At 58.6% G+C, this 57671-nt stretch carries 48 protein-coding genes and 2 other annotated features (2 of these 50 running past the window's edge); of the genes, 19 read left to right on the top strand and 29 right to left on the bottom strand.

The window, feature by feature from the left end; genetic code table 11:
* From B5477_RS08085 to B5477_RS08045, 9 genes are all read right to left on the bottom strand, one after another.
* Window positions 1–343 carry the 5' portion of a sugar phosphate isomerase/epimerase family protein gene (locus B5477_RS08085; RefSeq protein WP_079699200.1) on the bottom strand. The gene continues 497 nt to the left of window position 1, outside the view, so 343 of the gene's 840 nt are visible here — the first part of the coding sequence; the start codon lies at window positions 341–343; its stop codon lies beyond the left edge, outside the window.
* 21 nt (window positions 344–364) lie between these two features.
* Window positions 365–1150: a fructoselysine 6-kinase gene (gene frlD / locus B5477_RS08080; RefSeq protein WP_079699199.1), complete on the bottom strand. Its 786-nt coding sequence runs from the start codon at window positions 1148–1150 to the stop codon at window positions 365–367.
* A 72-nt stretch (window positions 1151–1222) separates the two neighbouring features.
* Window positions 1223–2056: a sugar phosphate isomerase/epimerase family protein gene (locus tag B5477_RS08075; protein WP_079699198.1), complete on the bottom strand. Its 834-nt coding sequence runs from the start codon at window positions 2054–2056 to the stop codon at window positions 1223–1225.
* A gap of 22 nt (window positions 2057–2078) precedes the next feature.
* A complete protein-coding gene (gene frlD, locus B5477_RS08070; RefSeq protein WP_079699197.1) occupies window positions 2079–2861 on the bottom strand; it encodes a fructoselysine 6-kinase in 783 nt (260 codons plus the stop codon).
* 79 nt (window positions 2862–2940) lie between these two features.
* A complete protein-coding gene (locus B5477_RS08065) occupies window positions 2941–3372 on the bottom strand; it encodes a secondary thiamine-phosphate synthase enzyme YjbQ (RefSeq protein ID WP_079699196.1) in 432 nt (143 codons plus the stop codon).
* A gap of 5 nt (window positions 3373–3377) precedes the next feature.
* Entirely contained in the window at window positions 3378–4229 is an 852-nt protein-coding gene (locus B5477_RS08060) for an amidohydrolase family protein (RefSeq protein WP_079699195.1), read from the bottom strand.
* Between the two features lie 153 nt (window positions 4230–4382).
* Window positions 4383–5234 (bottom strand): carbohydrate ABC transporter permease, encoded by an 852-nt coding sequence (locus B5477_RS08055; protein WP_079699194.1) that lies wholly within the window; start codon window positions 5232–5234, stop codon window positions 4383–4385.
* Window positions 5234–6133, bottom strand: a complete 900-nt coding sequence (locus B5477_RS08050) for a carbohydrate ABC transporter permease (protein WP_341455989.1) — start codon at window positions 6131–6133, stop codon at window positions 5234–5236. Before B5477_RS08050 ends, B5477_RS08055 begins: the two co-directional genes overlap by 1 nt.
* Window positions 6134–6401: 268 nt before the next feature.
* Window positions 6402–7718, bottom strand: a complete 1317-nt coding sequence (locus tag B5477_RS08045) for an extracellular solute-binding protein (protein ID WP_079699193.1) — start codon at window positions 7716–7718, stop codon at window positions 6402–6404.
* Between the two features lie 719 nt (window positions 7719–8437).
* Between B5477_RS08045 and B5477_RS08040 the strand changes: the two genes are divergently transcribed.
* Window positions 8438–8782, top strand: coding sequence for a helix-turn-helix domain-containing protein (locus tag B5477_RS08040; protein ID WP_159448974.1), 345 nt, complete (start codon window positions 8438–8440; stop codon window positions 8780–8782).
* An 82-nt stretch (window positions 8783–8864) separates the two neighbouring features.
* Here B5477_RS08040 and tsf read toward each other — a convergent pair whose 3' ends face one another.
* From tsf to B5477_RS08010, 6 genes are all read right to left on the bottom strand, one after another.
* Window positions 8865–9773 (bottom strand): translation elongation factor Ts, encoded by a 909-nt coding sequence (gene tsf, locus B5477_RS08035; protein ID WP_079699191.1) that lies wholly within the window; start codon window positions 9771–9773, stop codon window positions 8865–8867.
* 38 nt (window positions 9774–9811) lie between these two features.
* Window positions 9812–10564, bottom strand: coding sequence for a 30S ribosomal protein S2 (gene rpsB, locus B5477_RS08030; protein ID WP_079699190.1), 753 nt, complete (start codon window positions 10562–10564; stop codon window positions 9812–9814).
* Between the two features lie 161 nt (window positions 10565–10725).
* The gene (locus B5477_RS08025; protein ID WP_200806042.1) at window positions 10726–11388 is read right to left on the bottom strand and encodes a trimeric intracellular cation channel family protein; all 663 of its coding nucleotides are present in this window, start codon (window positions 11386–11388) and stop codon (window positions 10726–10728) included.
* Between the two features lie 12 nt (window positions 11389–11400).
* Window positions 11401–12069, bottom strand: a complete 669-nt coding sequence (ung, locus tag B5477_RS08020) for a uracil-DNA glycosylase (RefSeq protein ID WP_079699189.1) — start codon at window positions 12067–12069, stop codon at window positions 11401–11403.
* A 30-nt stretch (window positions 12070–12099) separates the two neighbouring features.
* The gene (mgtE, locus tag B5477_RS08015) at window positions 12100–13431 is read right to left on the bottom strand and encodes a magnesium transporter (RefSeq protein ID WP_079699188.1); all 1332 of its coding nucleotides are present in this window, start codon (window positions 13429–13431) and stop codon (window positions 12100–12102) included.
* A 353-nt stretch (window positions 13432–13784) separates the two neighbouring features.
* Window positions 13785–14183 carry an RNHCP domain-containing protein gene (locus B5477_RS08010; RefSeq protein WP_242942155.1) on the bottom strand — a complete coding sequence of 133 codons (399 nt, stop codon included), beginning with the start codon at window positions 14181–14183 and terminating at the stop codon, window positions 13785–13787.
* Between the two features lie 258 nt (window positions 14184–14441).
* Window positions 14442–14707 (top strand) — a binding site (T-box leader).
* A gap of 73 nt (window positions 14708–14780) precedes the next feature.
* Between B5477_RS08010 and B5477_RS08005 the strand changes: the two genes are divergently transcribed.
* Entirely contained in the window at window positions 14781–16439 is a 1659-nt protein-coding gene (locus B5477_RS08005) for a 2-isopropylmalate synthase (RefSeq protein ID WP_079699186.1), read from the top strand.
* Window positions 16440–16503: 64 nt separating this feature from the next.
* Here B5477_RS08005 and B5477_RS08000 read toward each other — a convergent pair whose 3' ends face one another.
* Both B5477_RS08000 and B5477_RS07995 read right to left on the bottom strand, forming a co-directional pair.
* Complete coding sequence (locus tag B5477_RS08000) at window positions 16504–17055, bottom strand: pyruvate kinase alpha/beta domain-containing protein (RefSeq protein WP_079700429.1); 552 nt, start codon at window positions 17053–17055, stop codon at window positions 16504–16506.
* 38 nt (window positions 17056–17093) lie between these two features.
* Window positions 17094–17660 (bottom strand): DUF1836 domain-containing protein, encoded by a 567-nt coding sequence (locus tag B5477_RS07995; RefSeq protein ID WP_242942154.1) that lies wholly within the window; start codon window positions 17658–17660, stop codon window positions 17094–17096.
* Between the two features lie 190 nt (window positions 17661–17850).
* On the opposite strand from B5477_RS07995, the gene trhA reads away from it, so the two are divergent.
* The gene (gene trhA / locus B5477_RS07990) at window positions 17851–18504 is read left to right on the top strand and encodes a PAQR family membrane homeostasis protein TrhA (protein WP_079699185.1); all 654 of its coding nucleotides are present in this window, start codon (window positions 17851–17853) and stop codon (window positions 18502–18504) included.
* A 41-nt stretch (window positions 18505–18545) separates the two neighbouring features.
* Here the strand turns inward: trhA and B5477_RS07985 are convergent, their stop codons facing one another.
* The 4 genes from B5477_RS07985 to B5477_RS07970 form a co-directional block, all read right to left on the bottom strand.
* On the bottom strand, window positions 18546–20207 hold the full coding sequence (locus tag B5477_RS07985) for an AMP-binding protein (protein ID WP_079699184.1): 1662 nt from the start codon (window positions 20205–20207) through the stop codon (window positions 18546–18548).
* A gap of 5 nt (window positions 20208–20212) precedes the next feature.
* Complete coding sequence (locus tag B5477_RS07980; protein ID WP_079699183.1) at window positions 20213–20800, bottom strand: helix-turn-helix domain-containing protein; 588 nt, start codon at window positions 20798–20800, stop codon at window positions 20213–20215.
* A gap of 56 nt (window positions 20801–20856) precedes the next feature.
* Window positions 20857–21108, bottom strand: a binding site (T-box leader).
* 60 nt (window positions 21109–21168) lie between these two features.
* The gene (locus B5477_RS15455; RefSeq protein ID WP_117507604.1) at window positions 21169–22356 is read right to left on the bottom strand and encodes a FumA C-terminus/TtdB family hydratase beta subunit; all 1188 of its coding nucleotides are present in this window, start codon (window positions 22354–22356) and stop codon (window positions 21169–21171) included.
* Between the two features lie 84 nt (window positions 22357–22440).
* Window positions 22441–23232 carry a hypothetical protein gene (locus tag B5477_RS07970; protein WP_079699182.1) on the bottom strand — a complete coding sequence of 264 codons (792 nt, stop codon included), beginning with the start codon at window positions 23230–23232 and terminating at the stop codon, window positions 22441–22443.
* Window positions 23233–23681: 449 nt separating this feature from the next.
* Here B5477_RS07970 and B5477_RS07965 point away from each other — a divergent pair, with 449 nt between their 5' ends.
* Genes B5477_RS07965 through B5477_RS07955 form a run of 3 tightly spaced genes read left to right on the top strand, consistent with a single transcriptional unit; the run spans window position 23682 to window position 28458 of the window.
* A complete protein-coding gene (locus B5477_RS07965; protein WP_079699181.1) occupies window positions 23682–26639 on the top strand; it encodes an acyl-CoA dehydratase activase in 2958 nt (985 codons plus the stop codon).
* 5 nt (window positions 26640–26644) lie between these two features.
* Window positions 26645–27967 carry a 2-hydroxyglutaryl-CoA dehydratase gene (locus B5477_RS07960; protein ID WP_423241247.1) on the top strand — a complete coding sequence of 441 codons (1323 nt, stop codon included), beginning with the start codon at window positions 26645–26647 and terminating at the stop codon, window positions 27965–27967.
* The gene (locus B5477_RS07955; RefSeq protein ID WP_079699179.1) at window positions 27964–28458 is read left to right on the top strand and encodes a GNAT family N-acetyltransferase; all 495 of its coding nucleotides are present in this window, start codon (window positions 27964–27966) and stop codon (window positions 28456–28458) included. The genes B5477_RS07960 and B5477_RS07955 overlap by 4 nt, the downstream gene beginning before the upstream one ends.
* Window positions 28459–28515: 57 nt before the next feature.
* Here the strand turns inward: B5477_RS07955 and sigG are convergent, their stop codons facing one another.
* Complete coding sequence (gene sigG / locus B5477_RS07950; RefSeq protein WP_117507606.1) at window positions 28516–29286, bottom strand: RNA polymerase sporulation sigma factor SigG; 771 nt, start codon at window positions 29284–29286, stop codon at window positions 28516–28518.
* 158 nt (window positions 29287–29444) lie between these two features.
* Here sigG and B5477_RS07945 point away from each other — a divergent pair, with 158 nt between their 5' ends.
* The 4 genes from B5477_RS07945 (at window position 29445) to B5477_RS07930 (ending at window position 35573) form a co-directional block, all read left to right on the top strand.
* Window positions 29445–31193, top strand: a complete 1749-nt coding sequence (locus B5477_RS07945) for a sigma-54-dependent Fis family transcriptional regulator (RefSeq protein ID WP_079699177.1) — start codon at window positions 29445–29447, stop codon at window positions 31191–31193.
* A gap of 404 nt (window positions 31194–31597) precedes the next feature.
* Complete coding sequence (gene dpaL, locus B5477_RS07940; protein ID WP_079699176.1) at window positions 31598–32809, top strand: diaminopropionate ammonia-lyase; 1212 nt, start codon at window positions 31598–31600, stop codon at window positions 32807–32809.
* 39 nt (window positions 32810–32848) lie between these two features.
* Entirely contained in the window at window positions 32849–34057 is a 1209-nt protein-coding gene (locus tag B5477_RS07935; protein WP_079699175.1) for a YgeY family selenium metabolism-linked hydrolase, read from the top strand.
* Window positions 34058–34148: 91 nt separating this feature from the next.
* The gene (locus B5477_RS07930; protein ID WP_200806041.1) at window positions 34149–35573 is read left to right on the top strand and encodes a YfcC family protein; all 1425 of its coding nucleotides are present in this window, start codon (window positions 34149–34151) and stop codon (window positions 35571–35573) included.
* An 84-nt stretch (window positions 35574–35657) separates the two neighbouring features.
* Here the strand turns inward: B5477_RS07930 and B5477_RS07925 are convergent, their stop codons facing one another.
* The 5 genes from B5477_RS07925 to B5477_RS07905 all read right to left on the bottom strand — a co-directional run bounded on the left by B5477_RS07925 (window position 35658) and on the right by B5477_RS07905 (window position 43588).
* Window positions 35658–37544: an ABC transporter ATP-binding protein gene (locus B5477_RS07925; RefSeq protein ID WP_117507608.1), complete on the bottom strand. Its 1887-nt coding sequence runs from the start codon at window positions 37542–37544 to the stop codon at window positions 35658–35660.
* A gap of 1 nt (window position 37545) precedes the next feature.
* Window positions 37546–39270, bottom strand: coding sequence for an ABC transporter ATP-binding protein (locus B5477_RS07920; protein ID WP_079699172.1), 1725 nt, complete (start codon window positions 39268–39270; stop codon window positions 37546–37548).
* Window positions 39263–39793 (bottom strand): MarR family winged helix-turn-helix transcriptional regulator, encoded by a 531-nt coding sequence (locus B5477_RS07915; RefSeq protein ID WP_159448973.1) that lies wholly within the window; start codon window positions 39791–39793, stop codon window positions 39263–39265. Before B5477_RS07915 ends, B5477_RS07920 begins: the two co-directional genes overlap by 8 nt.
* A 323-nt stretch (window positions 39794–40116) precedes the next feature.
* A complete protein-coding gene (locus B5477_RS07910) occupies window positions 40117–42612 on the bottom strand; it encodes a pyruvate formate lyase family protein (protein ID WP_079699170.1) in 2496 nt (831 codons plus the stop codon).
* 52 nt (window positions 42613–42664) lie between these two features.
* On the bottom strand, window positions 42665–43588 hold the full coding sequence (locus B5477_RS07905) for a glycyl-radical enzyme activating protein (protein WP_079700427.1): 924 nt from the start codon (window positions 43586–43588) through the stop codon (window positions 42665–42667).
* A 208-nt stretch (window positions 43589–43796) separates the two neighbouring features.
* Between B5477_RS07905 and B5477_RS07900 the strand changes: the two genes are divergently transcribed.
* Complete coding sequence (locus B5477_RS07900) at window positions 43797–45107, top strand: helix-turn-helix domain-containing protein (protein ID WP_159448972.1); 1311 nt, start codon at window positions 43797–43799, stop codon at window positions 45105–45107.
* A gap of 56 nt (window positions 45108–45163) precedes the next feature.
* On the opposite strand, the gene B5477_RS07895 is transcribed toward B5477_RS07900, so the two are convergent.
* Window positions 45164–46555: an MFS transporter gene (locus B5477_RS07895; RefSeq protein WP_132085023.1), complete on the bottom strand. Its 1392-nt coding sequence runs from the start codon at window positions 46553–46555 to the stop codon at window positions 45164–45166.
* Between the two features lie 596 nt (window positions 46556–47151).
* On the opposite strand from B5477_RS07895, the gene B5477_RS07890 reads away from it, so the two are divergent.
* The 8 genes from B5477_RS07890 to B5477_RS07855 all read left to right on the top strand — a co-directional run bounded on the left by B5477_RS07890 (window position 47152) and on the right by B5477_RS07855 (window position 56216).
* Complete coding sequence (locus tag B5477_RS07890; RefSeq protein WP_079699167.1) at window positions 47152–48138, top strand: MBL fold metallo-hydrolase; 987 nt, start codon at window positions 47152–47154, stop codon at window positions 48136–48138.
* Between the two features lie 54 nt (window positions 48139–48192).
* Complete coding sequence (locus B5477_RS07885) at window positions 48193–49464, top strand: MFS transporter (protein WP_079699166.1); 1272 nt, start codon at window positions 48193–48195, stop codon at window positions 49462–49464.
* Between the two features lie 37 nt (window positions 49465–49501).
* The gene (locus B5477_RS07880) at window positions 49502–50098 is read left to right on the top strand and encodes a TetR/AcrR family transcriptional regulator (RefSeq protein WP_079699165.1); all 597 of its coding nucleotides are present in this window, start codon (window positions 49502–49504) and stop codon (window positions 50096–50098) included.
* Between the two features lie 50 nt (window positions 50099–50148).
* Complete coding sequence (locus B5477_RS07875; RefSeq protein ID WP_079699164.1) at window positions 50149–51342, top strand: iron-containing alcohol dehydrogenase; 1194 nt, start codon at window positions 50149–50151, stop codon at window positions 51340–51342.
* A gap of 105 nt (window positions 51343–51447) precedes the next feature.
* Complete coding sequence (locus B5477_RS07870) at window positions 51448–52746, top strand: MFS transporter (protein WP_079699163.1); 1299 nt, start codon at window positions 51448–51450, stop codon at window positions 52744–52746.
* Window positions 52747–52783: 37 nt separating this feature from the next.
* Window positions 52784–53698 carry a phosphate acyltransferase gene (locus tag B5477_RS07865; RefSeq protein WP_079699162.1) on the top strand — a complete coding sequence of 305 codons (915 nt, stop codon included), beginning with the start codon at window positions 52784–52786 and terminating at the stop codon, window positions 53696–53698.
* Window positions 53699–53719: 21 nt separating this feature from the next.
* The gene (buk, locus tag B5477_RS07860; protein WP_079699161.1) at window positions 53720–54799 is read left to right on the top strand and encodes a butyrate kinase; all 1080 of its coding nucleotides are present in this window, start codon (window positions 53720–53722) and stop codon (window positions 54797–54799) included.
* Between the two features lie 52 nt (window positions 54800–54851).
* The gene (locus B5477_RS07855) at window positions 54852–56216 is read left to right on the top strand and encodes an aldehyde dehydrogenase family protein (RefSeq protein ID WP_159448971.1); all 1365 of its coding nucleotides are present in this window, start codon (window positions 54852–54854) and stop codon (window positions 56214–56216) included.
* Between the two features lie 180 nt (window positions 56217–56396).
* On the opposite strand, the gene B5477_RS07850 is transcribed toward B5477_RS07855, so the two are convergent.
* Window positions 56397–57671, bottom strand: partial view of an MFS transporter gene (locus tag B5477_RS07850; RefSeq protein ID WP_159448970.1) — the 3' portion only. Its footprint extends 63 nt past the window's final position; 1275 of the gene's 1338 nt are visible here — the last part of the coding sequence; the start codon falls outside the window, past its right edge; it ends in the stop codon at window positions 56397–56399.

The following is a 57671-nucleotide window of genomic DNA, read 5'->3' as shown; positions in this document are numbered from 1 at the left end:
GGTCGGTCCCGAGCTCGGCGGCGGTCTCCAGGCAGTCCCTAAAGTAGCGGATGCTGAAGTCGCGCATGAAGGATTCCTTGGCCGCGATGTTGATCGGATAGATCACCTGCTCGGGGGTGTAGCAGACGAGGTTGAGGCCGCGCTCCTCGATCATCCGCTTCACATCCTTGACCGGCGGATAGGATTTATCGTCGATCAGCTTGTTGAGCTGGTGGGGATAGGCTCCCCAGAGCTCTACGCTCTCCACTCCGAGACGCACCATCGAGTCGAGGAAATACTCGAGGGTGTAAAACTTATAGTGGATATTCATCCCGCTCAGCTGCTTTTTCCCAAGTTTCTCCATTGTCGTCTACCTCCATGATTATTAATAGGGCTCAAATTTCTGCACGATCGCGTTGGCGGTCTCGGTGCCGCTGTAAAGGCAGCGCGGGATGTCCCAGCCCCGCATGACCCCATACATGAAGCCGGCCACAAAGCTGTCCCCCGCCCCGACGGTGTTGACCACCTCGGCCGGGATGGCGGGCTGCTCATAAAAGCGTTCCCCGTCGTAGCAAAGGCTCCCGTTTTCCCCCAGGGTTGCGGTCACAATCCCCGCGCCCAAAGCCTTGGCGCGGCGCAGATAGTCCTCGATGAAGGAGTCCCGGCGCTCGTAGGACAGGAACGCGTAATCGGTCTCCTTCATAATTGCATCGGTGTTTTCCCGCTTTTGGTAGTGCACCGAGAAGTCGAAGACCACCTTCACCCCGGCCTTGCGAAATTCCTGGAGCTGGGGAGCGATCCTTCCGTCATAGTCGGTGTGCAGGTATTCATGCTGTTTGATGAAAGCGACGTCTTCCGGCGTCAGGGCAAAGTCCGCCATCACGCCGCGGTGGTTATACAGATGAACCCGGTCGTTCCCGTTTAACCCCATCTCCATCAGCGAGGTCTTCCCCTCCCGCACATGCAGGTGGGAGGCGTCGATCCCGTAGCGCTTTAGTACCTCGAACATCTCCTTGCCATACTCGTCGTTCCCCACCGCGCTGACCACCGAAGCGGATATCCCCTTCTTGGCCAGGTTGATCACGCAGTCCACCCCGTTGCCGGTGGGATAACGGCGGCCGAGCTCCTTGTACTCGTCGATACAGCAAAATCCGACGGCTGCAATTTTCATTTGAATGACCATTCCTTTCCGGATGTTTCGTGCCGGTATCGCTGCGCGAAATTGCCGCCCTCCCGGAACCGTTTACTCAATATAGGGTTTGACCCGCTCGAAGCTGCGCTTCATCGCAGGCTCGGGGTCGAAGAGGTAGCTGTCGTGGGCCAGCTCGAAGGTCACGGTGTACTGGTAATCCCACTCGCAGAGCGTCTTCATGTCCTCGTCGAGCGGCAGCTCGCCGTCCCCCCAGGCCATATGCCCGGTGGGCGCGCCGTCCACCAGGTGCACATGGACCAGGTCCTGGCCGAACGCGTCGAGATAGTCCGCCATCGTCTCCCCCATCAGATGCATGGGTACGGTGTCCACCATCGCCTTGATGTTCGGGTGCCGAAGCTCGCTCAGCATTTTTTTGAGCGCCGGGAGGGAATAGACCAGGTTGCTCTCCACATGCTGCAAATTCTCCAGCGCGATGGTCATCCCCAGGTGCTGGGCATACTCCCCGAGCTCGAAGAGGGATTCCCTTGAGTACTTCCAGGCCTCCTCCTTATCGTAGTCCTCGTAGGCCCAGCCGCTGGTCATCAGCACCTTGCGCGTGCCGAGCTTGTAGGCGGCGTAGATGTTCTTGCGGAAAAACTCGACGCTCTTCTCCCGGATGTCCCTCTCGGGCGATGCGATATTGTAGGTGTAGAGCAGCTGCTCCGGGGTGTAGCAGTTGAGGCGAAGGCCCCGCTCCTCGATCATTTTTTTGACCTCCCCGATGGGCGGGTGGGAGATGTCGTCGATATACTGATGCGGGAAGCCGCCCCAGAATTCTATGCTCTCGGTCCCAACCCGGACCATCGAGTCCAGGAAATACTTCAGGGAGAAGAATTTATAGCAGATATTCATGCCGGCGATCTTGTTCTTTTTAAGCTTGTTCAAGTTTTTGCCCCTTTCCGTTCAATCAATAGGGATCGAAGAGCTGGATGATTTTGGCGGACATCTCGGCTCCGCTGCGCAGGCAGCCGGGCACGTCCTGTCCCCCAATCACCCCGTAGGTGTAGCCCGAAATGAAGCTGTCCCCGGCCCCCACGGTGTTCACCACCGTCACCGGCAGCGCCTCCTGCAGGTAGTACTTCTTCCCGTCATAGGCTATGCTCCCGTGCTCGCCCAAGGTTGCGATCGCGACTTTTAAGCCCTTTTCGCAGCAATCCTTCAGATACTCCCGGATGAAATCATCATCCTGCTTGTAGGAGAAGAAGCCATAGTCCACATAGGGCAGCAGCTTCTGGATCTCGGGATCGTCAAGGTCGGTGGCGAAGTCGTAGACGATCGTCTTCCCCCACTCCTTGAAGGTCTTCATATACTGATTGACGTTCCCCCAGATCACGCTGTGGATCACGTCGTACCCCTTGATGAACTCGAGGTCCTCTTTCGTCAGGTCGAAGTCCGCGAAGACGCCCGGATCGCTGATGGTGTGCAGCCTGTCGTTCCCCACCAGCTGCATGAGCACCGTGCCCGTCTTCCCCTCCTTGCGGTGCAGGTGGCTGACGTCCACGTCGTACTTTTTGAGCATTTCGATCAGCTCGTCGCCATAGTGGTCGGTGCCCGTCAGGCTGACGACTGTGACCTCCACGCCGAGCTTACGGATATTCACCGCGAAATCCACACAGTTCCCCGTCGGGTAATACCGGTTTTGTTCCTTGTAAATATCGATGCAGTTGTCGCCTACTGCGGCTACTCTCATCGTGAATCCTCCCTTTCTAGGCAGCTGTCCGGCAAAGTCCGGCTCTTTTGGAGCCGGACGCCGTCTAATGGTGAAGGGGTTATTCCCCTACCACCTGCATGTAGACCGTGCGGTCCTGGATTCCATCGAACTCGGCGAAATAGATCTCCTGCGCCCGGCCGCGCACCACCTTCCCCTCCTTGACCGGGAAGTAGGCAAAGTAGTTGCAGAGCATGCTCTTCAGATGCCCCGGGCAGTTCCCGCCCGTCGCACCGTAGCTCGGCAGGAAGTGGTTGTGCGCATACTGCGCGTCCTTCGGAACCATCTCCTCGAGCTTCTCCTCGATGTCCGTCTCGAGGCAGGGCAAGCTCTCGTTGACGATAATGCTCGTCGTCGTGTGGGCGGTCATCACATAGACCATCCCCTCTTCGATCCCGCTCTCCTCCACAAACTTATGCACCCGCTCGGTGATGTTGATCATATCGAATTCGTTCTTGGTGCGCAGCTCAAACGAGTCCAGTTTCATTTTCATGGCCTTTAGTCCTCCATCCCTAAGAATTTCATCGCGTTGCCGCCCAGGACCTTCGCAAGCGTTCTTTCACGCAGCCCCAGCTTCTCGAGCCCGTACTTCATGTCCTCTTCCCCGAAGCGCGGCGAGTTCGAGCCGAACATCACCTTATCCGAGAACATGTTTTCAATCCACAGCGGGCTGAGGTCCACCTTGAAGATCTGGTGGAAGAAGTCCTTCGCCCGGTCGCAGTAGAGCATGGAGGTGTCGGCGTAGACGTTCGGGTACTTGAGCAATATCATCGCGGTGTCCTGCACCCAGGGCCAGCCGAAATGCGCCAGGCCGATCCGGAGTTCCGGATACTCGATGGCCACCTCCTCGAAGCACAGGGGCTTCGAGTACTTCGCCGGGGTGTTCGGCTCCCAGGAGGTCCCGCAATGGAACAGGATGGGCTTGCCGTACTCGATGCATTTCTCGTAGACCGGCTTCATGATCGAATCGGTGGGGTAGAACTTCTGCTTCGAGGGGTTGAGCTTGAGCCCCGAGAGCCCCAGCTCCCCGAAGGCGTGGTCCAGCTCCTTGATGGCGTCCTCCCGGTAGGGGTCCACGCTGGCAAAGCCGATGAAGCGCTCCGGCGCCTCCTCCACCAGTTTCTTCATCTCATCGTTCGAGACGATGGTGCAGCCGTACTGCGTGGTCAAATCCAGCGGCAGCAGCACCCGCTTGTCGATCCCCGCATGGTCCATCTGGAACAGCGCCATCGAGATGTCGCTGTATCCCAGGAACTCCCGCCCCATGATCTCCTTGCGCTGCCGGGTCACCTCGTCCCCCTTGTACATTGGCTCCATGAATTCCGCATGCGTATGTACGTCGATTACCATTTATTCTTGCTCCTCTCCTGTTGTTTGGGTTCTTTGTAACTCAGATTTGTCCGAATCTCTCCTTATAAAAAGAATAGGAAAAACCGACGATTCAGGATTGTACTTTATTCGGTAATTTTGAAGAATATTTTGAAGAAATTTTCCAGACGTTTTTTAGCCCTTGACGGCGCCCGAGGCCAGACCCTCGACAATGTAGCGCTGCATCAGCAAAAAGATGATGACGACCGGGGCCACGGCAAGGCACCCGAAGGCCATCGCCCGGCTCCATTCGATCCCGTAGCGGCCCACCACGTTATAAATACCGGTGGTCACCGGCCACTTGGAAGCGTCGTTGACGAAGGTCAGGCTGTACATCATGTCCGCGTAACCGAACAGGAACGAGAACACGAAGGACACCACCACGCCGGTCGAGGCGATGGGCAGCATGACCCTGAAAAAGGAGGTCAGCGGGTTGCACCCGTCGATCAGGGCCGCGTCGTCCACCTCCTTGGGGATGTTGAGGAAGTAGGTGCGCAGCATTAAAATGGAAAACGGAATGGCGGTGGTGCAATTGGCGAAGATGGGCGCCCAGTAGGTGTTGTAAATCCCGATGTGCTTGAAAATGATAAAGTTGGGCACCAGGGTGAAGACCTGCGGCAGCATCTGGGAAACCAGGAACAGGAAAATAATCGATTTTTTAAATTTGATGTCATACCGCGCAAGCCCATAGGATGCCAGGGTGGAGAGCACCACCGAGATGGCCATGGTCGCCAGGGAGATCACCATGCTGTTCTTAAACGACGGGATGATCGGGAAGCTCTCCACCATGGTCAGCTGGGAGATATAGGCGTTCAGCGTCGGATGCGGCGGCAGCATGTAGGGCGGCCGCGCAAAAATCTCAGTCTCGGTCTTGAGCGAACAGGTAAACATCCAATACAGCGGGAAGAGCATGATGATGAAAAGGATCACCGCGATAATGATGGGGATCACCCTGCCCGCTCTTCTTTTAAAACGGTAACTGAACATTACATCAGCTCCTCCTTTCCAATGGTCTTGGTATAGAACAGGCCGATGACGAAGAGGATCAAAAACAGGATGTTGGCGATCGCACCGCCCTCGCTGAAATTAAACTCCATGAAGGACCGCCGGTAGGAGTAGATGCTCATCAGCTCGGTGGAATAGACCGGGCCGCCGGTGGTCATGACGTAGATCAGCTCGAAGCATTTGAAGGTGTAGACGAAGCCGAGCACCAGCACCGCCTCGATGGAGGATTTCATCATCGGCAGGGTGATCTTGAAGAACTTCTGGATGCTGTTGGCTCCGTCGATGACCGCGCTTTCGTAAATCTCGGTCGGGATGGTGGTCAGACCTGAAAGCAGCAAAATCATGTTGAAGGGGATGCCCGACCAGGTGTTGGTAATGATGACCGACCACATGGCGGTATCCGGTTTGAGGAGCCACTCGATCGGCTCCTGGATCAGCCCGAGGCTGAGCCCCAGCTCGTTGAAGATGCCGCCGCTGGTGGCGAACATGAATTTAAAAAGAATCGCGGTGACCGTCGCGGGCATGATGTAGCTGATCATAGTCAGCCCGCTGATCGGCTTGAGGCATTTGGCCGGGCCGTTAAAGAGGATGGCCAGCGCAAAGCCGATGGTAAACTGGAAGAAGATACACCCCACCGTGAAAATCAGGGTGTTCTTTAAGGACTTGAGCAGATACTGGCTCCCGATCACATTCTTATAGTTTTGAAACCCGATCCACTCCTTGTGGGGGGACATCAGGGTCATCACGTCGACCTGCTGGAAGGAAAGGATAAAGTTGTAGACGATTGGGAAGACGATGAATACCCCCATGAACAGCAGCGCGGGTAACACAAAGCCATAGCCCACCCGGTCGGTATTCAGGTAATGTTTTTTCTTTCTCACGGTTATCACCTCAATTTCCTAAAATCTTTCATCCGTCAAAAGCACATGCGCTCCCTTCCCGTAATGATCCGCCATGAAGCGCCCCGGCGGGGCGGTTTTTCGCATGCTTGGCCGAATTTTGGCAAAAATAAAGCAGAGGGTACAGATCATACCGGGGACAAAATGAAAACGGTATAAAATGTACCCTCTACCTCCTACCTCAATTGGAAATGGGGCGCGCCTCGCAAACGGGCCGATCTATCCCCCGCACCCCTATGAGATTTTCAGTTTATGCTCTGGCCGCGTCGATGACCGCCTGGCCGTTCTTGCACGCCTGGTCGGGAGTGCTTTGCAGGGTCAGGGCCTCCTGGAGGGCCTGCTGGTAGCCCAGCGAAATTTCAGGCCACTTTGGATCCGCCGGACGGGCGTTGGTATACGGGATCAGGTCGATGACGACCTTCCAGTGCGGACGGTCGGTGAAGTCGGGATCGCTCAGGGTCTTCTCACGCGGGATGAAGTGGCCGGAATCGATGTTCCACTTCTTGTTGCGGTCGTACTCCATGAACCATTTGAGGAAATCGACCGACTCTTCCTCGCCGTCGCCCTTGACGATCGCAAGGTTCTCGCCGCCGTAGACCGAGCCGTAGGTGGCGTCCTTCGGAATGGCAAAGTTATCCCACTCGAAGGCGACCGAGCCGTCCTCCTGGCCCTTCTCGAGCCCGCCGATCGCCCAGCAGCCCATGAACATCATGGCGAGGCGGCCGGCCTTGAACTGGGTCTGCACATCGGACTGGGACCACATGACAACGTCCTTGGGCATCGAGCCGTCCTGCACCATGTCGGCGAGCAGGGTCATGGCCTTGATGCCGGATTCGCTGTCGAGCTGGTAGCTGTCGCCGCCGGCGGTGTACTGGAAGGGCAGGTACTGGAAGGTGCCTTCCTCATTGCCCACCGCGCACATGCCGAAGCCGTAGACACCGTCCTTGGTCAGGGTTTTGGCGTCCGCCTTGAGCTCATCCCAGGTCTCGGGGGTTTTGGTGATGCCGGCCGCGTCGAACATATCCTTGTTGTAGTAGATCTGCATGTTGTTCGAGTTCGCCGGGACCGCGTACATCTTGCCCTCGTAGTAGCAGGTATTGAGGATCTGCTCATAATAGTCGTGGATGTCCTCGTTGTCCTTCATCTGCTCGGTGATGTCCTTGAACATCCCCATCGCGGAGTAGGCAACACAGTCGCAGTTGTCGATAAACACCATGTTGGGCAGGCTGCCGGCAGCCGAGCCGACCGAAAGCTGCTTCTTGAAATCGCCGAAGGGCAACTGCACCGAGGTGACGTTTGCCACATCACTTTGCGCCGAGTACTCGTCGCAGTACTCCTTGGCCAGGGTGCTCAGGTCGCCGTCATGGTAGTGCCAGAGAGTGAGCTCCTTCTTCTCGCCCGTCGGAGCCGCCTGGCTCTCGGGCGCTTCGCTGGAAGCCTCGGACGCAGCCGGGGCCGCGCTGCTCGCGGGAGCCTCGGAAGACGAAGCCGCGGGAGAGCCGCCGCAGCCAGCCACCATCGAAGCGAGCATGGACGCAGCCAGCAAGAGTGATAGGGTCTTCTTCATGTAGTAAACCTCCTCATGTCTTTACTGAAATATATGTTAACGGACGTTAACACCCAGATAAGGTGACAAGCAGGAACCCATGTCGAAAGAATGTTTGTACACAATCCTTGCGCAATACACCAGTTGATGCTAGAATATATATATTGGAATAAAATCCCGTTTATTCAATATCTTTTTTGTTCCTTATCGCCAACCCGGCGTATCCGGGCGGCTGGAAAAATCCTGAAAGCCGGTCCCTCCGCCGGGGTTAAACGCATTTTGGGTAAAAAAATAACATCCTCCGCCGGCAGGGGGATGCGCCGCGTACGGCCGCGCATAACCTTTTCGGTGGAAAAAGAATGGTATAACAAACCAGAGGACACGAAGGCGCCTCCTCCGGTCCCGGCGTTTATTCCGTTTTTATCTCCCCCTATACGGAGGGAGGTTTCATACAACATATTCCCGGCCGCGGTTCCCCCTTTGGGATGGTATCTTGGATCAGAACCGGGGTTTATTTTTATTTCTGCTTTTTCCCGGAATCACAGGAGAATGCGGAAAGGTCAATCTATCCCCTTTTCCCCTTTATCATTCCGGATTTTCGTGCATTTTTATTATAATCTTCATTTGTTGATTTGTCAACTGCATTTGTAGTTATTTTCGACATTTTTTACTGTAATGATCTTTTCTGCAAAGAATAAGGAAGAGAGAACCGGTGGGTTCTTTTATATGAGGTGAACGAATTGACCATCAACGAACGCTTTTTTCATCTGCTGGAGGAGTCCCAATATACCCAGAAAGAACTCTCTCAGCATACCAAAATATCAGAAAAGACGCTCAGCGCCTGGAAGCGGCGCGGGACCGATCCGCCGGCCCGGTATATATCTGCAATTGCAGATTTTCTTTCCTGCTCCGAACATTTTCTGCTGACGGGTGAGCAGGAAGCCTCCCCCGCCCCGATTGCCCGGGAAAAGAATGAAGAACAGCTGCTCGACCTGTTCCGGCAGCTCGACGCGGTGGAACAGGGCCTGATCCTCGGGCGGGCGGCACAGCTTCTCTACCAAAAGCGCCAGGAGCGGCAAGACTGAGCTCCCTTCGGCGGGAAGCCCCTTCCCAACGACAAAAAAAGGCTGGAACCGATTGGTTCCAGCCTTTTTCAGCGATTGTTCCTTATTTCATCATCGAAGCGACTTCGTCGGCAAAGTTGTCCTCTCTCTTCTCGAGGCCCTCGCCCTTCTCGAAGCGCACAAAGCTGACGATCGCGATCTTGCCGCCCAGCTCCTCGCCGATCTTGTCGGTGTACTGTGCAACAGACAGATCGCCGTCCTTGATGAAAGCCTGGTCGACAAGGCAGACTTCCTTGTAGTACTTCTGGATTCTGCCGTTGACCATCTTCTCGGCGATGTTGGCGGGCTTGCCCTCGTTGATCGCTTGGGCGGTGAGGATTTCCTTCTCCTTGTCGATGATCTCGGAGGGGACCTCTTCCTTGCGTACATAGGTCGGGGTGGCCGCCGCGATCTGCATGGCAATGTCCTTGGCATAGGCCTTGAAGCCGTCCTTGGAAGCGGTCGCATCGTCGGTGTCGAAGTTGACCATGACGCCGATCCGGCCGCCGCCGTGGATATAGGTCACGAGGTGGCCCTCGTAGCGGGCGAAGCGGCGGATGTTCATGTTCTCGCCGATGGTCAGGATCTTCTCTCTGAGCAGATCGGCCACCGTCTCATCCGCGCCCGAAGCCTTGCACTCGAGCAGCGCGGCGACGTCGGCCGGCTTCTGCTCGGCCACCGTCTTGGCGCAGGTCTCGACAAAGGCGACGAAGGAATCGTTCTTCGCCACGAAGTCGGTCTCGGCGTTGACCTCGATCACCACGCCGACGTTCCCGTTCTCATAGGCGTATACCAGGCCCTCGGCCGCGATACGGCCGGCCTTCTTGGCGGCGGCGGCAAGGCCCTTCTCTCTGAGGAATTCGATCGCCTTGTCCATATCGCCATTCGCTTCGGTCAGCGCTTTTTTGCAGTCCATCATGCCGCAGCCGGTTCTCTCACGCAGAGCGGCAACGTCCTTAGCAGTAAATGCCATTGGTATTTCCTCCCTGATTCTTTATCAATAATACAGAATTATTTCGCTTTGACAGGCTCGTCGGCCTCGTTCTCCTTCGCCTCGGCCTCTTCGGCGGCGGCGCCCTGCTGGCCCTGCTTGCCCTCGAGGATCGCATCGGCCATGGTCGCGGAGATCAGCTTGACGGCACGGATGGCGTCGTCGTTGCCGGGGATAACGTAATCGATCTCGTCCGGGTCGCAGTTGGTATCGACAATCGCGACGATCGGAATGCCGAGGTTCTTCGCCTCGGAGACGGCGATCCGCTCTTTTCTCGGGTCGACGATAAAGAGGGCCGCCGGGAGCTTCTTCATGTTTTTGATACCGCCCATGAATTTCTCAAGCTTCTCGATCTCGAGACGCAGCTTGATGACTTCCTTCTTGGGCAGGCGCTCGAAGGTGCCGTCCTCCTCCATCTTGCGCAGCTGCGCGAGACGGTCGATTCTGCGGCGGATGGTCTTAAAGTTGGTCAGCATGCCGCCCAGCCATCTGGCGTTGACAAAGTGCGCGCCGGCGCGGGTTGCCTCCTCGCGGATCGACTCGCCGGCCTGCTTCTTGGTGCCGACGAACAGGACCTCGCCGCCGTTCATGGACAGATCGCGCACGAACATGTACGCCTCGTCCAGCTTTTTGACGGTCTTCTGCAGGTCGATGATGTAGATGCCGTTACGCTCGGTAAAGATGTAACGCGCCATCTTGGGGTTCCATCTCCTGGTCTGGTGACCAAAGTGAACACCCGCTTCGAGAAGTTGCTTCATTGATACTACGCCCATGGTAAAATCCTCCTTCAGGTTAAACCTCCGTCCTGCCTTAAAAATTTCGTGCGGCCGATCCGCTCGCGCGGACACCTGGACCACACAATAACAGGACGTGCGTTTTCCGTAATATTATATCATACGCGGTTTAAGAATGCAAGCATGTTTTTCCATTTTCCTCAGGCGTGGGCGCGCAGCCTCGGCACCGGCAGGTTGACATGAAAATACACACAGAGCATACGGGTGAAAAAGACCACCGCGAGCGCCGAATAGAGGCTGGCCTGTTCCCCCAAATGGGGGTAGGCAAACCAGAGATAGACGGCGCCCAGCGCGGCTGCCAGCGCATAGATGTCGCTGCGGAAGATGGCGGGGACCCGCTGCGCGAGCACGTCGCGGATCACCCCTCCCCCGACCGCCGTGATGACCGACACGAAGAGGAACTGCACGAAGTTATAGTGCATGTGGATGGCCTTGAGCCCGGTGTCGATGGCGAAGATGCTCAGTCCCACCGCATCAAAGATCACGATGATGAAGTGGATCTTAAACAGGTTGCGGATCGCAATGACGAAGGCCACCGAGAGCAGCACCAGCAGGATGGTCAGGTAGCTGGAAAAGAACACGGGCACCAGCACGGTCATCCCCTGCTCGGGCAGATGGACCGGCACGCCGGTGTTCATCACCATATCGCGCAGGATCCCGCCCCCGCAGGCCGTGACGAAGGCCAGCACGCAGATCCCGAGGATATCCATGCGCTTTTGCATGGCGACATAGGCCCCCAGGATCGCGAAGCTGACCACCCCGATGTATTCAAAGATGTTAAGCAGCCCGAACTGAATTTCCACTTCCCTATCCCCTCACTGCGGCAGCTGCCAGTCGACCGAACGGCCGAACTGGCTCAAAAACGCATTGGTCTTGGAAAAGTGGCGGCAGCCGAAGAAGCCGCTTTGCGCCGAAAAGGGGCTGGGGTGGGCGGCGCTGAGCACCAGGTGGTTGAGGTTCGTGATATACTGCGCCTTGGCCTTAGCAAACGAGCCCCAGAGCAGGAAGACGATCGGCTCCTCGCGCGCGTTCAGCAGCTCGATGATCCGGTCGGTGAAAATCCCCCAGCCGATATCCCTATGGGAGTTCGCCTGCCCGGCGCGCACCGTCAAAGTGGCGTTGAGCAGCAGCACCCCGTCCTCGGCCCACGCCTCGAGACAGCCGTGCCCCGGCGGGATGAAGCCGACGTCGTCGTGCAGCTCCTGGTAAATATTCTGCAGGCTGGGAGGAACCGGCACCCCGCGCCGCACCGAGAAGGAGAGTCCCTGCGCCTGCCCCCGTCCGTGGTAGGGGTCCTGGCCGAGGATCACCGCCTTGACGCTGCGGTACGGGGTAAAGCGCAGGGCGTTAAAGATGTCCTCCATCGGCGGGTAGACGGTGTAGCGGCGGTACTCCTCCTTTAATGTTTCCCGCAGCCGCCGGTAATAATCCTTCTGGAACTCGCCGGCGAGCAGCTCGTCCCAGTCGTTGCCAATCTGTACCATAGGTCACCTCGAAGTCGTATGCCCGCCGCCTCAGACATGCAGGACAAGCAGGGCCACATTGAAATAGATAAAAATCGAACAGGCGTCCACCACCGTGGTGATGATGGGCGCCGCCATGATCGCCGGGTCTACCTTGAGGCGCTTGGCCACGATGGGCAGGATGCACCCCAGCGACTTTGACAGGCAGACGGTCAGGATCAGCGTGAACCCGACGGTGGCCGCCATCAAAAAAGATCCGTATTGAAAGAAGATGCGCAGCCCGTTGACCAGGGCCAGCGCCACGCCCACCAAGAGCGCCACCCGGATTTCCTTAAACCAGACGCGCAGCGCATCCCGCGGCGCGATCTCGTTTAAGGCCATGCCGCGGATGACCAGCGTCGAGCTCTGCGAGCCGCAGTTCCCGCCGGTGTCCATGATCATCGGGATAAAGGCCACCAGCAGCGGGATGGCCGCGAAGGCGTCCTCATATTTGGTGATGATCGTGCCGGTCACCGTGGCCGAGAGCATGAGGATCAAGAGCCAGACGATCCGCTTCTTGGCGTGGGTAAAAACCGAGGTGCGCAGGTAGCTGTCGTCCGTCGGGCTGATGGCCGCCATCTTCTCAAAGTCCTCGGTGTTCTCCTCCTGGATGACGTCCAACGCGTCGTCGATGGTGATGATCCCGACCAAACGGTTCTCCGTATCCACCACCGGCAGCGCCAGGAAGTCATATTTACCGAACAGGTAGGCGATCTGCTCCTGATCGTCCAGGGTGTGGACATAGATAATGTTGGTCTCCATGATCTCCCCGATGAGGGTTTCCTTGTCGGCCAGCAGCAGGGTCTTGACGGTGACCACCCCCTCGAGCACCCGGTTGTCGCCGATGACATAGCAGGTATAGATGGTCTCCTTGTTTACCCCGGTGCGCCGGATGTGGTCGAACGCCTGTCCCACCGTCATCGAGCTTTTAAGGTCCACCAGCTCGATGGTCATCAGGCTGCCCGCACTGTCCTCGGGGTAGCTCAAAAATTGGTTGATGGATTTGCGGTACTGCATGTCGCAGCTTTGCAGCACCTTCTTGACGACGTTTGCGGGCATTTCCTCGAGCATGTCCACGGTGTCGTCCATCGCCAGTTCGTCGAGCACGGCGCGCAGCTCGACGTCGTTCATCGCCTCACAAAGGCTCTGCTGGGTCTCGCTCTCCATGTAGGAGAAGGTATCCGCCGCCGTCTCCTTGGGCAGGAGCCGAAACAGCAGCACCATGTCCTCCTGGGAAAGGCCCAAAAAGAGCGCCGCGATGTCCACCACGTTGAGCTCACTCAGATATGCGCGCAGCCGGCCGTAATGGCGCTGTGCGAGCAGCTCGCGAATCGTTTCATTCATCCTATTCTGCCTCCCTCTTTGCGGGCGGCAAAAGGCTAGGGCCCCGGCTTGAACGCCGCCCGCTGTTTCTCTGTTTGTTTCCGACTTTGTCGACTCGGACCTGCGTCCACCGTGTTCACCCCTTTAATGATTAAATTGCCCCATTGGCGCTTTCTCGCTTTTTTGGCATAGCAGCCATAGGGGTCTTGAAATACAGCTCAAAGAGCTATCTTTTATTATACTACCTGCGCCCCGCGCTGTAAACCAGACTTTTCTGCCATTATGATCTTTTCCATCAGAAATTTCAATCTCCTTGTCCGTCTGCCGCGTACAAGGAAGCGGCCTGCCGGTCATCCCGGCAGGCCGCCCAATTTCTATTCCATACCCTTCCCTGCAGTGCCGCCCTGTCCCATCAGCGCAATCATCTTTTCCAAAAACTCCAGCGGAAAAGGCGGGGACGCCAAAGGCTTCACCGCCAGCGACATCAGCTTCACAGGGTTGTCGTCCGCCGCGATCCGGTTGGAGTGGAACACGCCGCAGCTTCGGCAGCGGTGCAGAATGGCCCACTCCCCATCGGCGCGCACCCAGACCCCGACCGGGTCCATGACCCCCTGGCAGATGGATTTCCGGTCCCCCGGCTCCTCGTCGAGATGGACGCTGGAAAGGCAATTCGGACAATGGTTGCGATGCCGGGTGCCGGCACCCTCCAAAGCGACCGTACTGCCGCAAACCTTGCAGACAAAGCAGGGATCGTCTTTTTTTAATCTATTCAATTTAAATCCTCCTGAAGTTATCCGTATAGTTCATAACTTTGGGAGGCTTTGCGGAGATCAGTCCACACAAACCTCCCGGTTCGTGACAATCTCCGTAGTACCAAATCTAAACAAAAATCATTTCTCCTTAAAGTATAATAAAAATTTGCCGTGCTTTATTTTAACACATCCGGCGCTATCTTACAAGATGCGGCGGCGTTGAGAAAAAGTCCCCCTTGACAACTCGCCGAAAAGAGCTTATAGTATTAACAATATCTCTCAAATGCGCAGATGAGGAACAGTAAGGCCTCCTTCTCCATCCAGAGAGCTGCTGGCAGGTGAAAAGCAGCTGGAGCAGAGCCCTGAACTCGCCTCGGAGCAGCCCGCTGAACCGTACTTCGTAGTAGGCGCCGCCGGAACCCGGCCGTTACCCCGGGAGGATATAAGGCCCCTGTGGGTCCGTATCCGTGAATGAGCATATTGCCCGCTGGGGAATATGGAATTAGAGTGGTACCGCGTGAGACTGAAAGTCTTTCGCCTCTAACGAAGAGGTGAAGGGCTTTTTTGTTATATGTAAATACTTCATTTGATAACAAATCAGGAAAGGGTGTTTGGCAGATGAAAAACGTAGAAAAGTACAAGAGGGGCTATTTTCTTCCACCCCACTGCGAGATGAGATGGGCCCAAAAGGAATACATCGACCACCCGCCGGTCTGGTGCAGCGTCGACCTGCGCGACGGCAACCAGTCGCTGATCGTCCCGATGAGCCTCGAGGAGAAGCTGGAATTCTATCAGCACCTGCTGAAAGTCGGCTTCAAGGAGATCGAGATCGGTTTCCCAGCCGCCAGCGAAACGGAATATGAGTTCCTGCGCACCCTCATCGAGCAGGACCTGATCCCGGACGACGTGACCATCCAGGTGCTCACCCAGTCCCGCGAGCACATCATCGAAAAGACCTTCGAGGCGCTCAAGGGCTGCAAGAAGGCGGTGGTCCACCTTTACAACTCCACCTCGGTCGCCCAGCGCGAGCAGGTCTTTAAGAAGAGCAAGGAAGAGATCATCGACATCGCCGTGATGGGCGCAAAGCTGCTGCAAAAGCGCGCCGCCGAGGCGGATGGGGATTTCCGCTTCGAGTACTCCCCCGAGAGCTTCACCGGCACCGAGATGGAATTCGCCCTGGAAATCTGTAACGCGGTGCTGGACATCTGGAAGCCCACGCCCCAGCGCAAGGTTATCATCAACCTGCCGGTCACTGTCTCGATGTCCATGCCCCACGTCTACGCCAACCAGGTCGAGTTCATGAACGACAACCTCAAATACCGCGAGAGCGTGATCATCTCGCTCCACCCGCACAATGACCGCGGCTGCGCCATCGCGGACAGCGAGCTCGGGCTGCTGGCCGGTGCCGACCGGATCGAGGGCACCCTCTTCGGAAACGGCGAGCGCACCGGCAACGTGGACATCGTGACCCTGGCGCTCAACATGTATTCCCACGGGGTGGACCCGGGACTGGACTTCTCCAATCTACCCGAAACCACCGCCCTCTACGAGCGGCTGACCCGCATGCACGTCTACGAGCGCCAGCCCTATTCCGGCGCGCTGGTCTTCGCCGCCTTCTCCGGCTCCCATCAGGACGCCATCGCCAAGGGGATGCACTGGCGGGACGAGAAGAACTGCGAGCACTGGACCGTCCCCTACCTGCCGATCGACCCGAAGGACATCGGCCGGGAATACGAGGGCGACGTCATCCGGATCAATTCCCAGTCCGGCAAGGGCGGGATCGGCTACCTGCTCGAGCAGAAGTACGGCCTCGACCTGCCGCCCAAGATGCGCGAGGATTTCGGCTACAAGGTCAAGAGCGTTTCCGACCATCTGCATAAGGAGCTGCTGCCCGACGAGATCCATGACATCTTCCAGAAGGAATATGTCAACATCGACGCGCCGGTCAAATTCGTCAACTACAAGATTGCCGCCAACGGCGAGACCCACGCCACCGTCTGGGTGAAGGTCAGCGGCGAGGAGCAGGAGTTCACCGCCTCGGGCAACGGACGTCTGGATGCCGTCAGCAACGCGCTGCAGCGGGGCCTGCGGATCAGCTATTCCAACCTGGTCTACAAGGAGCACGCTTTGGAGATCGGCTCGACCTCCCGCGCGATGGCCTATGTCGGGATCACCGGCCCCGACGGGAAGACCAGCTGGGGCGCCGGGCGGCACAACGACATCATGACCGCCTCGGTCTATGCCCTGGTGAGCGCCGTCAACAAAATGATGAATTAACCGATTCCCTTAAAAAAACCGGGGCCTGCCGCAGTCATTTGCGGCAGGCCCCGGTTTTTCTTTGCTATGGAAGCAGCGGCTTGCAGATCAGGCGGTCCAGCTTGGTGTCCAGGATATTGGCCGCGTGGGCCGGGCGCAGGATCCAGGCCGTGTCCGCTCCCCTGCCGGTCCCGCCCACACAGACCACCGGACCCGGCCTTATCGCGCCGCAGTCCAGCGCCATCACGGCGCACTCGACGCAGACCTTGGTGCCCTGCCCGAACATGCGCAGGGTATGGGCCATGATCTCGACCGGATAGGCGCCGCTGAACTTCTTCGAGATCCCCCGCTCCGCCCCGCTGAGCACATGGGTGGCGGTGACGATCGCCATCCCGCAGTCCTGGAGCTCCCGGCGCACCTGTGCGGGCAGCTCCTGCTCCCCCGGCTCCCTGTAGCCGTTGGCGTGGGTCACCACGACGATGTCAAGCTCCTTTGCCGCGCCTTTCAGCAGCAGCGGCGTATATCCCGAACCGGTGGCCACCACCAGCGCGCCGATCCCTTCCTCCTTCGCCGCCTGCACCGCAAGCTGCAAGGTCCGTTCGGTATTCTGTTTGCCCGGCTTATCAAAATAAACCATGGTTCCCTCCCCTTTCTGTTTGAAAACGGTATAATCCATTATTCCTTCGGCCCAAAATATTCATCGATCACCGTTTCAGCCATCCGTTTCATATAAAGCGACATCGCGGACATCGAGAGCAGCAGCACCATCAGATCGCTCTTGCCCCGCAGCTCGATCGGCGACTTGCGGAACATCGAACGGATGACCTCCGGCATGGTGTCCCGCTCGATCTGCTTGAAGGTCAGAAACTGCCGGTAACACTCCTCGAGCGCCTTCTCGTCGAAGTCCTCCTCCTCGTAGACGCCCGAGAGCACCCTTTTTATCTCCTGGATGGTAAGGGTGTTTTTCATGTTGTAAATGAGCAGCATCTGGATGATGTGTTCCTTGGTGTACTTCTTTCCCTTGATCGGCTTGAGGACGCCCTCCTTGCTGTAATTGTTGATCATCGTCTTGGTCAGCAGCTTGTCGTCCTCGTACCGCTTATTCCCGCCAAGGTTCTGATCGAAAATGGTGATGATCTGGTCCATATACAGGTCGATGTCCGGGATGCTTTGCGGCGGGATATCGTCGTCGTCAAAGCTGCGGCGCACCAGGTCCATCATTTCTTCCTTCATATCCGGCATGGTTTCTACCTCCCAGGTAAAATTCTTGCGATCGTAGAGTTGCATAACGGCTATATTGTGGCTATTGTACCATATTTTGCAATGCTTATCAATTTCTGCTCTTGTAATCCCGCCGAAATATGTTATACTATAAATATAAAATAGTTTTAAAAACTATATTTTACATTATCCATACTTGGAGGTGCGATTTTTGAAAACACTTTTTTCCGGCGCCCGCGAGCCTGTCAACAGTGCGACTCATTTTTTCGGGGCGGTCCTTTCGGTGGTGGGCACAGTGCTGCTGGTGTTTTCCGCACTTCGCAGCGAAACGCCCCGCTCCCTGCTGATCGCCGGGCTTGTCTTCGGGCTCTCGCTGACCGCGCTGTACTGCGCAAGCTCGCTCTACCACTATGTCCACTGCTCGGCGCCGGCTCTGCTGCGCCTGCGCAAGCTGGACCATGCGATGATCTACGTACTGATCGCGGGGACCTATACTCCTTTGCTGCTCGCCTTTTCCGAGGGGCGCGAGGGGTTCTACCTCACCCTGGGAATCTGGGCGGTCGCGCTTTGCGGCATCGCGATGAAGGTGGTCTGGATGGGCGCGCCGCGCTGGCTGTCCACCGTGCTCTATATCGCGATGGGCTGGGCGATCGTCCTCGACCCGGCGGCCATCCTGCGCATGCCGTCCGGGTGCCTCTGGCTGATCGCGCTGGGGGGGCTGTGCTACACCCTGGGCGCCGTGATCTATGCGTTCAAGAAGCCGAACCTTTTCCAGCGCTTCGGCTTCCATGAGCTTTTCCATGTCTTCGTGCTGCTGGGCAGCCTGCTGCACTTTTTGGCCGTCTATCTGTTCATCATCCGCTGAATACATGAAAAGAAGGGACCACCATCCGGTGGTCCCTCTCTTTATTTCTGCCCGTCCTTTTGCCGGATCTCGGTGCGTCGGATCTTCCCGCTGATGGTCTTGGGCAGCTCCTCCACAAATTCGACGATCCGCGGATACTTATAAGGGGCCGTCTGCTTCTTGACGTAGTTTTGCAGCTCCTTTTTGAGCTCGTCGCTCGGCTGATACTTCTTGGTCAGCACGATGGTCGCCTTGACCACCGTCCCGCGCACCGGGTCGGGCGCGCCGGTGATGGCGCACTCCAGCACCGCCGGATGCTCCATCAGCACGCTTTCGATCTCGAAGGGCCCGATCCGGTAACCGCTGGATTTGATCACGTCGTCGGTGCGACCGACATACCAGTAGTAGCCGTTTTCATCCCGCCAGGCAGTGTCGCCGGTATGATAGATGTCGTCGTGCCAGGCTTCACGGGTCAGCTCCTCATTGCGGTAGTAGCCCTTGAACATCCCGACCGGGCGGCCGGCGCCGGTGCGCAGCACGATCTCGCCCACCACGCCGTTGGGCACGTCGTTGCCGTCCTCGTCCACCAGCGCCATGGTGGGATAGAGCGGAGAGGGCTTGCCCATCGAGCCGGGCTTCGGCTTGCTGCCCACGAGGTTGCACAGCGTCAGGGTGGTTTCGGTCTGGCCGAAGCCCTCCATCAGCTCAAGTCCGGTAAACTCCTTGAAGCGGTTATAAACCTCGGGGTTGAGCGCTTCGCCCGCTGTGGTGGCGTACTGCAGGGAGCTCAGATCGTACCCGTCCATCCCCTCCTTGATGAAGAAGCGGTACATGGTCGGCGGGGCGCAGAAGGTGGTGATCTTATATTTTTCGATCATCGAGAGGATTTCGTGGCTGTTAAATTTCTCAAAGTCATAGACGAAAATCCCCGCCGCGCAGAGCCACTGGCCGTAGAGTTTGCCCCAGGCCGCCTTGCCCCAGCCGGTGTCCGAGATCGTCAGGTGCAGCCCGTCGGGATCGACGTTGTGCCAGTAGCGGGCGGTGATGATATGCCCGATGGCGTAGCTGTGGTCGTGCACCACCATCTTGGGATAGCCGGTGGTGCCGGAGGTGAAGTAGGCGAGCATCCCGATGTCATAGGTGGTGGGCACCCGCTCGAAGTGCTCGTCCGCCGCCTCAACAAGCGCGTCGTAATCGCTCCAGCCCTCCTTTTTCCCTCTCGCAGTCAGCTTGCACTTGAGGCCGCCATACTCTTGGCAGGCTTCGTCCACAAAGCGGGTGGTCTCCCCCTCGGCGGTGCAGATGATCCCGGCCACCTCGGCGAGCTGGAAGCGGTAGAGGATGTCCTTCTCGGTCAGCAGGTGGGTGGCGGGGATGGCCACGGCGCCGAGCTTGTGCAGCGCCAGGATCGCCGTCCAGAACTGGTAATGCCGCTTTAAGATGAGCATCACCTTGTCGCCCTTGACAATGCCGAGCTCCCGCAGGACGTTGGCCGCCTTGTCGCTCTCGCGCTTGAGGTCCCCGAAGGTGAAAATGCGCTCCTCCCCAAGGGTGTTGCACCAGACCATCGCCCGGCGGTTCGGCTCCAGGCGGGCGATCTCGTCCGTCACGTCGTAGGCAAAGTTGAAAGTCTCGGGGACGATCGGCTCAAAGTAATTGAGCACCCCATTTTTGTCAAAGCCCTCCTTGCAGAAGCGCTGATAGAATTTTCCGATATCCGACATTTCCCTTAGTCCTCCTTCTTCTTATGAGGATTCTTGAGCACCACCGCGAGAAATACGCACTCCTCGCCCCCGGTGGCGATCATGCCGTGCCCGTGGCCCGAGTCATAGTAGATGGCGTCGCCCTCGCCGAGCACTTCGATCTTGTCCTCCATGGCGACCTTTAAGCTGCCCTTGAGGATATAGTCGAACTCCTGCCCCTCATGGAAGGAGAGATGGATCGGCTGATCCTGCTCCTCGGGCAGATAAGGCGCTCGCACCAAAAAGGGCTCGCAGAGCTTGTTTTCAAAGAGATAGGCCAGGTGGTTATAGGTAAAGCCCCGCCGTCTCTCGATGGGCAGACCCTGCCCGTTGCGCACCACCGAGTAGAAGCTCAGCTTGGGGCTGTCCCCGGTGAGGATTTCGACGAGGTCCACCCCGAAGCGCTCGGCGCACTGGTACAAAAAGGTGAAGGAGAAATCCCCCTTGCCGTCCTCCAGGTCTTGGTACTCCTGCTCGCTGACCCCGGTGGTCTGCGCCATCTCGGCGACCGGAATCTCCAGAATATCCCGCAGCGTGCGAATTCGCTGAGCAATGGCCGCAATTTTATCTTCCATGACGGTTCCTCCTTGAATTGATTTTGAAAATACAAAAACGGCCCATCCCTGTTTTCTACAGGGACGAGCCGGTCTATCCTGCCCGTGGTACCACCCGGTTTGCCGCGCCATGCCGGACGCGGCCGCTCTTTTCGAGTTCCAACAAACTCCAGACTTGTAACGCTGTCTTTGCGGGGACGCCTACTGCCTGTGTTCAGCGCCCGGCTCCAAGGTGATCGGCATGGCGGACCGCTCCGCGCCGGCTTGCACCAACCGCCGGCTCTCTGTGGCGGGCCTCTGTCCGCGGCCATCCTTTTCCTCGCCTTTATGCTGTTAAATTGTGATTATCATAACGCACTTGGCAGCCGCTGTCAAGGGGAAAGGAGAAATTATTGGCGCGGCAGCAGAAAGTCCCGGATTTCGTTTGGCGCGAAGACAATCCTGTCCGCGCCCGCTTGCCGAAGCTCCCGCGCGCCCCGGAAGCCCCAGTCGACCCCGATGACATAGAGCCCCGCATTATGCCCGGTCTGCACGTCCACGTCGCTGTCCCCGATGTAGACGGCGCGCTCCGGCCCGGTCCCCGCCAAGCGCAGCACCTCATGCACCGCGGTGGGGTCAGGCTTGCGCGGGACCCCCTCCCGCTTGCCGAAGGCGGCAAAAAAGGTATCGGGAAAAAGCTGCTCCACCATTTTTTCCGTAAAGGGATGGGGCTTGTTGGAGAGCACCGCAAGCTTGATTCCGGCCCCCCTGAGGGCGGCGAGCATCCGCCGCACACCCTCATAGGGCGCGGAATGGCGGAGATAGCACTCCTCATAATAGCGGTCGAACAGACCGTTGAGACGGACCAGCGTCTCCTCGTCCCTGTGCCCCTCGGGCAGGATGCGCTCCATCAGCTTCTTGACCCCGCTGCCGACGAAATAGCGGTACTCCCCGAGCGAATGCTGCGGGTATCCCAGGTCCCCCAGCGCCCGGTTGCAGGCGTCGGCGAGGTCCTGTAACGTGTCGGCCAGCGTCCCATCCAGATCGAAGACGGCGAGCTCATAGTCCCCGCCGGTGTTAAAAATCTGCCCGCCGAAGCTGTCCGCCGCGACGATCAGAGGGAAATCTTCCACTTCCAGCCGTTTGATGGACTCACAGCCCAGGTCCTCGAAGGCGATTACCTCACAGGAGCGCACGCATTTGGCCGCCAGCGCCCCGGCGCCGCCCATGGCGCACAGGTAGAGCCCGCCATTTTTTCGCACCGCCTCGTAGACTGCCGGCGAGCGCTCCCCCTTGCCGATGGTGGCGAGCAGCCCGAGATCCATCAACCGCGGGGTAAACGGGTCCATGCGCGAGGAGGTCGTCGGCCCGCAGGAGCCGATAGGGCTCCCCTCCCGCGCGGCGGTCGGCCCCGCGAAGTAGATCACCGCATCCCGCAGCGGGAAGGGGGAGCGCTCGCCCCCCTCGAGAAGTTCCATAATCCTTTTGTGCGCGGCGTCCCGCGCCGTGTAGATCGTCCCGGACAGGAGGATCCTATCGCCTGCGCGCAGCTCCTTTGCCGCCGCGCGCAGGTTGTCCACCGATATGCTTTGAATCACTGTTTGCCCACCTTTTAGAAACCTGCTGTGTCAGCGAAGTGAACCCCTTTTTACAAAGCCGCTTTGTTTCTGTTATGCCGCGGTTCAGCCTTGATAGGGTTGCGTAAAAAAATCGGGATTCTCCATCCTTCTGGGCTCATATCCAGCGCCCGCCGGCGCCTGCTGGGAAGGCGCCTGATAGGGCTCTTCATAGGCCGGCTCGCCGGAATCGGTATTCCCGGCGCTGATATAAAGATGCCCCTCGGCCTCCTTGATCGCCAGGTCGATGGCCGACATCTTGTCGTCCAGCCCCTGCAGCGTCTCGGCCGCGAAGGAGCGCAGCCGGTAAATATCATTTTTAAATTCATCAACCCGCTTGTTGATGTCATAGATATTATCGATCGATTCCTTGGCGATCTGCTCGGCCTGGCTGCGCGCGCGGGAAACGATGTCGTCGGCCTGCTTCTGCGCTTCGAGCATGACCGCGCCCACCTGGGCGGTGACCTCGTCGTAGCGGCGGCTCTTCTCCTCTCCCTGATGCAAAGCCCCCTGCAGCTGGTTGACCCGCTCGCAGGCCTGCGCGAGCTGGCTTTCAAGCTCGGCAATGCGCGCATCCTTGCCCGCCTGGGAGGCGCTGAGCTGCTCCTCGCGCTTTTGAAGGGCCTCCTCGCGCTCGTTCACGGCCTCGTCCTTCTTGGAGAGCTGCTCCTCGAGCGAGGTGACCTTCACCTGCAACTCGGCCAGCTGGCTGCTCATCAGATCGCGGGAGGAGGACGCCTCGTCCGCCTGCCTTTGCAGCTCGGCCTCGCGCTCCTGGGACTTAGAGATCAGCTCGTCGATATAGGTCAAAACGGACTGCTTGTCGAATCCGCCGAATGCGGCTGTTTTAAATTCCAAAACGATACCTCCTAAACACTGTACCTTCATGATATGATAGGGCAAGGAACCGTTATGCCAACGCGAAGCGCATGGGATACCGGCCATTTAAAAGATGGGAGCGCCATTTGGCACAGCCATTGTGCTCATTATACCATAATTTGAGGGCGAATCAAACACAATATTTTGGATTCCCGCCGCTTTTTGGAGAATCGGGCAGCGAATTGTAAACATTCTGTCGGCGGCGATTGACTGGCGGCGGATTTTGTATTATAGTTACTAATGTATACTGTTTTATTCCAGATTCAATTTTCGGCCTTTTCCGCGTTGGAATTTCCCTCTTGCACCAGTCGGTTTTCCTGCCGCCGGGCCTGAAATATCTGTGATGCCACTTCACTTTACACAAATGGACAATCCCCATTCCCAAGCGGTTTTCCGCTTTGCCGAATCCGGGTCCCGGGAGGTTTCACATGCACTACAAAATTGGTATCGATATTGGTTCCACCACGCTCAAGTGCGTCGTGCTCGACGAGAGCGACAACATTCTTTACAAGAGCTATGAGCGGCATATGTCCCGCGTGCGGCAGCTGACGCTGGAAAAATTTGTCGAACTTGAGGAGCTGCTGCGGGGGAACGAGCTCAAGGTTTCCATCACCGGCTCGGCGGGGCTGGGCGTCTCGGACAAGAGCGGGCTGCCCTTCGTGCAGGAGGTGTTCGCCACCTCGCAGGCGGCCAAGGTCTACTATCCGCAGACCGACGTGGTGATCGAGCTCGGGGGCGAGGACGCCAAAATCCTCTTTTTGCAAGGTACGCCCGAGGAGCGTATGAACAGCACCTGCGCGGGCGGCACCGGCTCCTTCATCGACCAGATGGCCGCGCTGCTGGCGGTGGACGTTGGGGAGCTCGACCGGCTGAGCCTGCGGCACACCTGCCTCTACCCTATCGCCTCGCGCTGCGGGGTGTTCGCCAAGACCGACATCCAGCCGCTGATCAACCAGGGGGCCCAGAAGGAGGACCTAGCGGCCTCCATCTTCCAGGCGGTGGTGGATCAGACCATCGCGGGACTTGCCCAGGGGCGGCCGATCGTGGGGAACGTGCTCTTTCTGGGCGGGCCGCTCGCCTTTTTGCAGGGGCTGCGCCAGCGCTTCGTCGAGACCTTGAAGCTGGACGAGCGCTCCGCGATCTTCACGCCCCTCGCGCAGTACTTCGTGGCGCTCGGCGCTGCCATCTACGCCGGCGGGCTCCCCCAGAGCTTTTGCTACGGGGACCTGATCGCCGCCATGGAGCGCGCGCTGAAGGCTCCCAGCGAGTCGCGCGGGCTGCCTCCCCTCTTTGAAAGCGATGCGGAATACGAGGCCTTCCAAAAACGGCACCAGAGCGCGAAGGTCGACAGCGTTGACCTCGCCGAGTACTGCGGCGGGGTCTATATCGGGATCGACGCCGGGTCCACCACCACCAAGCTGGCGGTGATCGATGAGCGGGACAACCTGCTCTACAGCCACTATTGCCGCAACAACGGCAACCCGCTCGAGGTGGTGCTGCAGGAGCTGGGTACCATCTATTTCCTGGGAAAGGACCGGATCAAGGTACTCGGCAGTGCGGTCACCGGCTACGGCGAGGAGCTGATGCTCGGCGCCTTCGACGTGGACGAGGGCGTGGTCGAGACGGTGGCGCACTACACCGCCGCGCGGCACTTTAACCCCGACGTCAGCTTTATCATCGACATCGGCGGGCAGGACATGAAGTGCTTCCATATCAAGGACGGGGCCATCGACAGCATATTGCTCAACGAGGCCTGCTCCTCGGGCTGCGGCTCCTTTATTGAGACCTTTGCGAATTCGATGGGCTACCCCATCGAGGAATTCGCCCGGCTCGGGCTGTTCGCCAAGGCCCCGGTGGATTTGGGGACGCGCTGCACCGTCTTTATGAACTCCTCGGTCAAGCAGGCCCAGAAGGACGGCGCGCCGGTCGAGGACATCTCGGCGGGGCTGAGTATCAGCGTGGTCAAGAACGCGCTTTATAAGGTCATCCGGGTGCACAGCGCCGACGAGCTGGGCGAGAATATCGTGGTACAGGGCGGCACCTTCTTAAACGACTCGGTGCTGCGCAGCTTTGAAAAGGAGCTGGGCCACGATGTCGTGCGCCCCCAGATTGCCGGGCTGATGGGCGCCTATGGCGCGGCCCTGATCGCCAAGGAACGCTCGAAGGGACAGAGCACCATCAGCACCCGGGAGGAGCTCGAACAGTTCACCCACACAAGCGTCCCGGTCACCTGCAAGCGCTGCACCAACCATTGCCGCCTGACCATCAACACCTTTCCCGGCGGGCGCAAGTTCATCTCCGGCAACAAGTGCGAGCGCCCGGTCACGGGTGAGAAGGGCGCCGACCTGCCCAACCTCTATCAGTTCAAGTACGGGCTGCTCACCTCCCTGCCCAGGTTCCCGAATAAACGGGGCACCATGGGGATTCCCCTGGCGCTCAATATGTACGAAAACCTGCCGTTCTGGAACACCTTTTTCGGGCGCCTCGGCTTTGAGGTGGTCGTTTCGGATTCCTCCACCCGCAAGCTCTATTCCAGCGGGCAGCACACCATCCCCTCGGACACCGTCTGCTTCCCGGCCAAGGTGACCCACGGGCACATCCAGAACCTGATCGGCAAGGGGGTCGACTCGATCTTCTATCCCTGCATGTCCTACAACTTCGACGAGGGGATGAGCGACAACTGCTACAATTGCCCGGTGGTCGCCTATTACCCCGAGGTCATCTTCGCCAACATGTCGGTACCGCCCAACATCCGCTTCCTCTATCCTTATATCAGCCTCAACGACCGGGATTTCTTTGTAAAACGGATCACCGGAGTGCTGCGCGAATACTGGCCGGACATCGGCAAACGCGCTGTCGCAGACGCGGCCACAGCTGCCTATGACGCGCTGGAAGCCCACCACAACGCCATCCGCGAGGAGGGGCTGCGGGCCATCCAGTACGCTAAGGACCACCGCCGCAAGACCATCATCCTCTCGGGGCGGCCCTACCACATCGACCCGCTGATCAACCACGGGATCGACAACCTGATCGCCTCGCTCGGCTTCGTCATCCTCTCGGAGGACAGCGTGCCCGCCCTGCCCGAATACCACCGGGTCAACGTGCTCAACCAGTGGACCTACCACGCCAGGATGTACAACGCCGCCAGGCAGTGTGTAGGCATGCCGGACACCGAGATGGTCCAGCTGGTCTCCTTCGGCTGCGGGCTGGACGCCATCACCACCGACGAGGTGCGCGAGCTGCTGCGCCACGGCGGCAAGCTCTATACCCAGATCAAGATCGATGAAATCAACAATCTCGGCGCCGTCAAGATCCGCCTGCGCAGCCTGCAAGCGGCGATGAACGGGCGGGCGGAGGAATCCAGGCTCCCCACCGGAAAGGCATGAAACGCATGAACAACGAATATACCGAATACACCGTACCAAAGCCGGAATTTACCCCTGAAATGAAGGCCACCCACACCATCCTGGTGCCGATGATGCTTCCCATCCACTTCGAGATGCTCTGCGAGGTGCTGCGCCAGGAGGGCTACAAGGTCGAGCTGCTGCGCACCAACCATCGCCAGATCGTGGACGAGGGATTAAAGAGCGTGCACAACGACACCTGCTACCCGGCGCTGCTGGTCATCGGGCAGATGATGGACGCGCTCAAGAGCGGGAAGTACGATCTCAATAAAGTGGCTCTGCTCATCACCCAGACCGGCGGCGGCTGCCGCGCCTCCAACTATTTGAGCTTGCTGCGCAAGGCGCTCGCCAACGCCGGGCTTTCGCACGTCCCGGTCATTTCGATCAACTTTACGGGGCTCGAGGAGAACAGCGGTTTTAAAATCAGCCTGCGCGCGCTGGTCAAATGCGCCTTCGCGCTGACCTATGGCGACATGATCATGTGGGTGCGCAACCAGGTGCGCCCCTACGAGCGCCATCCCGACGAGACCCAGCGGGTGGTGGAGGAATGGACCCGCGAGCTGACGGGGCAGTTTCGCTCCCCCCGCTTCTTCTTCGTCAAACGCAATTATAGGCGCATCCTGCGCGACTTCGCCGCCATCGAGCAGGTGAAGCGCGAGCCGATCCGGGTCGGGATCGTCGGTGAAATCTATATGAAATACGCGGCGCTCGGCAACAATTCTCTCGAGGACTTTCTCGTCTCCCAGGGGGCCGAGCCCGTCGTCTCGGGGGTGAGCGACTTCATGCTCTACTGCCTGCGCAACGGGGTCTTCGACAACCGCCTCTACGGCACCAACCCGCGCGGGAAGCTGATCTGGCGGGTGGCGGGCGGATATCTCCTCAGCCGCCAAAAGCAGATGATCGCCGCCATCAAGGAGCATGGAGCCTTTCGCGCCCCCACCGCCTTTACCGAGCTCGAAAAACTGGTCGAGGGCTACATCGGCACCGGCGCCAAGATGGGCGAGGGGTGGCTGCTCACCAGCGAGATGCTCGAGCTGATCCACAGCGGGGTCAACAACATCGTCTGCACCCAGCCCTTCGGCTGCCTGCCCAACCACATCGTGGCCAAGGGGATGATCCGCAAGATCAAGGAGCACCATCCGCAGGCGAACATCGTCGCGGTGGACTACGACCCGGGCGCCAGCCGGATCAACCAGGAAAACCGGATCAAGCTGATGCTCGCCATCGCCCACCAGCAAGCCGAAGAGGAAAAGAGCGGGCCTACCCCCTCTCCCGCCGCGCCGCAGGAGGAGCGGGTGATGGCGGGATGACCATCCGCCCGGCGGGGATTGTTGACATCCCCGCGCTCAGCCTGATCCACGCGCGCAGCTGGAAGGAGGCTTACCGCGGGATGGTGCCGCAGGAATACCTCGACAGCCTCTCGGACGACCGCTGGGAGCCCATGCTGCGCGCCTGGCTCGCGGCGGGCAACCACGCGCTGATGCTGTTGGAAGACGGGCTCCCTGTCGGCTGCTGTACCTATGGCGCCGCCAGGGAGGAACGCTTTGCCGGCTGGGGCGAGATCGTCTCCCTCTACCTGCTGCCCGGCTATATCGGCCGCGGCTATGGACAGGCCCTGTTGCAGGCTGTGTTGCAGGATATGGAAAAAATTGGGTATCAAAAAATTACCCTTTGGGTGTTGCGGGAAAACCGGCGCGCCCGTCGCTTCTACCGCAAAAATGGGTTCGCCCAAAACGGAGAGCGCTGCCACAGCGAGGCGGGAGGCAAACAGCTGACCGAGCTGCGGTACGTCAGAGGATAATCGGAAAAGCAAACGCCCGGGCCGCCATACGCGGCCCGGGCATTTTTGTAGCTGATATCAAAGCTGGTTCTTGATCCTGTCCAGCGCGCCCTTCTCCAGTCTTGAGACCTGCGCCTGGGAAATGCCGATCTCCTGAGCCACGTCCATCTGGGTCTTGCCCTGGAAGAAGCGGCAGTAGAGGATTTTCTTCTCCCGCTCGCCCAGCCCCGTGATCGCCTCTTTGAGCGAAATCTCGTCCAGCCAGTCGGTCTGATCCCCTTGGTCTCCCACCTGGTCCATCACATAGATGGTGTCCCCGCCGTCTGAAAAGACCGGCTCATAGAGGGAGACCGGGTCCACGATGGATTCCAGCGCCAGCACCACGTCGCACTTGGGGCAGCCCATCTCCTTTGCAATCTCCTCGATGGTCGGCTCCCGGCTGTGCTCAGCAATGAACTGCTCCTTGACGATCATCGCCCGGTAGGCGGTGTCCCGCATCGAGCGGCTCACCCGGATGGGATTGTTGTCCCGCAGATACCGCCGAATTTCACCCAGAATCATCGGCACGCCGTAGGTGGAAAATTTGACCATCTGGTTGGGGTCGAAGTTGTCGATCGCCTTGATCAGCCCCACGCATCCGACCTGGAACAGGTCGTCCAGGTTTTCCCCGCGGTTGGTGAACTTCTGCACCACGCTGAGCACCAGGCGCAGGTTCCCGGCGATCAGCTCCTCCCTCGCCTGGTTGTCCCCCTCGCGTACACGCTTTAAAAGCTCGATCTTTTCCTTCTCCTTGAGCACCTTGAGCTTGGAGGTATTGACCCCGCAGATCTCCACCTTGTTTGTGTACACCGCAACCATCCCCTTTTCTTTTACGCTAGGAGTATGGCCGCCGGTTTTGGGGGTCATTCAGCTTTTCGCCACTTGGCAATAGTTACTAGCTGCCGCTCGCTTCGCGGCATTTTTTGTGTTATACTAATGAAAATCGTCGATTATGGGAGGGATTCGGGTTGGCCGAGCTTCTGCGCAATATCCAGGATACCGTGGCGCGGTACGCCGCCATCATCTCCAGGGTGCTGGATGTGAGCGTCGAAATCGTGGATGGAAACCTGTTCCGCTTGGCGGGGACGGGGATGTTCGCGCCCGGCGTCAACCGGGACATGTCCTCGGAGGGCTTCGTCTACCGGCATGTGCTGCAGACGCGCAAGCGCCAGGTCATCTCGGACCCGGGAAACGACCCGCTCTGCACGCACTGCCAGCACCAAAACCACTGCCTCGAAAAATTTGAGATTTCCACCCCCATCCTCTGCGATGGGCAGGTGATCGGGATCATCGGGCTCGCCTGCCAGAACGAAGAGGAGAAGCTGCGCCTGGAAAGGAAGCTTGACGACTATCTCGACTTCCTCGACCAAATCTCCGACTTCATCGGGATCAAGGCGCACGAGCAGCTCGAGGCCGCCCACAACCGGGCGATGATCAGCATGCTCGACAGCGTGATCAACAAGGTGGACCAGGGGGTGCTGATCCTCGGCGAGGAGGGCGAGATTACCACCTTCAATGAGAGCGCCCGCCAGCAGCTCCATCTGGGAGGCGGGCTGCTCGGGCGTCCGGTGGGGATCGCCTTCACCGGCGACACGCTGGGCAACGCCAAGGAATACAAGCTCGCCATCGACGGGACCAGCCGCACGGTCATGGGAGAAATCTTCTCGATCGGCGGCAGCGACCCGCATTATGCGACCGTGCTGCTCTTCACCGACAGCAAAAAGCTGCACTCCCAGCTGTATGAGATGACCTCCACCGTCTCTTCACTCGGCTGCCAGCACATCATCGGCACCAGCGAACAGATCGTCCAGCTCAAGCTGGACATCCACAAGGTCGCCCGCTCGAGCTCCACCGTGCTGATCACCGGCGAGAGCGGCACCGGCAAGGAGCTGGTCGCCACCGCCATCTGGCAGGATTCGGAGCGCAAAAACCAGCGCTTCGTTGCCATCAACTGCGCCGCCATCCCCGAGAGCCTCTTGGAGAGCGAGCTTTTCGGCTACGTCAAGGGAGCCTTTACCGGGGCGGATCCGAACGGGAAGATCGGCAAGTTCGAGCTGGCCCAGGGCGGGGTGATCTTCCTCGACGAGATCGGCGACATGCCGCTCCATCTCCAGGTAAAGCTGCTGCGGGTGATCCAGGAGCGCAAGCTCATGCGGATCGGCTCCAACCAGGTCATCCCGGTCAACGTACGGATCATCGCCGCCACCAACAAGGACCTGCGCCAGATGATCGAGGAAAGGAAGTTCCGCGAGGACCTATACTACCGCCTCAACGTCATCCCCCTGCATATCCCTCCGCTGCGGGAGCGCAAGGAGGACATCGGCTCCCTGGTGCAGTTCTTCATCGAGCGGTACGTCCGGCTGTTCGACAAATACTACGCGGGGATCGACGAGCAGACCATGTGGTATCTGCGCGAGCACCGCTGGGCCGGGAACATCCGGGAGCTGGAAAACGCCGTCGAGTTCATGGTCAACATGATGGAGGAGGACGGCAGACTCACCGTCTCCACCCTGCCCAAGGAAATCCGCGAGGCGGTCGGTTCCGGGCAGAACCGCTCCCCGGACGTCATGACCCTGCGCGAGCTTGAGCGGCGGGAGATCGCCAAGGCCTTGCAGCGCCACCCGGCGACAACCGAAGGGAAGCGGAAGGCGGCGAAGGAGCTGGGGATCAGTGTGGCGACCCTTTATCGCAAGCTGGAGCAGGAGGAGAACCTTTAGCTTTTGTGTGGATATTCTATTTTTCTCAGATTGAGAATCGTTTTTTGTCTGTTATTTCAGTTTCCCCGTATCCCGAGGCTCAATCAAGCCAGTTGAACTATTTTTTCTCAAAATTAGAAAGTTTCTAAGATTGAGAAAATAAAAATTGGGTATTTATTTTTGTCCCGGATTAAAAATGCAACTTTCTTTGTGGAGAATCGTCAAAGCCGCCGCGTACGGCTTGGCGGTTCTCCACAATCTTTTTTTGTTTTCTTTCACCTGGCACGATATTTGCAATATAAAAGGGTGAGGCCCTTTCCGAGAGCATTCATAAGGGCGCAGAATCAATCCCCGGCCTGAAGAAAGCAGGCGCGCCCTTTGGGCCGGGACCGACGATTTATCATTCATGAAAGGATACGATCGATATGACCGAAAACTTCAAATGCGTGAGCCTGCAACGAAAGCCGGGGGAAAAATATCCGCTCGACTTCCTGGGCGAGGCCTCCGCCGAGCGGGTCCACAGCTTTCACAAGAGCTTCGACGCCTACTCCCCCACCCCGCTGCGGGAGCTGCAAGGCCTGGCCGGGCAGCTGGGGCTCAAGAGCTTCTACCTCAAGGACGAGAGCTACCGCTTCGGGCTCAACGCCTTCAAGGTGCTCGGCGGCTCCTACGCCATCGGCCAATATATCGCAAACCGCCTGGGCGAGGATATTTTTGCCCTTCCCTACCGGCGGATGATTTCGGACGAGGTGCGCGCCAGGCTCGGCGAAATCACCTTCGTCACCGCCACCGACGGCAACCACGGCCGGGGCGTCGCCTGGACGGCGAACCAGCTTCACCAGCGCTCGGTGGTGCTCATGCCCAAGGGCTCGGCGCCCGAGCGCCTGCATAATATCCGGGCTGAAGGGGCCGACGCCTCGATCACCGACCTCAACTACGACGAGGCGGTCCGCCTGGCCAACCAAATGGCCGAAGAAAACGGCTGGGTGATGGTGCAGGATACCGCCTGGGAGGGCTATACCGACATCCCGACCTGGATCATGCAGGGCTATACCACCATGGCCTACGAGGCGCACCAACAGCTGGAACTCATTGGCGAAAAACCCACCCACATCTTCCTGCAGGCGGGCGTCGGGTCTTTGGCGGGCGCGGTGTGCGGGTTCTTCTCCTCCCTATACGGCGAGGAGCGGCCGATCATCACCATCGTGGAGCCAAACCAGGCCGACTGCCTCTACCGCACGGCCGAAGCCGGCGACGGGAAGCTGCGCTTCGTCACCGGGGACATGGACACCATCATGGCGGGGTTGGCCTGCGGCGAGCCCTGCACCATCGGCTGGAATGTGCTGCGCGACTGGGCGGACAACTTCGTCTCCTGCCCCGATTATGTCGCCGCCAAGGGGATGCGCACCCTGGGCAACCCGGTGGGGGAAGACAGCCGGGTAGTCTCGGGCGAGAGCGGCGCGGTCACCACCGGACTGGTGGCCGCCCTGATGGGCGACCCCGAGCTTCGGTGGCTCAAGGAAAAGCTAAAGCTCGATGAAAGCTCCCGGGTGCTCTGCTTCAGCACCGAGGGCGACACCGACAAAGAGAACTACCGCCAGATTGTCTGGGACGGGAAATATCCCAGCTTCCATTGATCACAGAGCCTAATTTAACTTAAATAAGGAGGAACAAGCATGGTAGACTTCAAAGAAATTATGGGCATGGCGGAGAAATACCAGCCCGAGATTTCAAAATTCCTGCGGGACATCGTGGCCATCCAGAGCTTCGACGGGCACGAGGGCGACGTGATCCTGCGGATCAAGGAAGAGATGGAGCATGTCGGCTTCGACAAGGTCCAGATCGACCCGATGGGGAACATCCTGGGCTACGTCGGGCACGGCAAGCACGTCATCGCCATGGATGCGCACATCGACACCGTGACCTACGGCGACATCAAAAACTGGAAGTTCGATCCCTTTAAAGGCTACGAGGACGACGAGTGCATAGGGGGCCTCGGCAGCAGCGATCAGAAGGGCGGCATGGCGGCCATGGTCTACGCGGCCAAGATCATCAAGGACCTGGGGCTCGAGGGCGACTACACCCTGGTGGTCGTCGGCAGCGTACAGGAGGAGGACTGCGACGGGCTGTGCTGGCAGTACATCATCGAGCAGGACCACCTGACCCCCGAGTTCGCGGTCATCACCGAGCCCTGCAACGGCAACATCCGCCAGGGCCAGCGCGGGCGGATGGAGATCAAGGTCACCACCCACGGCATCAGCTGCCACGGCTCCGCGCCCGAACGCGGGGTGAACGCCGTCTACAAGATGGCCCCCATCATCAAGGCGATCGAGCGGCTCAACACCGAAATGACCGACGACGGGGTCCTGGGCAAGGGCTCGGTCACCATCTCGGAAATCTCCTCAACCTCCCCCTCCCGCTGCGCGGTGGCGGACAGCTGCTGGATTTCCCTGGACCGCCGGCTCAATTCGGCCGAGCCGCCCGAGCTCGCCATGCAGCAGATCAAGGACCTGCCCGAGGTCAAGGAGGCCGGGGCCGACGTCGAGCTGTACACCTATGAGGAAGCCTCCTATACCGGGCTCGTCTATCCGACCGAGAAGTTCTATCCGGCCTGGGTGATCGACAAGGAAGAGCCCGCCTGCAAGACGGCGGTGGACGCCTACCGCGGCCTGTTTGAAAGCGAGCCGGTGGTCGCCCCCTGGATCTTCTCCACCAACGGCGTGGCCATCATGGGCCGGCACAAAATCCCCTGTATCGGCTTCGGGCCGGGTCATGAGGAGGAAGCACACTTCCCCAACGAGAAGACCTGGAAGAAGGAGCTGGTGCGCGCCTGCGCCATGTACGCGGCGATCCCCTCCATCTATGTGGAAAAATACGCGAAGTAATACGGCGGCACAAAATAAGAGGTGACAAAACCGGCGCCCATGCGGCCTGGCCGACGAGGCACCGGTTCTCGAGAAAGGAATGAGTATCATCATGAGTACAGCAGCTGCTGAATCCACCAAAGCCAAGAAGAAATTCAAGGTACCGCATATTTTTATCATCCTGACCGGCATCCTGCTCATCGTCTCGATCCTGACCTATATCCTCCCGGCGGGCGAGTTCGTCCGGGTCGAGGGGCCGGACGGCCGGGAGATCATCGACCCGACCTCCTACCACGTCGTCGAGAGCAACCCGACCTCCCTGCTCGACCTGTTCGTCGCCATCCCGCAGGGCTTCGTCGAGGCCGGCTGGGTGGTCGTGCTGACCTTCTGCGTCGGCGGCGGCTTCGTGGTCGTCAAGAAGACCATGGCCATCCACGGCGCGATCGACGTGCTCTCCAATAAGCTCTCCAAGCGCGGCATCATCATTATCCCGATCCTGATGGTCACCTTCGCGACCATCGACTGCTTCATCGGCATGTGCGAGCTGACCATGGTCTATGTACCGATCATCTTGCCTCTCATGCTGGCGCTGGGCTTCGACTCGATGACGGCCGCGGCCGTCGCGCTGTGCGGCTCGGCCGCCGGCTTCACCGCCGCGCTGGCCAACCCCTTCACCGTCGGGATCGGCCAGAAAATCGCGGGGCTGCCGCTCTATTCCGGTTGGCAGTTCCGGCTGGTCGTGCTGATCGTAATGGTCACCGTCGGCTGTGCCTACGTCATGCGCTACGCCGCCAAGGTCAAGAAGAACCCGCAGTCCAGCTCGATGTACGAGCAGGACCTTGAGGCGCGTAAGGACCTGGATACCGACAACCGCGAGCATGTGATCCTCAATACACGCCAGAAGCTCGCCGGTGTCTCCGCCGTGCTGCTCTTCGCGCTGATGATTGTCGGCGTCTTCAAATGGGGCTGGGATATGCCGCAGATCGGCGGGATATTCATCGCCATCGGCGTGGTCGCCGGCCTCATCTCGGGCATGAAGGGCGACGAAATCTGCGAAGCCTTCTACGAGGGGTGTAAGGACGTGCTGCTCGGCGCACTGATCGTGGGCGTCGCGCGCGGCGTGGGCGTCGTCATGACCGACGCCAAGCTGATCGACACCGTCATCAACGGCCTGGCGCACCTGGTGCAGGGGCTGCCCCCGATGATCACCTCGGTCGGTATGCTGATTGTACAGACCCTGATGAACTTCCTCATCCCCTCCGGCAGCGGCCAGACCGTCGTCACCATGCCGATCATGGCCCCGCTCGCCGACCTGGTGGGCGTCACCCGGCAGACCGCCATCCTGGCGCTGCAGTTCGGCGACGGCTTCTCGAACATCCTCTACCCCGTTTCCGGCTACTTCATGGCGACCCTGGCCCTGGCCAAGGTTCCGTGGGAAAAGTGGGTCAAGTTCATCCTCCCGCTCTTTGCCATCTGGAGTGCCCTGGCCGCCGTCGCCCTCATCGTGGCGCAGGCGATCCAGTGGGGTCCCTTCTGATTTCCCACTTTCTATCCATACTCTCATCCCAAAAAGCCGGGAGGGCGAAGCGGTCGCTTCGCCCTCCCGGCTTTTATAACCGGATCAGGACAGCTCAAACTGCCCGGTATAGAGCTGGTAATACTTCCCCTTCTGGGCGATCAATTCGTCGTGGTTGCCCCGCTCGATGATCCGCCCGTTCTCCAGCACCATGATGGCGTCGGAGTTGCGCACGGTGGAGAGCCGGTGGGCGATCACGAAGACGGTGCGCCCGTGCATGAGGCGGTCCATTCCCCGCTCGATGAGCGCCTCGGTGCGCGTGTCGATCGAGCTGGTGGCCTCATCCAGAATGAGCACCGGGGGATTGGCCACCGCCGCGCGGGCGATGGCGAGCAGCTGGCGCTGGCCTTGGCTGAGGTTCGAGCCGTCGGCCACCAGCATGGTGTCGTATCCCTGCGGCAGGTGCCGGATGAAGGAGTGGGCGTTGGCCAGCTTCGCTGCGGCGACGATCTCCTCGTCGGTCGCGTCCAGCTTGCCGTAGCGGATGTTCTCCTTGACGGTGCCGGTGAAGAGATGGGTGTCCTGCAGCACCATCGCCAGCGAGCGGCGCAGATCGTCCTTCTTGATCTTTTCGATGTTGATCCCGTCGTAGCGGATCTTGCCGTCCTGCAGCTCGTAGAAGCGGTTGATCAGGTTGGTGATGGTGGTCTTCCCCGCCCCGGTCGAGCCGACAAAGGCGATCTTCTGGCCGGGCTTCGCGTAGAGGGAGACGTCGTGCAGCACCGTCTTTTCTCCGTCGTAGCTGAAGGTCACGTCCTCGAACTGCACGTCCCCGCAGAGCCTCGTGTAGGTCACCGTCTCATCCGCCTTGTGCGGGTGCTTCCAGGCCCACATGCCGGTGTAGTGCTCGCTCTCTTGCAGCGTGCCGTCCGGCCCCTCGGTGACGTTGCACAGCGTCACGTAGCCGTCGTCCTCCTCGCGCGGCTCGTCGATGATCTCGAAGATCCGTTCGGCACCCGCCAACGCCGCCAGGATGGAGTTGAACTGCTGGGAAATCTGGGTGATAGGCTGGGCAAAGGAGCGAGTGTACTGCAGGAAGGATGCGATCGAGCCGATGTCCATCCTGCCGACGATCACCAGCAGCGCGCCCGCCGCCGCGGTGAGGGCATAGTTGACGTAAGAAAGGTTGTTCATCACCGGCATGATGATGTTGGCGTAGGTGTTCGCGTTGGTCGCTGCCTTGCGTAAATCCTCATTGAGGACGGCGAATTCCTCCTTGACCTTGTCCTCGTGGCAGAAGACCTTGACAACCTTCTGCCCCTCGATCATCTCCTCGATATAGCCGTTGGCCGCGCCGACCGCCTTTTGCTGCGCCTTGAAGTACCGCGCACTCTTGCCGCCGATCCTCCGCACCACCAGCAGCATGATCATCAGCATCACCACGATCAACGCGGTGAGAATCGGCGAAATGATCAGCATCATGATGAAGGTGCCGACCACGGTGATCGAAGAAGAAAGCAGCTGGGTCACGCCCTGGCTGATCGCATCGCGGAAGGTATCCACGTCGCTGGTATAGCGGCTCATCAGCTCGCCGTGGGTGTGGGTGTCGAAATAGCGGATCGGCAGGTCCTCCATGCTGCCAAAGAGGTCGTTGCGCACCCGGTTGAGGGTATGGTTGGAGAGCTTCACCATCAGCTTGCTGTAGGTGTACGCCGCCACCGCGCCGCACATGTAAACGACCGCCATGACCGACACCATCTTGATGAAGGGCGCAAAATCGGCCGCGGCGGGGCTTTTCCCGATGAGCGGAACAACGCCGACGTTGAGCAGGGGCTTGAGCAGGTAGGTGCCGGTCACGTTGGCCGCGGCGCTGATACACACGAAGACCGCCACCAGGATCAGCCGCCATTTTTCATGCAGCATATAGCCAAAGATCCTGCCGAGGGTGCGGCCCGCATTCTTCGGTTTTTGGTAATTCATCTTTCTGGGCATGTCAGGCCACCCCCTTCTGCTGGGATTCATAGACGTCGCGGTAGATTTCATTGCTTGCCAGCAGCTCCTCGTGGGTGCCGATGGCGTCGATCTTCCCGTCGTCCATGACGATGATCTTGTCGGCGTCGCAGACCGAGGTGATCCGCTGGGCAATGATGATGGTCGTGGTCCCGCGCAGCCCATCGCGCAGCGCGGTGCGGATCTTGGAATCGGTGGCGGTATCCACCGCACTGGTGCTGTCGTCGAGGATGACGATCTTCGGCTTCTTGATCAGCGCGCGCGCAATGCACAGCCTCTGCTTCTGCCCGCCCGAGACGTTCACGCCGCCCTGCCCAAGGTCGGTGTCGTAGCCGCCCGGGAAGGAGCGGACAAAGTCATCGGCCTGCGCCGCCTTACACATTTCACTGATTTCCTCGTCGCTGGCGTTTTCGTCGCCCCAGCGCAGATTGTCCTTGATGGTACCCGAGAAGAGGACGTTCTTCTGGAGGACCATGCCGACCGCCCCCCGCAGCTCCTCGAGCTTATAGTCCCGTACGTCGTGCCCTCCGACGAGGACCCGGCCCTCGGACACATCGTAAAGGCGCGGGATGAGCTGGACCAGGGTCGTCTTGGCCGACCCGGTGCCGCCGATGATCCCCACCGTTTCGCCCGAGGAAATCGAAAGGTTGATGTTCTCCAGCGTGTTGGCGTCTGAATCCTTGTTGTACTTGAACGAGACGTTCTCAAAGACCACCGAGCCGTCCCGCGCCTGCACGCCCTGTGAGTGCGAATCGGTGATGTCGATCTCCTCATCGAGCACCTCGACGATACGGCCGACCGAGGCGCGGGAAAGCACCAGGTTGACGAAGGCCATCGAAATCATCATCAGGGACATCAAAATCTGGGTCACATAGCTGATGAAGCTGATGAGCTCCCCGGTCTGCATGCTCCCGCCGATAATCATGTTGCCGCCGAACCAAAGGATGGCGATGATGCAGCTGTACATGGTCAGCTGCATGACCGGCACGTTGGTCACGATGATCTTTTCCGCCTTGATGGAGGCGTCCATCAGCTCCTGGTTCGCGTCCCGGAACTTTTCCTTTTCATACTTCGAGCGCACGAACGCCTTGACCACCCGGATGGCGATCAGGTTCTCCTGCACCGAACCGTTCATGCTGTCGTATTTTTTGAGCATGGCGGTGAAGCGCGGAAAAGACATCGAGATCAGGATTCCAACGGCGACCGCCAGAATCGGGATGGCGACCAGGAAGACGGTGACCAGCCGGGAATTGATGGTATAGGCCATCAAGGTGGCGCTCACCAGCATGACCGGCGCGCGTACCAGGGTGCGGATGATCATCATGAAGGCATTCTGGGTGTTGTTGATATCGGTGGTCAGGCGGGTGACCAGCGAGGGGGTGCTGAATTTATCAATGTTCGAGAAGGAAAACTCCTGGATCTTCCCAAACAGCCCCTTGCGTATCTCGCTGCCCATCCCCATGCTGGCCACCGAGGCGCAGCGGGAGGCCAGCGCCCCGCAGACCAAGGACAGCAGCGCCATGGCGACCATCTTGCCGCCGGTCAGCAGGACGTAGGACATGTCCTTGGCGGGAATCCCCACATCCACGATCTTGGCCATCAGGAAGGGAACCTGGATTTCCAGGATCACCTCCCCGATCACCGCCAGCGGACAGAGGATCGAAAAAATCCAATATTTCTTTAAAAACGGCGTCAGTTTTTTAATCACTAAGGCTTTCCTCCCTTGTTCTGTGATGATGTGCCTGCTCCTGCTTGGATTGCTCCAGCAGGGAGAAGAAGCTACGGCCCTGGTATTCCCCGACCGCCAGGTTGCCGATGGCCCGATCAAAATAGGCGCAAAAATCGGCGCAATCCTCCTCGCTAAAGCCCTTAAACATCCGCGCGTCCACGGCGTCGAAGGCCTCCCGTACCCGGCGGGCCTGCTGCCTCCCCTTCTCGGTGATCGAGATGCGGTTGCAGCGCAGATCCTCCTCGTCCGCGATCTTCTGCAGCAGCCCGTGCCGCTGTAAGCGCTTGACCGAGGTCGCCACCGCCGGCGCGGTCACCTGCAGCAGGTCGGCGAGCTCCTTCTGGGTGCAGCCGTCGTGCTCGTCCACCAGCTCCAGGATCGGAAGCTGGCCGAAATAGAGGCCGTTCCCGATCGCAGCCTGGTTGATATACAGCCGGTGCAGGACGTGCAGGCGGTTCATCCTATGCACCAATTTGTTAAAATTGGGGTTCGTGCGTTCCACTTGCTCACTCCTTAATAATAATGTTCTTTTATGATTGGCTATTCCGGACAAGATAAACCGATTAATAATTAATCGGTTAACTTTATAGGCAATCATATCACTTCCCCTCCGGCAATACAAGAGGGCAATTGTTAACTTTTTGCAACTTGAATTTTTTTGCCGCCGGACAGAAAACACCGCTCAGCCACTTCTGCTCCTTGATCGGTGCGGTAGCTTTCAAAAGCGGCGGCCGCGGGAGATATGTCCCGCGGCCGCCGCCACATTTTAAGATTTTATTTATAGCTGGAAGGCCCGGCTCCTGTGGCGGTTCATTGGACCCTGCGTCACCAGATGTTCTGCTCGCTCCTGTGGATGATGTCCATCTGGCCCACCGGGTCAATTTCGACAAAGTAGGAAACGTAGCTGGCCACGCGCACCAGCAGGTCCTGATATTTTTGAGGTTCCGCCATCGCGGCCCGCAGGGTCTTGCCGTCGATGATATTGAACTGCACATGGTAGTCGCCCAGCGCCTCAAAGGTGCGCAGGTAGTCCACGAACCGGTCAACATCCTCCTCCGTCGCCAGAAGCTGCGGGGTCAGGCGCTGGTTGAGCAGGGTGCCCATCTCAAACCGTTCGGAAGGCAGCTTGCTCATGGATTTTAAGACGGCGGTGGTCCCGTTGATATCCCGTCCCTGCGTGGGAGACATGGCGTCGGCCATGGGAGTCCCCTTCCTAAAGCCGTCGGGCAGCGCGCCCACCGCCATACCGGCGGTGACAGCCGAATTGCCCAGGCAGGAGGCGCCGCGGAAATATCCGCCGTACTGCGGGAAATTGTCGCGGTTCTTGTTGCAGCGGTCGATCGCGTCATACCAGGCGTTCTGCACAAGGGCCACCCAGCCGTCCGCGTAATCGTCGTCGTTGCCGTACTTGGGCACTTCGTTGATCACCATCTGGTGCAGCCGGTCATATCCGGCCCAATCGTGATCAATGGCGTCCATCAATTCGTCCCAGGTGACCCGTTTTTCGCGGAACACCAGCGTGTCGATCACCCCCAACGAGTCCCCGGTGTTGGCCGATCCGGCCAGCATCAGGCCAAACGAGGTGTTCCAGCAGCCGCCCTGGATCAGGTCCGTCCCCTTCTGAAGGGGGCCCTCCAGCAGGCAGGAAGTGAACGGAGCCTCGGTCCATTTGGACTGCACTGTCATTTCCACCGTGATGGCCCGGCAGAGGATATCCATGAAATAGTCCTGCTGCGCACGGTAGGCCTTTATCAGCTCCTCCATGCAGGTGAAGGTCCGGGGGTCGCCGGTTTCGGGGCCGATCTGCTCCCCGCAGATGGAGCATTTGCCGTTATGTAAGGCCAGGTCCAGAATCTTCCCGATGTTGAAAATCCCGGCGGCCGAATGCTGCTGGGTGATGTGCGGCATGCTGATCTCGACACAGCCGATCACGGCATAGTCCCGCAGGTCCTCGATCGACATGTCCGGGTAGGCGTGGTGCATCATCTGAATGGCCTTCCGGTCGCCATAGAATTTGGGCTTGCCGCGGCCGAGCCGCACAACCTCCGCAGCCTTGCGCAGATACTTGGTGGGGGTCCCCTCCCAAACGCGCATGGCGATCTCGGGCTGGATCAGGCCGACCTGCTCCTCCGCCTCCAGGCAGAGCATGGTCACCTCGTTGCAGGCGTCCCGGCCGTCCTTGGTCTGGCCGCCGATCAAGAGGTTCTGGGTGATCGGGAACGCCACCTGGACCGAAGCGGAGTTGTAGTCGTAAATCTGCGTCCACTCGGCGGTCTTGACAAAGAAGCACTGCAGCATTTCCAGCGCTTGTTCGCGGGTGATCTCCTTCTTTTCCTCCACCGAATATTTATAAAAGGGATACAGGTACTGGTCGAAGCGCCCGAAGGAATCCGCATAGTTCATCTGCTCGCCCAGGATCAGGATCTGGGTCATCCACACCGACTGCAGCGCCTCCTGCCAGGTTTCGGCGGGATGCATCGGAACCTTTTTGGTGATGCGGGAAATTTCCAGCAGCTCCTGTTTGCGCACGGGGTCCGCGGTCTCCCCCGCCATCTTTGCCGCCAGCTTGGAGTAGCGGTTGCAGAGGATTTCCGCGCCTTCCAGGCTGATCAGGCAGGCTTTATAAAAGTCCGCCTTGCGCGCCTTGTAAAAGTGGTTATACCCGGCGTCGTTGTTCTTTTGGTAGAACTCCACCTCCCTGCGGATTCCCGAGAGCCCAATCTCCAGGACCTTCTGATAGTTCGCAAGGGAGTGGCCGGCATCCGCGCGGGTCAGCAGGTCGGCAAAATTGGGCAGGTGGGAGCATTTCGCGGTGCCGCCAAACGCCTTGTCGCGCACATCGCCGTCGGCGGCGGCATAGATGTCGTCCTCCATGCATTTGTTCTTAAAATATGGGACGATCTTCTCGCGGATAATTTTTCGTTCCTCTTGCGAAATATGATGCCGGTCGTTCGAGCGGATCTCGTAATCATAAACCGGATGGTCCAGCTCGGCATCCAGCTGGTTGCCCAGCAGGAACCCAAAAATGAGGGAAGCGCGGATCTTGCTGTTCACGTTGCCCACGATGAGCTCGCCCTCGTGGATTTGCAGGGTGCGGGTCTCCTGAAAGCGCTTAAAGATCATGGCCCGCTCGATGATATGCGGCACCTTGCCGTGCACCTCGTCCATGACTTCGATTTCCGTGAGGGCGTGCTCCAGACAGACCTCCGGCGTGCGGACCGCGCGCGCGACCGCGGCCTTGACGCGGTCGGAGCAGGTGCGTTCAAAATATTCCTGCCAGCTTCCTACCTCGGCGGTGTTTTCGACAAACTTGGTGTTCATACAGATTCTCCTTTATCACTTTTTCTACGGATTTATACAGGGCTGTCTTTCGTCAGGAGCTGATCCTGCAGCGGAACCCCTGTGCTTCAACCAGCTTTTTCTTCTCCTCCAGGCGCGCCTTTTCCATCGGCTCCACTTCATCCATCGCATAGTCGCGCTGGATGTATTCATAGCGTTTCTTGCCCATGTGGTGGAAATTGATGAGATCGATTTCCTCGATGCAGCGCATACCTCTTAGGAATGCACAGGTCTGCAGGAGGTTTTCATCGCTGTCGGTCATGCCCGGGACCTGTATGCACCGGACGTATACGCGGGTCCCGTACTGTGCAAAAAGCCCCTCCACCCTTTGCAGGTTTTCAAGGATCAGCCGGTTGTCCGCGCCGGTGAGCGCCTTATGCTTTTCGCGATCCATCACCTTCAGATCCCAGAGGAAAAAGTCCACAAAGGGCAGCACCCCCGCAATGGATTCCCACGGCACGAAGCCGGTGGTGTCCACGCCGATCGAGATGCCGGCCTCCTTCACCCCGCGGTACAGTTCGATCATGTCGCCGTCCACGAACATCAGCGGCTCTCCGCCCGAGAAGGTGACGCCGCCGCCGGAATTTTGGAAAAACAGCTCGTCTTTGCGAATTTCTTTGAGCAGCTCCTCCACGCTCCACGCCCTTCCAATGCGCGTGAACGCATGGGCGTAGCACTCCCTGACGCACGCGAAGCACCCTGTACATTTTGCACGGTCGATCAGCAGACCCTTTTCACCCGCAGCCGCCGGACGGATGGCGTGCGCAGGGCAGGCCTGCAGACAGGCCCCGTCCCCGATACAGCGCTGCACCTTATAGCCCAATTCCGCTTCCCGGCTTTGGGATTCGGGCGTCGAGCACCAGACGCAGCGCAGTGGGCAGCCTTTAAAATGGACCAGCGTGCGGATGCCGGGACCGTTGTGGTTGGTCATCCTTGAAATCTCAAATACGTTCAGCATGACGGTTCCCCTACCTTTCTGGCCGGCACGTTCTGCGGCACGGAATCAAAAATTTTCAGGCAATAAAAATGGCCATGACCGTAGGACGGCCATAAAAATCTTATCATATTGCTCAAAGAGCCGTTATTTGCAATTGATCTTACTCCCGTATTCTGTTACGCTAAGTAAAACAGGCGTACGCGAATTTCAAAACGAAAGGATGGGCGCGATGGATTCCCAGCTGAAACAGAAAATCGACTACGTCGCCTCGGTCTATCAGGAAATAACGCATCTGGAATGCCATTATCAAAGCCTGGAAATCTCCGGAAGCGAAATTGCGCAACCGGACCTGTGCTGCAGGGTCTGCCAGCTGTTTCGCTCCACGAAGCAGGGCAGCTCCAGCTGCCAGACGCAGATTTCCTCGGCAGTGATGGCGGCAATCGCCGATGACTGCTGGAAGGTGGTGGTCTGCCGCACAGGGCTTCTGGACTGGATCGTCCCGGTCTTTTACGGCGGGAACCCGATCGGTTATTTTATATCCGGCTCCATATGCAACAGCGATGAGAGCAAAAAGGAACTCGAAGCGCAGGTGAACCTGTTTTCCACCTTTTATTCGGTCTCGCCAGAGGACTTTGAAGCGGCCTGCGAACTGGTCCAGGTCGTCCAGAAGGATCAGGTCCGCTTTTTTGCCCGCCTGCTTTTTGACCTTTGCCGGATTCACATCCCGGCCGGCAAAGAGCGCCCCTCCGACCTGAAATGGGACCCGAGCAAGACGGTGTTTTTCGAGGAGGAGGAGCTTTTGGAGGAGTTCCCAAGGGACCATCCCCTCTCGCAGCGCGTGTACAGCAATTCCTTTACCAGTCGTGCGATGGAGATTTTCTGGAAAAGCATTGAGGTCAAGGCGAACAGCATCTTCGCAAACATCATGTCCAAACGGATTCTGGAGGCGCACATCCTGTACGACGAGGTGATGAGCATGGCGTACTGTGAGCCGAACCTTGTACTGATGCGCACCAGCGCCGAGACACTGTACCATATCATCACGCTGACCCGTTACAACAAGGACAATTATGACATCCGCTTCTACCGGCTGACCTATGAGACCATGCAGAAGCTGTTTGAAGCGGACAGCGCCGATGGGATCAAGCAGGCGATGGACGACGCCTTCGACAGCATGTCGTATTACTGCGTGGTGGACCCGCAGGCGATCAGCCAAAGTCCGGTGGCCATCTCCGTTGTGGAATTTTTGGAAAAAAACTATCAGCACAATATCAAGGTGGAGGATATTGCGAAAAGCATCCACATGTCCCCCGCCTATGTCAGCCGGATCTTTAAAAAGGAAACCAATTTCACCATCAAATGGTGGCTCAACAGCATCCGGATGAAGCACGCCCAGGAGCTTCTCCTCGAGACCAACATCCCGATCAAGGACATCGGGCCCGCGGTCGGGTACAGCGACATGCGGGGATTCTACAAGATGTTTGCCAAGCATTTCGGCGTCACCTGCTCTGAGATGCGCAAAAATGCACTGATGGAATAAACGTATGAGCCGGACAGAGGCGGCTGCGTGAGCAGCCCCTTCTGTCCTTTTTTGCGTTATTGTTTTTTCCGGTCCAGCGCCTGAAGGATTTCGCAATATTTTTCCTTGTTCAGATTGTAGGGAAGCGCCACCAGCAGGAAAAGAATCCCGCCGAGGACCAGCACGCCGCCATGCCACCAATAGAAGCCCATGCGGATCGATTCGGTGATTTCCATCCCCTTCACATAGCCGATCTGCCGCAGGGACATTGCGGCCAGCCACGAGGCCAAACCGATGCCGCATTTCTGGGCGAATGTGACCGCTGCAAAAATAAACGCGGGCGCGCAGACGCCGGTTTTCCAAAGGCCGTATTCCACACTGTCCGGGATCGTGCCCCAGACGGTGGAGAAGGAGCAGGACATCAGGAACCCGAACAGGGCGCTGCCGGCGATGTTGGCGGCAATGTTCACGCCGCCGATCAGGAAGATGGCGCCGTCCACCACAAACAAGGCGGCGGTGATAAGCAGCATCGAGCGTTTTTCCATGCGTTTGAACATCCAGTTCACGATCCAGAAGGAGACGATGGCGACCGCGGTCTGGACGGTGTTCAGCATGGTCACTACATTGTGCCCGGCCCCGACATAGACCTGTACATAGAACATCTGGTAGGCAAAGCGGAAGTTGATGACGATCGCCGCCAAAAACAGCGCGAACACCATGCAAAGCGCCGGGCGGTTCGCCGCAAGCATCTTCAGGGAACCGGCGAGCTCAAATTTCTTTCGCTCCTCCCGCCCGGTTTCGACGCCGCGTTCGCGGACGGTCTTCCAGCAGATCAGGATAAAGACGGCGGCCACAACCGCCAGCACTGCGATGGATTTGGTATAGCCGCCGGCCATATCGGCGCCGTTTTTGCCGAAGAGGTTCACCATGGGCAGGATGCTTATGGAAACCAGCAGGTTCCCGATGTTTTCACCGAAATTCCGGTAGGAGCCCAAAATGCCCCGCTCCTCCGTATTGGTCGTAATGGAGTTTGTGATGGCCCCATATGGGACCTGGACGACCGTCTGCGCCATGGTGTAGAGCACGTAGAACGCGGTGCACCAGATCGTTTTTTCAAATTCCGTTGTGACGAAGGAGGGCAAGGTAAAGCACAGGATGAAAAACAAAACAAGGAACGGCAGTCCGAGCAAAATCCAGGGGCGGTACACGCCTCTGGATTTTTTTGCGAAGAGGCGCAGGTCCACGACCGCCCCCATGATGGGGTCGTTTATCGCGTCCCAGAACCGGGTGAGCAGAAAAATGTTCGCGGCGGTCGTGGCGCTAAGGCCAAACACATCCGTGTACACATAGAGAAGGTAGCCGCCGATGGACATGAAACAGATGCAGGTGCCGACGCCGCCGCTCGCATAGGAAAGTTTTTCAAAGACGCTGATGGTCATCCGGTTGTCCCTGTTTCGAAGTTTATTCACGATTCACTCAGCTCCTTTCATAGGTCGCTTTTGCACGGTTCATCGGCCGTGTGGGATCCCTTGCGAAAGCGAACGGTCCAAGAAAATCTCTGTGTCTAATCAATACACCGCGGCCGCTTTTTTCACAATGCCTTTTTCCGTTGAAACATGTCCTTTTTTGACCAGATTCCTAAAAATAGATGTAACAGTCGGTTCAATTTTGTTAAAAAAGTTCACATTTGTGTGCTGATTGACATTTTCTTTATACCTGCGGCGTGCTATTCTATGAGCGAAAAGCAAGGAATTTTCAAGCGATATTTCTCACAAAATTCGATCGATTTCTTTATAAACAGCTAATATTTTTCACATATACCGCGTTTTTTATTGATCATTTACAAGGATCGAAATGAGCCTTCTTTATCGGCAGATCTCTTTTTCGTGCCGGCGGTAATCTTCATATCGGCCAACTATGTCATTTTCATACATGAACAATTTTGTCATATTTTTCTCTAAAGTGATCAATTTGGACATGTGGCAAAGTGCGTTTTTCAGGTACACATCGTCTCATTGCCGCTGGCAATCAAGATAGATAAATAGGCTGAAAGGAGCAAATAACCATGAGAGTTTTAAACCGGATTATTCCCCTGGTCAGCAACTTCATCTCCCTGGAAGGCGGGAACATGCACACCTGTGCTTATTGCCTGACGGCGGATAAGCCCTACCTCTTCGACGCCGGCAATCCGGGAGATGCGACGAACCAGTACGCGCCGGAACTGCAATTTCACGGCATTGCGCTGCAGGATCTGGGCGGCGTGTTTGTCACCCACGCCCACGGCGACCACGCCGGAGGCGCCATCGAGCTGCATGAAATGGGCATCCCGCTGATGCTGCCGGAGGCCGAGGTCCCATACCTGGAGGACATGCCCGCCGCCTTCGACCATTTCTTCGCACCAAGTTTTCGCGCCCTGGGGCAGGCGGATTTGATCCCCGAAATCCGTATGCGGGAAAAGCTCGGTTACATCACCGGGCCTTGCAGGGTGGACCGGCCGGTGAAGGACGATGAGGTCTTTGCGCTGGCCCGGGACGTCCATATCCGCGTCGTCCCCATCCCGGGCCACACGGACCACAGCGTCGGTTATTACTGGGAGGAGGCCGGCGCAATGTTTACCGGCGACGCGGTCCAGGGCTATGGCCAGTGCGTCGGAGCGCTGCCCATCATCCAGAACCCGCCCGCCTTTGCACGCACCTTAAAAAAACTTTTGGGGATGGATCTCCAGGTGATGCTCACCGGGCATATGTTCCAAAACCGCGGCACCCATGCCGTCACGGCCAACAACGTCAAATTCCAGAAGGAGATCGACCATTTCCTAAAGGAGAATCTGGAGCTGCATGAAATCATGCTGAACGGCGTGGCCGATGCGGTAGCCGCCAAGGGAGACGTACCGTTCACCGAGCTGATCGTCCCCGCCATGGACAACATCGCGAAAGAAATCCCGATTCTTGCGGACTACACGGCGCCAATCCCGCGCCCCTACAATTTCCCGCAGCTGTGGCTGGATACGCTGGTCGCCTACTACCGCACGGTGAAGGGCGAGTTAAAATAACAGTTTTCATCCTGCGGCTTCATCAGTCAGAAAAATCTTGAGGAGGAACAAAGCGTGAGCAAGGACAGACTCTGGACAAAAGAGTACCTATTCGTCATTTTGATGTATCTGGGCAATGTGTTCAGCCTTTACTATTACGGCGGCATGATTACAAGCATTGCCAACGGGCTGGGCGGCAGCGTGGTTTTGGCTGGGCTCACCTCCAGCGTATATTCCATTTCGCCGATTTTCTTCAGAAACCTGGTCGGCACCTTCTGCGACAAATACGGCCGCTGGAAAACCAACCTGATCGGCATCCTCATCAATGCGGCATGCTGCGTAGCATACTGCTTCTGCTTCAACATCCTGGCGCTGTTTATCACGCGCGCGGTCATGGGAATCGGCTTTTGCTTCACCTCCATCGCCAACTACGCCTCGGCGTCCGACGTGGTTTCCGCCAACCGGAAGGCGGAAGGGCTGGGCTGGTTCCAGAATGCAGCCTCGCTTTCCGAGTATATCGGTCCCACCCTCGCGCTGATCTGCGTGACCTGGACTCCCGGCAGCTTCGTAGGCCTGCATATGGGCGCGCTGCTCTCCTGCGTGTGGGCGTTTGTGTTCAGCCTGTTTGTGCGGTATGAAAAGGACCCGAAGTATATCGCCCGCATGGAGGCGGCAAAAGCACAAGCCACACAAGCCGCGGCAAACGCGCAGAATACGGATACGCCCTGGGGCTCCACCGGCAAGGTCGTCTTCGGCATGGAGACCACCGCATGGGCCGTGGCTCTGATCGTGCTCATCATCACCGCCGCGCATTCCTGCACCAACACCTTTGCCCTGCTGGCCATGCAGAAGCGCGGCATCGAGAGTTACACTTCGCAGTTCTTCCTGACGGTGGCAATCGGCCTGATCCTTGGGCGCGCCGTTTTCTCCCGTCTCGCCGATAAATATGGCGTGCTCAAGGTCGCGGTGCCGATCTATGCGCTGAGCGCGGCCGCCCTCGTGGGGATCGGCACGGCCCAAAGCGGCCTTGCCGTCGTGCTCCTGGGCCTGCCCTATGGCACGATGTTCGGCACCATGGCCTCCACCTCCCAGGCGCTGATGGTCAACGCGGTTGCTCCCTCCCGCCGCGCTTATGCTTCCGCCATGTACCTGCTCGCGATGGACCTGGCTTTCGGCTTCTCGTCCATCGTCTGGGGGACGGTCATCGAAGCGGTCGGCTATGCAGGGGTGTTTGCCGTCGCCGCCATCTGCCCGATCATTGCAATTTTCGTGGTCATTATCTTCTGGAAACGGGTCGGCAAGGCGATCTTCCTGCACAATAAGGCCGTAGCGGAAAGTGTGGGCTGACGCAAGTTTTACCGCTGCAAAAGGAAGGAGCAACCGCATGAAATTCTCAAAGACCTATGTCAATATCCTGAACGTGGCCAAGAAAAAGTTCCGCTCCCACGGCTACTCCGCTGTTGGCATTGGAGAAATTCTGGCGGAGAGCGGCGTTTCCCGCAGCAGCCTGTATCACTTTTTCCCCGGCGGAAAGGAGGAGCTTGCCCAGGCGGTCCTTCACAATATCCATCAGGAATCCATCAGCAGGCTCGAATCCTTCTTCTTTCAGGGGCGGGACCCCGTGCAGGAAATCTGCAGCTATTTCCTGGCAAAGGCGGATGAGATCGACCGGGGCGACAACCGCGTGTCCGTCAATATGCTGATCATGGAGACGGCCGAAGTGAGCCCGCGCCTTCACAAGCTCGCCTGTGAAATCACCGATTCCCTCAACGCCTATTTTTATCGCGAGATCGAACAGTGCGGCTTCTCGGAGGAGCTCACCTGCCAGGTTGCCTCCACGGTCCTGTCCATGTCGCTCGGGGCGATGAACTACTGCAGCATCACCGGCAGGAGCTCTCTCCTGAGAAACCTCGTCCAGCAGCTCCCACTGCTCTTTTCCGCCAACGGCTACCGTCCTCCCGTTTCGCGGGAAACCGCCTGACTACACACAATTTTTCCAGTATCACACCGAGTTTAAGGAGCCAATAAAACATGCTAGATTTTCAGTATCACAATGCCACACGATTCATTTTCGGAAAGGGGCAGGAATGTCTGGCCGGCCAGTACATCAAGGAATACGGCGCGAAAAAGGTCATGGTCCTGCATTACGGGACGGGGCTGGAATTTGAAAATGCTCTGCACGGCCGCGTTCTGGCGTCGCTTTCACAGGCCGGTCTTTCATACGTCGACTTCACGGGAATCGAGCGCGCCCAGATCGAAATCGCGGACAGGGCGGCCGAGCTTGCGCGGCAGGAACAGGTCGATTTCCTGCTGCCGGTCGGCGGGGGCGCCGTGATCGACGTTGCAAAATATGTGTCGGTCGCCGCCAACTACGGGGGCGACGTCTGGGAGGATTTTTACATCAACCAGAAAAAGCCCCTGCCGGACCCGGTCATGCTGGGCGCCATCTCCACTGTCGTCGCCAGCGGAAGCGAGAACTCCCCTGAATCCGTCATTGGGAAAGGAACCTTGAAGCGCACGATGAGCGATCTGAAGATCCGTCCGCTGTTCGCCATCATCAATCCCGAGCTGACCTATACGCTGCCCCCGAAGCTCACTGCCGCAGGGGCGGCGGACATCATGGCGCACGCGCACGAGCGCTATTTTTCACCGACTCCGGACAACTATTTTACCGACGAGCTCAACGAAGCGGTCCTTCGCACCATCATCAAATTCACCCCCGTCGCCATGCGGGAGCCCTGCAACTACAACGCCCGCGCGCAGATGCTTTGGGCCGGTCTGCTCGCCCATAACGGGCAGTTTGAGGTCGGACGGGAAACCGACCGCGCCGTGCACTGCATCGAGTCTGAGATCGGCGGGATGTACCACTCCGTCCACGGGATCGGCTGCGGCTGCGTCACGATGGCCTGGGCCAAATTCATGTGCAGGCGGGATATCCCAAAATTCACCACCTATTTCCATCGGGTCTGGGGCGTTGAGATGGATATGCTGGACCCCGAAAATATGCTGCGGGAGGGAATCCGGCGCATGGTTGATTTCTATACCTCCATCGGGATTCCCAGCGATTTTGCCGAGCTGGGCGTGCGGGAGGCGGACGTCCCCACGCTTATCTCTACAACCCGTCTCACGCCCGAAGGGCTCGTCGGCGGATACTCCAGGCTGACACGGGAGGATTTGGCGCATCTCTACCGGATCGGTTTGGGAAAGGAGGATGCCAAAATCTGACCGCCCTTTCCCGGCATCGCCGGATGGAAGGACGCGCACAAAGCTCTTTGTTTAGGTGCACGCTGAAACAATCTGTTCTGCCATATTTTTGAAGGGAGTATAAAGATGAGCAATAAAAAATTCCCATTTAGCAAGCTTTTTGTTCTGCACTGCCTGATGTACTGCGGCTGTACAACAGGAACCTATTATTACAACGCCACCCTGACCACGATCGCCAGCACCATGGACGGCAACGTGATCCTGGCCGGCATGCTGGCCTCCACCTACAGCCTGGTCGCCATGTTCTGCCGCCCGGTCGCCGGCTTTATGAACGAAAAGTTCGGCCGCCGGCGCTCGAACGAGTGGGGCCTTTACGGCACCATCCTTTCCATTCTTCTGATGATCATCGCCAAGGACCTGATGGTGCTGTTCATCGCCCGTGTCCTCGCGGGGATATCCTTCTCGGTCACCTCCGCGGCAAACTATGCCGCCGCCTCCGATCTTGCGCCGGAGGACAACAAGGCGCTTGGCATCGGCTGGTTCCAGAACATGGCGACCTTTGCCTCCTACATCGGGCCGGCCGTGGGCGTCTGGGGCTTAAACCGTTACCTCGCCACCGGCTCCTGGAGCGCATTCTACGTCGTCACGCTTTTGACCGCCGTCTATTCCCTCGTGCTGAACTTCTTCATCCGCTATGAGAATAAGCCGGAGTGGAAAGCGAAGATGGCCGCCGCGGCCGAGGCCCGCAAAAATAAACAGGCCGTCCTTGAAGACGGTCCCGTGCTGCCCCCGATGAAGCCGTTTTTGGGTATGACCGTGCCCGCATGGCTGCTGATCATCTCCTTGGCGCTCGTCGCGATGGCACAGCAGAGCGTCGGCTCGTTTTTGCTGCTCTCCGGTAAGGAGCGGGGCATCACGGCCCTCGGTTCCTACTTCCTGCTCCAGACCATCGGCATGTTCATCTGCAAGGGCTTCATTGCACCGAAGATCGAAAAGATCGGCGCCATGAAGGTCGTCTCCTTCGCGGTGGCGGTCGCGATCGTATCCTATTTTGTTTTCAGTATAGCCACCTCTGTCGTGCCGCTGCTCATCATCGCGCCGTTCTATGGCTGCGTGTGGGGCACCTTCCCGCCGGTCTGCAACACGCTGATCGTCGCTTCGGTCCCGCAGGACCGCAAGGGCTTCGCCTCGGCCATGTACCTGTTCGGCATCGACGTCGGATACGGCATTGGGCCCACCCTGTGGGGAATCGTTATCGCAGCGGTCGGTTATGCGAAGGTCTACTTTGTCGCGCTGTTCCTGCCGATCATCGCAATGGTCCTTTTCGTGATCTACTGGAAAGGCTGGGGCAAGGCGATTTTTGAAGCCACGCAGACCTGGAAGCGGGAAAAGGCCGCAAAGCTGGCCGCTTCCGCAGAGGGCTGAGCCCCTTTACAGCGCAATATAAAGGAAGAGGGTACTTATGGAAATTCAAACGTTTGACCAGTTGATTGCCCGTGTGAAAAGTTCCCGCAGGCAGTTTCGCGTGGCCGTCGCCAATGCGGGCGACGCTCACACGCTCGAAGCGGTCCTCCTCGCCTGCAGGGAAGGGGTCGTCTCCCCCATCCTGGTGGGCGACAGGGCCGAGATCCTGCGCATCTGCAAAGAGCAAAGCGCAGACTTTCCCGCAGAGGACATCGTGGATGCGGCCGGGGCTCCCGAGGCGGCGGCAAAAGCCGTGGAGCTGGTGCGGGAAGGAAAAGCGGACTTTCTGATGAAGGGCAAAATGGACACCGGCGTGCTGCTGAAAGCCGTCGTCAACAAGGAAACCGGCCTTGGCACCGGGAACTTGATGAGCATTTTTCTGCTGGCGCAGCTGCCCAACTACCACAAGCTGGTGGCCGTGGTGGACGGCGGTATGGTCCCCTATCCGACGCTGGAACAGAAAAAGGGGATCATCGAAAATACAGTGGGGGCGCTGCGCGACCTGGGCTATGAATCCCCCAAGGTCGGCGTGCTGGCCTGCATCGAAAAGGTCAACCCCAAGATGCCGGAGACCGTCGAGGCCGACGCCCTCAAGCAGATGAACCGGGCCGGCGAAATCCAAAACTGTATTGTGGAAGGTCCGGTATCCTACGACTGCGCCATGAGCCGCGAGATCGCCGGGCTGAAAGGCTTTGATAGTCCGTGTGCCGGCGACTGCGACGCCCTCATCGCCCCGGACATCCACGCCGGCAACATCCTCACCAAGGCGCTGCACGTCACCGGCGGCGCGGCCACTGCGGGCTTCATTGTCGGTGCGAAATGTCCCATTGTGATGTCCAGCCGGGGCTCTGAGCCCGAGGAAAAATTTATGTCAATCATCCTGGCCGCCGCCGTGGTTCTGGGGCGCGGATGAAACACAGGAAGGAGCGCCGAGATGGCATTTAAAATTCTTGTCCTGAACCTGGGCGGGACGTCTTCAAAATTTTCGATTTACGAGGATGCGCGGCATATCGTAACCAAATCCATATCCCACTGCGCCGAGGACATGGCCGCCCACCCCCTGTCCAAAGACCAGGTTGCCTACCGCAAGGAGATCGTGCTCGGTTTCCTGCGGGAAAACCACTACCAGGTGGACGATTTCGACACCTTTGTCCTGCGCGCGCCCCCGTTCCCCGCACCCCGGGGCGGCACCTATCTGGTGGAGGGCAGATGCCGGGAGCTTGTCTTGTCCTACTACCACCCGGATGAGAAGCCCATCCACGGCAACCGCTTCGTTCTGCCCCTGATCGACGAGCTGCGCGGCGCGCGCAACGTGCCCGTCTATCTGGTGGACCCCGACATGGTGGACGAATTCTCCGAAGTCGCGCATGTGTCCGGCCTCCCCGGCTATGCGCGCAAGCCCAGCATCCACTACCTGAACCAGAAGGCCATTGCCAGGAAATATGCGCAGGACGTGGGGAGGGCCTATTCCGAGCTGCGGCTGATCATCTGCCACCTGGGCGGAGGGATCAGCATAGGCGCGCATGAATACGGCGTGGCGATCGACAGCAACGAAGGCAGCGAAGGCTGGGGGCCGTTCTCAACCGACCGCGCGGGAACGGTGGCGACGAGCATCATGCTCGAACTCTGCTTCGACAAAGGGCTTACCCGTCAGGAAGTCCATGGGCTGCTGCGCGGAAAGGCCGGGCTGAAAGGGCATCTGGGCACCGACGACCTGCGCGAAGTGGAACGGCGCATCGCTGAGGGCGACCAAAAGGCCAAGCTGGTGTTTAACGCCCTCGCCTATCAGATTGCCAAGGAGATCGGCTCCTGCTACGCCGCGCTGCGCGGAAAGGTGGATGCAATCATTTTCACCGGCGGCATGTCCAACAGCAAAAAGCTGATCGGCGCCATCGAATCCTATGTGGGCGGTTTCGCGCCGTTTGTCCTCTACCCCGGGGAAAAGGAGCAGGAAGCACTGGCGCTGGGGGCCTACCGCGTGCTCACCGGCGCGGAAGAGCCCATCCTCCTGTAAAGCGCAAAACGATTGATTAACTTAAGTTGTAATAAGAAAGGGGCAAATGAAGATGGCGAACGAAAAAATTGAAGGCCTGATGCAGAAGGCCAGGACCGCACAGGCACAGGTTGCCGATTACACCCAGGAACAGGCCGACGACATGGTCCGCGTTGTCGCAAAGAGATGCTGGGCCGAGCGGGAGCGCATTGCGCAGCTTTGCGTGGACGACACCGGCAAGGGGACCTATGAATTCAAGCTGGGCAAGATGGAGAACACGACGGCCTCGGTTTACATGTATCTGAAAGGGAGAAAATCGGTCGGCCTGGTGGAGCACGACGAAAAGAAGAAGCTCTGGAAATACGCAAAGCCGGTCGGGGTGCTCGCCTGCATCACGCCGGTCACCAACCCGGCCGCCACCCCCATCGGCAACGGCCTGAACGTTCTGAAAACCAGGAATGCGATGATCGTCTGCCCGCATCCCGGCGCCAGAATAGCGACCGGAGATACGGTCGAGCTGATGCGCACGGCGCTTCGGGAGAACGGGCATCCGGAGGACCTGGTCCAGGTCGTTCCCGAAAGCACCATGCAGGATGCGGCGGACCTGATGGCGGCGGTCGACCTCATTCTGGCGACCGGGGGCCCGGGCATGGTCAAGGCCGCCTATTCCAGCGGAAAGCCCGCCCTCGGGGTCGGCCAGGGCAACGTGCAGTGCATCCTGGACGAGGATTATGACGACCTAGAGAAGCTGGTCTCGGCAATCGTGCCCAGCCGCATGGTCGACTATGGCATGCCCTGTACCGGCGAGCAGACGGTCCACTGCCCCGTTTCAAAACTCGATGCGCTGATTAAGGCCTACGCCTCCATGAAATGCCACTACATCGATGACGAAGCGCAGATTCAGAAGCTGCGCGAGACCTTGTTCGTCGACGGGGCGATCAACCGGGAGATCGTCGGCCAGCCGTCTTATAGAATTGCCAAGATGGCCGGAATCGACATCCCAGAGGATACGACCCTGCTGCTCCTGAAAGTCGGCAAATGTGGCAAAGAGGAAGTCCTGGCCAAGGAGATTCTGGCGCCCATTACCCGCATCTTCCCCTATGATTCGTTTGAAGAGGCGGTCGAGCGGGCAAGGACCAATATGCTGATGGAGGGCGCCGGCCATTCGTCCTGCATCTGGAGCAACAATCCGGAGCACGTCGCCTTTGCCGCTTCCCGGATTCCCGCCGGGCGCGTCATGGTGAACCAGCCCGCCACCAACGGCAGCGGCAGGCAGAACAACGGACTCGGGCAGACCGTGTCCCTCGGCTGCGGTTACTGGGGCGGCAACAGCGTCTATCACAATGTCAACTACAAGGATATGCTGAACTACACCATCGTTTCCGAGATCCTCGAGGACCGGAAAGTCCTCACCCCAAAAGAAATCATGGCGGACTGAAGGGTGGCCATGAAGACATATAAAGAGAGCCATCCAGGCTTTGCCTGGATGGCTCTCTTTTTGTAACTCGAATCCGCCCGCCTCGCTTGTAGCTTTGGGAAAAACCCGTACCGGCTGTCCCCCGGCTCACTCTGTCTGTCCATGAGGAAAGCCCCCGCGGATCGGCGCTCTATTTTCCCTCTAAAGCGCGGCGCAGGCTTCCTCTTCCCGCTTTGCTTCCCGTTTTTGCAGCGCGCGCTGCCGGATAATAAAGCCGGTGAGGATAAGCAGGTTGACGGTGAGCATGACTGCCGACAGAGAAAAGATCGAACTCGGGCGCAGCGCGTAGATCACGCCCGAAAGGCTGCTCATCAGGGTGCTCCCGGCCGAGATCATCACGTTCATCACCGCGTAAATCTTCCCGCGGTTCTTGGCCTCCTCCTCGGTCACGCTCGCGACCAGCGAATCAAGGAAGGTCTTGCACATCGCATAGCCCGAGGAATAGACCAGCGCCGCCACACAGGCCAACGTCAGCGAGCCGTGCGGCAGGAAGATCATCAAAAACATATAGGGGATCTGGATGAAGAAGCCGGCGACCAGAGCCCCGCCCATCCCCACGCGGGTGCGGATAAAGTGGTTGATGACCGGGATGACGAGCAGGCAGGTCAGCAGCAACCCGATCGAGTTACAGCCCCCGACCAGGGAGACGGCGGCGGGGTCGATCCCGATCACGTCGGTGAGATAGACGTTGAGATAAAGGCTGAAATGGGTGCTCAAAGGATACATCGCATTATAGATCACGTTGAGCAGGATTGCCGAAAGGATCATCTTCTTGCCCCAAAAGATCTTGAAGCCGCCCAGCGGATTGATGTTCCCAAGGCGCAGCGGCGGATGGCCCGCCGCCAAAATTTCCTGCCCCACCTTGGTTTCGGTATAAAACCGGTTGCGGATGATCATTTCGGTGGCGAAGACGACGATCGCAAAAATCAAAAAAACCTTCTGCGCCGAGATGATCCCGATCCGGGTCACCAGCAGACCGCCAATTGGGGTGATCACGCCGATGGCGGTGTGCAGCATGGTGAGGATGTTGAGGGCGGCGACCCGCTGGTCGTCGTCCGCGTCCTCGACCACCATGAAGTTCCAGGACATATTGGAAATTTGGCTCAGGGAGTTGACGATCTTCCCCAGCGCAAACATCCAAAAGTTGTTGGCGAACAGAAAAATCAGGCAGGAGCCGGGCCAGGCCAGGAGCTCGAAGATGGTGGTCGTCTTCTTGCGCCCGAGGCGGTTGACGATCTCCCCGGCGGAGAGGGCGAAAAGGATGCCGAAGAAGTAGCTGACCGCCACGACCAGCCCGATTTCCCGGTCGGTTACGCCGCAGCCTTTCATATAGAGGCTGAGATAAAATGTATACAGGGTGTTGGCAACGCTGAAAAAGAACTCGAAGATAACACTGATGCGGGTGTTTCCCTCGAG

It is taken from the genome of Provencibacterium massiliense, assembly GCF_900169495.1.
Taxonomy (GTDB): domain Bacteria; phylum Bacillota; class Clostridia; order Oscillospirales; family Ruminococcaceae; genus Harryflintia; species Harryflintia acetispora.
This window is presented reverse-complemented; position numbering and strand designations above follow the sequence as displayed.

Excerpts from the sequence above, each read along its gene's own strand:
- frlD (WP_079699199.1), bottom strand. The coding sequence starts at position 1,150 with ATGAAAATTGCAGCCGTCGGATTTTGCTGTATCGACGAGTACAAGGAG.
- frlD (WP_079699197.1), bottom strand. The coding sequence starts at position 2,861 with ATGAGAGTAGCCGCAGTAGGCGACAACTGCATCGATATTTACAAGGAA.
- B5477_RS08065 (WP_079699196.1), bottom strand. The coding sequence starts at position 3,372 with ATGAAAATGAAACTGGACTCGTTTGAGCTGCGCACCAAGAACGAATTC.
- B5477_RS08060 (WP_079699195.1), bottom strand. The coding sequence starts at position 4,229 with ATGGTAATCGACGTACATACGCATGCGGAATTCATGGAGCCAATGTAC.
- B5477_RS08055 (WP_079699194.1), bottom strand. The coding sequence starts at position 5,234 with ATGTTCAGTTACCGTTTTAAAAGAAGAGCGGGCAGGGTGATCCCCATC.
- B5477_RS08045 (WP_079699193.1), bottom strand. The coding sequence starts at position 7,718 with ATGAAGAAGACCCTATCACTCTTGCTGGCTGCGTCCATGCTCGCTTCG.
- tsf (WP_079699191.1), bottom strand. The coding sequence starts at position 9,773 with ATGGCATTTACTGCTAAGGACGTTGCCGCTCTGCGTGAGAGAACCGGC.
- rpsB (WP_079699190.1), bottom strand. The coding sequence starts at position 10,564 with ATGGGCGTAGTATCAATGAAGCAACTTCTCGAAGCGGGTGTTCACTTT.
- ung (WP_079699189.1), bottom strand. The coding sequence starts at position 12,069 with ATGGTACAGATTGGCAACGACTGGGACGAGCTGCTCGCCGGCGAGTTC.
- mgtE (WP_079699188.1), bottom strand. The coding sequence starts at position 13,431 with ATGAATGAAACGATTCGCGAGCTGCTCGCACAGCGCCATTACGGCCGG.
- B5477_RS08005 (WP_079699186.1), top strand. The coding sequence starts at position 14,781 with ATGAAAAACGTAGAAAAGTACAAGAGGGGCTATTTTCTTCCACCCCAC.
- B5477_RS08000 (WP_079700429.1), bottom strand. The coding sequence starts at position 17,055 with ATGGTTTATTTTGATAAGCCGGGCAAACAGAATACCGAACGGACCTTG.
- B5477_RS07995 (WP_242942154.1), bottom strand. The coding sequence starts at position 17,660 with ATGCCGGATATGAAGGAAGAAATGATGGACCTGGTGCGCCGCAGCTTT.
- B5477_RS07985 (WP_079699184.1), bottom strand. The coding sequence starts at position 20,207 with ATGTCGGATATCGGAAAATTCTATCAGCGCTTCTGCAAGGAGGGCTTT.
- B5477_RS07980 (WP_079699183.1), bottom strand. The coding sequence starts at position 20,800 with ATGGAAGATAAAATTGCGGCCATTGCTCAGCGAATTCGCACGCTGCGG.
- B5477_RS07965 (WP_079699181.1), top strand. The coding sequence starts at position 23,682 with ATGCACTACAAAATTGGTATCGATATTGGTTCCACCACGCTCAAGTGC.
- B5477_RS07960 (WP_423241247.1), top strand. The coding sequence starts at position 26,645 with ATGAACAACGAATATACCGAATACACCGTACCAAAGCCGGAATTTACC.
- B5477_RS07955 (WP_079699179.1), top strand. The coding sequence starts at position 27,964 with ATGACCATCCGCCCGGCGGGGATTGTTGACATCCCCGCGCTCAGCCTG.
- dpaL (WP_079699176.1), top strand. The coding sequence starts at position 31,598 with ATGACCGAAAACTTCAAATGCGTGAGCCTGCAACGAAAGCCGGGGGAA.
- B5477_RS07935 (WP_079699175.1), top strand. The coding sequence starts at position 32,849 with ATGGTAGACTTCAAAGAAATTATGGGCATGGCGGAGAAATACCAGCCC.
- B5477_RS07930 (WP_200806041.1), top strand. The coding sequence starts at position 34,149 with ATGAGTACAGCAGCTGCTGAATCCACCAAAGCCAAGAAGAAATTCAAG.
- B5477_RS07925 (WP_117507608.1), bottom strand. The coding sequence starts at position 37,544 with ATGCCCAGAAAGATGAATTACCAAAAACCGAAGAATGCGGGCCGCACC.
- B5477_RS07910 (WP_079699170.1), bottom strand. The coding sequence starts at position 42,612 with ATGAACACCAAGTTTGTCGAAAACACCGCCGAGGTAGGAAGCTGGCAG.
- B5477_RS07905 (WP_079700427.1), bottom strand. The coding sequence starts at position 43,588 with ATGCTGAACGTATTTGAGATTTCAAGGATGACCAACCACAACGGTCCC.
- B5477_RS07900 (WP_159448972.1), top strand. The coding sequence starts at position 43,797 with ATGGATTCCCAGCTGAAACAGAAAATCGACTACGTCGCCTCGGTCTAT.
- B5477_RS07890 (WP_079699167.1), top strand. The coding sequence starts at position 47,152 with ATGAGAGTTTTAAACCGGATTATTCCCCTGGTCAGCAACTTCATCTCC.
- B5477_RS07880 (WP_079699165.1), top strand. The coding sequence starts at position 49,502 with ATGAAATTCTCAAAGACCTATGTCAATATCCTGAACGTGGCCAAGAAA.
- B5477_RS07875 (WP_079699164.1), top strand. The coding sequence starts at position 50,149 with ATGCTAGATTTTCAGTATCACAATGCCACACGATTCATTTTCGGAAAG.
- B5477_RS07870 (WP_079699163.1), top strand. The coding sequence starts at position 51,448 with ATGAGCAATAAAAAATTCCCATTTAGCAAGCTTTTTGTTCTGCACTGC.
- B5477_RS07865 (WP_079699162.1), top strand. The coding sequence starts at position 52,784 with ATGGAAATTCAAACGTTTGACCAGTTGATTGCCCGTGTGAAAAGTTCC.
- buk (WP_079699161.1), top strand. The coding sequence starts at position 53,720 with ATGGCATTTAAAATTCTTGTCCTGAACCTGGGCGGGACGTCTTCAAAA.
- B5477_RS07855 (WP_159448971.1), top strand. The coding sequence starts at position 54,852 with ATGGCGAACGAAAAAATTGAAGGCCTGATGCAGAAGGCCAGGACCGCA.